The 55,091-nt window shown below is 67.2% G+C and carries 55 protein-coding genes and 3 pseudogenes (2 of these 58 running past the window's edge); 33 read left to right on the top strand and 25 right to left on the bottom strand.

Translation table 11 applies throughout. The features are described 5' to 3' along the window. Window positions 1-68, top strand: the 3' end of a protein-coding gene (locus AC3IYJ_RS01435) for a hypothetical protein (RefSeq protein ID WP_489399500.1). 325 nt of this gene lie to the left of the window's left edge; 68 of the gene's 393 nt are visible here — the last part of the coding sequence; its start codon lies off the left edge, out of view; its stop codon occupies window positions 66-68. 101 nt (window positions 69-169) lie between these two features. Here AC3IYJ_RS01435 and AC3IYJ_RS01430 read toward each other — a convergent pair whose 3' ends face one another. From AC3IYJ_RS01430 to AC3IYJ_RS01420, 3 genes are all read right to left on the bottom strand, one after another. Continuing rightward, complete coding sequence (locus tag AC3IYJ_RS01430; protein WP_489399499.1) at window positions 170-2,569, bottom strand: ADP-ribosyltransferase domain-containing protein; 2,400 nt, start codon at window positions 2,567-2,569, stop codon at window positions 170-172. A 168-nt stretch (window positions 2,570-2,737) separates the two neighbouring features. Continuing rightward, the gene (locus tag AC3IYJ_RS01425; protein ID WP_489399498.1) at window positions 2,738-3,079 is read right to left on the bottom strand and encodes a hypothetical protein; all 342 of its coding nucleotides are present in this window, start codon (window positions 3,077-3,079) and stop codon (window positions 2,738-2,740) included. Beyond that, the gene (locus AC3IYJ_RS01420; protein WP_489399497.1) at window positions 3,076-3,324 is read right to left on the bottom strand and encodes a hypothetical protein; all 249 of its coding nucleotides are present in this window, start codon (window positions 3,322-3,324) and stop codon (window positions 3,076-3,078) included. The genes AC3IYJ_RS01425 and AC3IYJ_RS01420 overlap by 4 nt, the downstream gene beginning before the upstream one ends. Window positions 3,325-3,585: 261 nt before the next feature. Between AC3IYJ_RS01420 and AC3IYJ_RS01415 the strand changes: the two genes are divergently transcribed. Further along, window positions 3,586-4,197 (top strand): DUF6461 domain-containing protein, encoded by a 612-nt coding sequence (locus AC3IYJ_RS01415; protein WP_489399496.1) that lies wholly within the window; start codon window positions 3,586-3,588, stop codon window positions 4,195-4,197. A gap of 168 nt (window positions 4,198-4,365) precedes the next feature. On the opposite strand, the gene AC3IYJ_RS01410 is transcribed toward AC3IYJ_RS01415, so the two are convergent. Further along, on the bottom strand, window positions 4,366-4,965 hold the full coding sequence (locus AC3IYJ_RS01410; RefSeq protein WP_489399495.1) for an O-methyltransferase: 600 nt from the start codon (window positions 4,963-4,965) through the stop codon (window positions 4,366-4,368). Window positions 4,966-5,539: 574 nt separating this feature from the next. On the opposite strand from AC3IYJ_RS01410, the gene AC3IYJ_RS01405 reads away from it, so the two are divergent. From AC3IYJ_RS01405 to AC3IYJ_RS01385, 5 genes are all read left to right on the top strand, one after another. Beyond that, the gene (locus AC3IYJ_RS01405) at window positions 5,540-5,647 is read left to right on the top strand and encodes a putative leader peptide (protein WP_489399494.1); all 108 of its coding nucleotides are present in this window, start codon (window positions 5,540-5,542) and stop codon (window positions 5,645-5,647) included. Window positions 5,648-5,945: 298 nt separating this feature from the next. Next, window positions 5,946-7,055: an ABC transporter substrate-binding protein gene (locus AC3IYJ_RS01400; protein ID WP_489399493.1), complete on the top strand. Its 1,110-nt coding sequence runs from the start codon at window positions 5,946-5,948 to the stop codon at window positions 7,053-7,055. Between the two features lie 71 nt (window positions 7,056-7,126). Further along, on the top strand, window positions 7,127-7,702 hold the full coding sequence (locus tag AC3IYJ_RS01395; protein WP_489399492.1) for a TetR/AcrR family transcriptional regulator: 576 nt from the start codon (window positions 7,127-7,129) through the stop codon (window positions 7,700-7,702). Window positions 7,703-7,789: 87 nt separating this feature from the next. Further along, the gene (locus tag AC3IYJ_RS01390) at window positions 7,790-8,578 is read left to right on the top strand and encodes an SDR family NAD(P)-dependent oxidoreductase (protein ID WP_489399491.1); all 789 of its coding nucleotides are present in this window, start codon (window positions 7,790-7,792) and stop codon (window positions 8,576-8,578) included. A gap of 172 nt (window positions 8,579-8,750) precedes the next feature. Further along, window positions 8,751-9,470, top strand: a complete 720-nt coding sequence (locus AC3IYJ_RS01385) for a VOC family protein (RefSeq protein WP_489399490.1) — start codon at window positions 8,751-8,753, stop codon at window positions 9,468-9,470. 112 nt (window positions 9,471-9,582) lie between these two features. Here the strand turns inward: AC3IYJ_RS01385 and AC3IYJ_RS01380 are convergent, their stop codons facing one another. Further along, window positions 9,583-10,893 carry a pyroglutamyl peptidase gene (locus tag AC3IYJ_RS01380; protein ID WP_489399489.1) on the bottom strand — a complete coding sequence of 437 codons (1,311 nt, stop codon included), beginning with the start codon at window positions 10,891-10,893 and terminating at the stop codon, window positions 9,583-9,585. A gap of 209 nt (window positions 10,894-11,102) precedes the next feature. On the opposite strand from AC3IYJ_RS01380, the gene AC3IYJ_RS01375 reads away from it, so the two are divergent. The 6 genes from AC3IYJ_RS01375 to AC3IYJ_RS01350 all read left to right on the top strand — a co-directional run bounded on the left by AC3IYJ_RS01375 (window position 11,103) and on the right by AC3IYJ_RS01350 (window position 17,729). Then, window positions 11,103-11,255 (top strand): hypothetical protein, encoded by a 153-nt coding sequence (locus tag AC3IYJ_RS01375; protein ID WP_489399488.1) that lies wholly within the window; start codon window positions 11,103-11,105, stop codon window positions 11,253-11,255. Then, a complete protein-coding gene (locus AC3IYJ_RS01370; RefSeq protein WP_489399487.1) occupies window positions 11,252-12,454 on the top strand; it encodes an enoyl-[acyl-carrier-protein] reductase FabV in 1,203 nt (400 codons plus the stop codon). The genes AC3IYJ_RS01375 and AC3IYJ_RS01370 overlap by 4 nt, the downstream gene beginning before the upstream one ends. 741 nt (window positions 12,455-13,195) lie before the next feature. Continuing rightward, a complete protein-coding gene (locus AC3IYJ_RS01365) occupies window positions 13,196-13,480 on the top strand; it encodes a hypothetical protein (protein ID WP_489399486.1) in 285 nt (94 codons plus the stop codon). An 891-nt stretch (window positions 13,481-14,371) separates the two neighbouring features. Continuing rightward, window positions 14,372-15,136: a CPBP family intramembrane glutamic endopeptidase gene (locus tag AC3IYJ_RS01360; protein WP_489402649.1), complete on the top strand. Its 765-nt coding sequence runs from the start codon at window positions 14,372-14,374 to the stop codon at window positions 15,134-15,136. A gap of 457 nt (window positions 15,137-15,593) precedes the next feature. Further along, a complete protein-coding gene (locus tag AC3IYJ_RS01355) occupies window positions 15,594-16,103 on the top strand; it encodes a hypothetical protein (RefSeq protein ID WP_489399485.1) in 510 nt (169 codons plus the stop codon). Between the two features lie 96 nt (window positions 16,104-16,199). Continuing rightward, entirely contained in the window at window positions 16,200-17,729 is a 1,530-nt protein-coding gene (locus tag AC3IYJ_RS01350) for a flotillin family protein (RefSeq protein WP_489399484.1), read from the top strand. Between the two features lie 110 nt (window positions 17,730-17,839). Here AC3IYJ_RS01350 and AC3IYJ_RS01345 read toward each other — a convergent pair whose 3' ends face one another. From AC3IYJ_RS01345 to tnpA, 9 genes are all read right to left on the bottom strand, one after another. Further along, on the bottom strand, window positions 17,840-19,405 hold the full coding sequence (locus AC3IYJ_RS01345) for a S1 family peptidase (RefSeq protein ID WP_489399483.1): 1,566 nt from the start codon (window positions 19,403-19,405) through the stop codon (window positions 17,840-17,842). 491 nt (window positions 19,406-19,896) lie between these two features. Next, window positions 19,897-20,397, bottom strand: a complete 501-nt coding sequence (locus AC3IYJ_RS01340; protein WP_489399482.1) for an NUDIX domain-containing protein — start codon at window positions 20,395-20,397, stop codon at window positions 19,897-19,899. 150 nt (window positions 20,398-20,547) lie between these two features. Continuing rightward, complete coding sequence (locus AC3IYJ_RS01335; protein ID WP_489399481.1) at window positions 20,548-20,934, bottom strand: terpene synthase family protein; 387 nt, start codon at window positions 20,932-20,934, stop codon at window positions 20,548-20,550. 70 nt (window positions 20,935-21,004) lie between these two features. Then, a complete protein-coding gene (locus tag AC3IYJ_RS01330) occupies window positions 21,005-21,319 on the bottom strand; it encodes a hypothetical protein (protein WP_489399480.1) in 315 nt (104 codons plus the stop codon). A gap of 82 nt (window positions 21,320-21,401) precedes the next feature. Continuing rightward, window positions 21,402-21,656, bottom strand: a complete 255-nt coding sequence (locus AC3IYJ_RS01325) for a hypothetical protein (RefSeq protein ID WP_489399479.1) — start codon at window positions 21,654-21,656, stop codon at window positions 21,402-21,404. A 43-nt stretch (window positions 21,657-21,699) separates the two neighbouring features. After that, the gene (locus AC3IYJ_RS01320; protein WP_489399478.1) at window positions 21,700-22,329 is read right to left on the bottom strand and encodes a Fic family protein; all 630 of its coding nucleotides are present in this window, start codon (window positions 22,327-22,329) and stop codon (window positions 21,700-21,702) included. Further along, entirely contained in the window at window positions 22,319-23,080 is a 762-nt protein-coding gene (locus AC3IYJ_RS01315) for a hypothetical protein (protein WP_489399477.1), read from the bottom strand. Before AC3IYJ_RS01315 ends, AC3IYJ_RS01320 begins: the two co-directional genes overlap by 11 nt. A 174-nt stretch (window positions 23,081-23,254) precedes the next feature. Then, on the bottom strand, window positions 23,255-23,752 hold the full coding sequence (locus AC3IYJ_RS01310) for a hypothetical protein (RefSeq protein ID WP_489399476.1): 498 nt from the start codon (window positions 23,750-23,752) through the stop codon (window positions 23,255-23,257). A gap of 1,210 nt (window positions 23,753-24,962) precedes the next feature. Then, a complete protein-coding gene (gene tnpA / locus AC3IYJ_RS01305) occupies window positions 24,963-25,391 on the bottom strand; it encodes an IS200/IS605 family transposase (RefSeq protein WP_489399475.1) in 429 nt (142 codons plus the stop codon). Between the two features lie 23 nt (window positions 25,392-25,414). On the opposite strand from tnpA, the gene AC3IYJ_RS01300 reads away from it, so the two are divergent. The 7 genes and pseudogenes from AC3IYJ_RS01300 (at window position 25,415) to AC3IYJ_RS01270 (ending at window position 31,357) form a co-directional block, all read left to right on the top strand. After that, window positions 25,415-26,572 carry an RNA-guided endonuclease InsQ/TnpB family protein gene (locus tag AC3IYJ_RS01300; protein WP_489399474.1) on the top strand — a complete coding sequence of 386 codons (1,158 nt, stop codon included), beginning with the start codon at window positions 25,415-25,417 and terminating at the stop codon, window positions 26,570-26,572. 490 nt (window positions 26,573-27,062) lie between these two features. Then, entirely contained in the window at window positions 27,063-28,604 is a 1,542-nt protein-coding gene (locus AC3IYJ_RS01295; protein ID WP_489399473.1) for a hypothetical protein, read from the top strand. A gap of 157 nt (window positions 28,605-28,761) precedes the next feature. Continuing rightward, window positions 28,762-28,877, top strand: a pseudogene (locus AC3IYJ_RS01290) (IS630 family transposase); the annotation flags it as partial. 129 nt (window positions 28,878-29,006) lie between these two features. Beyond that, on the top strand, window positions 29,007-29,282 hold the full coding sequence (locus AC3IYJ_RS01285; protein ID WP_489402648.1) for a ribosomal protein L7/L12: 276 nt from the start codon (window positions 29,007-29,009) through the stop codon (window positions 29,280-29,282). A gap of 210 nt (window positions 29,283-29,492) precedes the next feature. Then, window positions 29,493-30,551, top strand: a pseudogene (locus AC3IYJ_RS01280) (IS110 family transposase). Beyond that, the gene (locus tag AC3IYJ_RS01275) at window positions 30,548-30,856 is read left to right on the top strand and encodes a hypothetical protein (protein ID WP_489399472.1); all 309 of its coding nucleotides are present in this window, start codon (window positions 30,548-30,550) and stop codon (window positions 30,854-30,856) included. The pseudogene AC3IYJ_RS01280 and the gene AC3IYJ_RS01275 overlap by 4 nt, the downstream one beginning before the upstream one ends. Before the next feature lie 78 nt (window positions 30,857-30,934). Beyond that, entirely contained in the window at window positions 30,935-31,357 is a 423-nt protein-coding gene (locus tag AC3IYJ_RS01270) for a hypothetical protein (RefSeq protein ID WP_489399471.1), read from the top strand. Window positions 31,358-31,371: 14 nt separating this feature from the next. Here the strand turns inward: AC3IYJ_RS01270 and AC3IYJ_RS01265 are convergent, their stop codons facing one another. Together AC3IYJ_RS01265 and AC3IYJ_RS01260 are read right to left on the bottom strand one after the other, a co-directional pair. Continuing rightward, window positions 31,372-33,063, bottom strand: a complete 1,692-nt coding sequence (locus AC3IYJ_RS01265) for an ISAzo13 family transposase (RefSeq protein ID WP_489399408.1) — start codon at window positions 33,061-33,063, stop codon at window positions 31,372-31,374. A gap of 250 nt (window positions 33,064-33,313) precedes the next feature. Continuing rightward, window positions 33,314-33,532 (bottom strand): annotated as a pseudogene (locus AC3IYJ_RS01260) (transposase); the annotation flags it as partial. Between the two features lie 485 nt (window positions 33,533-34,017). Here AC3IYJ_RS01260 and AC3IYJ_RS01255 point away from each other — a divergent pair. Next, the gene (locus tag AC3IYJ_RS01255; protein WP_489399470.1) at window positions 34,018-34,452 is read left to right on the top strand and encodes a hypothetical protein; all 435 of its coding nucleotides are present in this window, start codon (window positions 34,018-34,020) and stop codon (window positions 34,450-34,452) included. Between the two features lie 350 nt (window positions 34,453-34,802). Here AC3IYJ_RS01255 and AC3IYJ_RS01250 read toward each other — a convergent pair whose 3' ends face one another. The 3 genes from AC3IYJ_RS01250 to AC3IYJ_RS01240 form a co-directional block, all read right to left on the bottom strand. Then, window positions 34,803-35,483, bottom strand: a complete 681-nt coding sequence (locus AC3IYJ_RS01250) for a pyridoxamine 5'-phosphate oxidase family protein (RefSeq protein WP_489399469.1) — start codon at window positions 35,481-35,483, stop codon at window positions 34,803-34,805. A 393-nt stretch (window positions 35,484-35,876) separates the two neighbouring features. Then, complete coding sequence (locus AC3IYJ_RS01245; protein ID WP_489399468.1) at window positions 35,877-36,290, bottom strand: hypothetical protein; 414 nt, start codon at window positions 36,288-36,290, stop codon at window positions 35,877-35,879. Between the two features lie 71 nt (window positions 36,291-36,361). After that, window positions 36,362-37,201 carry an alpha/beta fold hydrolase gene (locus tag AC3IYJ_RS01240; RefSeq protein WP_489399467.1) on the bottom strand — a complete coding sequence of 280 codons (840 nt, stop codon included), beginning with the start codon at window positions 37,199-37,201 and terminating at the stop codon, window positions 36,362-36,364. A 68-nt stretch (window positions 37,202-37,269) separates the two neighbouring features. Here AC3IYJ_RS01240 and AC3IYJ_RS01235 point away from each other — a divergent pair, with 68 nt between their 5' ends. Continuing rightward, window positions 37,270-37,761, top strand: a complete 492-nt coding sequence (locus tag AC3IYJ_RS01235; protein WP_489399466.1) for a MarR family winged helix-turn-helix transcriptional regulator — start codon at window positions 37,270-37,272, stop codon at window positions 37,759-37,761. Between the two features lie 39 nt (window positions 37,762-37,800). Then, window positions 37,801-38,319 carry an FAD-dependent monooxygenase gene (locus AC3IYJ_RS01230; protein ID WP_489399465.1) on the top strand — a complete coding sequence of 173 codons (519 nt, stop codon included), beginning with the start codon at window positions 37,801-37,803 and terminating at the stop codon, window positions 38,317-38,319. A 146-nt stretch (window positions 38,320-38,465) separates the two neighbouring features. Here AC3IYJ_RS01230 and AC3IYJ_RS01225 read toward each other — a convergent pair whose 3' ends face one another. Both AC3IYJ_RS01225 and AC3IYJ_RS01220 read right to left on the bottom strand, forming a co-directional pair. Continuing rightward, entirely contained in the window at window positions 38,466-39,641 is a 1,176-nt protein-coding gene (locus tag AC3IYJ_RS01225) for a hypothetical protein (protein ID WP_489399464.1), read from the bottom strand. 1,491 nt (window positions 39,642-41,132) lie between these two features. Beyond that, window positions 41,133-42,455: an alpha/beta fold hydrolase gene (locus AC3IYJ_RS01220; protein WP_489399463.1), complete on the bottom strand. Its 1,323-nt coding sequence runs from the start codon at window positions 42,453-42,455 to the stop codon at window positions 41,133-41,135. A gap of 523 nt (window positions 42,456-42,978) precedes the next feature. On the opposite strand from AC3IYJ_RS01220, the gene AC3IYJ_RS01215 reads away from it, so the two are divergent. The 4 genes from AC3IYJ_RS01215 to AC3IYJ_RS01200 all read left to right on the top strand — a co-directional run bounded on the left by AC3IYJ_RS01215 (window position 42,979) and on the right by AC3IYJ_RS01200 (window position 45,944). Further along, complete coding sequence (locus AC3IYJ_RS01215; RefSeq protein ID WP_489399462.1) at window positions 42,979-43,272, top strand: hypothetical protein; 294 nt, start codon at window positions 42,979-42,981, stop codon at window positions 43,270-43,272. Window positions 43,273-43,631: 359 nt separating this feature from the next. After that, a complete protein-coding gene (locus tag AC3IYJ_RS01210) occupies window positions 43,632-44,018 on the top strand; it encodes a hypothetical protein (protein WP_489399461.1) in 387 nt (128 codons plus the stop codon). A 189-nt stretch (window positions 44,019-44,207) separates the two neighbouring features. After that, window positions 44,208-44,741: a hypothetical protein gene (locus AC3IYJ_RS01205; protein WP_489399460.1), complete on the top strand. Its 534-nt coding sequence runs from the start codon at window positions 44,208-44,210 to the stop codon at window positions 44,739-44,741. A 690-nt stretch (window positions 44,742-45,431) separates the two neighbouring features. Then, a complete protein-coding gene (locus tag AC3IYJ_RS01200; RefSeq protein ID WP_489399459.1) occupies window positions 45,432-45,944 on the top strand; it encodes a DinB family protein in 513 nt (170 codons plus the stop codon). 440 nt (window positions 45,945-46,384) lie between these two features. On the opposite strand, the gene AC3IYJ_RS01195 is transcribed toward AC3IYJ_RS01200, so the two are convergent. Then, window positions 46,385-47,329 carry a LysR family transcriptional regulator gene (locus AC3IYJ_RS01195; RefSeq protein ID WP_489399458.1) on the bottom strand — a complete coding sequence of 315 codons (945 nt, stop codon included), beginning with the start codon at window positions 47,327-47,329 and terminating at the stop codon, window positions 46,385-46,387. 117 nt (window positions 47,330-47,446) lie between these two features. Here AC3IYJ_RS01195 and AC3IYJ_RS01190 point away from each other — a divergent pair, with 117 nt between their 5' ends. The 4 genes from AC3IYJ_RS01190 (at window position 47,447) to AC3IYJ_RS01175 (ending at window position 50,110) form a co-directional block, all read left to right on the top strand. Next, window positions 47,447-48,247: an inositol monophosphatase family protein gene (locus tag AC3IYJ_RS01190; protein WP_489399457.1), complete on the top strand. Its 801-nt coding sequence runs from the start codon at window positions 47,447-47,449 to the stop codon at window positions 48,245-48,247. A gap of 50 nt (window positions 48,248-48,297) precedes the next feature. Next, window positions 48,298-48,945, top strand: coding sequence for an NADPH-dependent F420 reductase (locus AC3IYJ_RS01185; RefSeq protein WP_489399456.1), 648 nt, complete (start codon window positions 48,298-48,300; stop codon window positions 48,943-48,945). A gap of 251 nt (window positions 48,946-49,196) precedes the next feature. Further along, window positions 49,197-49,637, top strand: a complete 441-nt coding sequence (locus AC3IYJ_RS01180) for a VOC family protein (RefSeq protein ID WP_489399455.1) — start codon at window positions 49,197-49,199, stop codon at window positions 49,635-49,637. Between the two features lie 122 nt (window positions 49,638-49,759). Beyond that, window positions 49,760-50,110 (top strand): hypothetical protein, encoded by a 351-nt coding sequence (locus tag AC3IYJ_RS01175; protein ID WP_489399454.1) that lies wholly within the window; start codon window positions 49,760-49,762, stop codon window positions 50,108-50,110. Window positions 50,111-51,113: 1,003 nt separating this feature from the next. Here the strand turns inward: AC3IYJ_RS01175 and AC3IYJ_RS01170 are convergent. The 3 genes from AC3IYJ_RS01170 to AC3IYJ_RS01160 form a co-directional block, all read right to left on the bottom strand. Further along, the gene (locus AC3IYJ_RS01170) at window positions 51,114-51,452 is read right to left on the bottom strand and encodes a histone-like nucleoid-structuring protein Lsr2 (RefSeq protein WP_489399453.1); all 339 of its coding nucleotides are present in this window, start codon (window positions 51,450-51,452) and stop codon (window positions 51,114-51,116) included. 239 nt (window positions 51,453-51,691) lie between these two features. Continuing rightward, complete coding sequence (locus tag AC3IYJ_RS01165; RefSeq protein WP_489399452.1) at window positions 51,692-51,964, bottom strand: hypothetical protein; 273 nt, start codon at window positions 51,962-51,964, stop codon at window positions 51,692-51,694. A 207-nt stretch (window positions 51,965-52,171) separates the two neighbouring features. Next, a complete protein-coding gene (locus AC3IYJ_RS01160; protein ID WP_489399451.1) occupies window positions 52,172-53,077 on the bottom strand; it encodes a hypothetical protein in 906 nt (301 codons plus the stop codon). 191 nt (window positions 53,078-53,268) lie between these two features. On the opposite strand from AC3IYJ_RS01160, the gene AC3IYJ_RS01155 reads away from it, so the two are divergent. Then, window positions 53,269-54,077, top strand: a protein-coding gene (locus tag AC3IYJ_RS01155) for an IS5 family transposase (protein WP_489399220.1) whose coding sequence is annotated in 2 segments (ribosomal slippage) — window positions 53,269-53,617 and window positions 53,617-54,077 — 810 coding nt in all. Because the reading frame shifts where the segments join, the coding sequence is not laid out codon by codon here. 446 nt (window positions 54,078-54,523) lie between these two features. Beyond that, window positions 54,524-55,091, top strand: the 5' end (the start) of a protein-coding gene (locus AC3IYJ_RS01150) for an APC family permease (protein WP_489399450.1). Its footprint extends 845 nt past the window's final position; only the first 568 of its 1,413 coding nucleotides appear in the window; the start codon lies at window positions 54,524-54,526; its stop codon lies off the right edge, out of view.

Genomic DNA, 55,091 nt, shown 5'->3' with positions numbered 1-55,091 from the left:
CCGCCATCGAGGTCCTCCAAGAACTCGCCCTCGAGGTCGAGGCAGGAGCCTACGACGAGGGACCCTAGGCCCTGTCGTCAAAGTGCCGCGTCGGGATCCGTCAGTGCCTTGCCGGGCTGACCGAGGTGGTGGCGCGGTTGGCCTGCAGGCGCGTTGCCCGAAGAGGCGGTCAGGACACCATCGGAGCTGCGTCCACCTCGGTCAGCTTGACCGTGCACAGTCCGCCGCGTTCGCTCTTCACGTCCGTCACCTTGAGCTGAGTGCCCGGCGTGAGGATGTACTCCTCCTCGCCGGTGAAGGCGGAGAAGCCCCTGATCCCGACGGCGTGGGCGGGCGTCACCTCGAAGAGCGTCCGCTTGCCGCGGCTCCCCAGGAAGGACCGGGCCACCTTCAGCTCGGAGGTGCACGACGAGACGCCCCACCAGGTGACCGTCTGGCCCACCGGGTACTGCGCCCGCAGGTCCAGCGACACACCGCGCCACAGGGGCTGCGTGTGCGCGGGTAGCCCCGACACCGCGGAGAAGAGCAGCCGCAGGTACGGCAGGTAGGGCGTGACCCTGGTGCGGTCCGCGGATCGAAGGACCGCGTTGATCTCGCGGTAGAAGGCGGACTCGCAGGTGTAGAGGTACAGCGCGGCTATCGCGTCGGCGGACAGACCGCCGGACAGACCGCCGGACGTCTCGTCCGCACGCCGTTTGCCGAAATCGCGTGACCGGACGATGTGTCCGGCGAGCCCGGACAGCGTTTCGGCGACCGGTGCGACGGCGTCCTGGAAATCCATCAGCGGCGTATCGAACACGCCGGTGATCGCGGGGAGGACCAGGCCCTCGTCCTTGACGCTGGTGAGCCTCTCCAGGTACAGCTGGTGCAGGTTCATCGTCGACTCGATGAAGGTGCCCATGCGCGCCGCCACACCACCGTCCGCGCCGGCCGCCCCCGCGTTCCACCCCTTGCTCGGCAGCCAGTCGATCACATCGGTACCCAGCGAGGCGAGGGCCTCGTTCACCATGGCGAAGTGATCGCCCTCGCAGAAGATGTCTCCCTGCGCTGCCGGGTTCGTGTGGTCTATGTGCCGGACCTCGACGTCCGGGTACTTCTCCTGCAGCCGTAGGACGACCCCCTTCAAACTACGGGCGTGCGCACCCCACCAGGCGAACACGACTCCGCGGTCCTCATCGTCGGCGTCCTGCTTGGCCTTGAGGATCTCCTCGACGATCCGTTCGGCGACGGGCCGCCAGAACGCCGTGTGCTGGTCGGCGCCCATCGCCCCGTCCCCGCTGGCCGTGAGGGAGGCGTTCAGCAACAGCACGCCCTGCGTGAGCATCGCCTGGAACCACTCCGGCGGCTGGACGGTGTCCCGCTCCTTGAGCAACGCGCGAATGTCGGCGATGGGCGTCTTCTTGGCGATGCCGTACTTCCACATCGCTGCCGCCTTGATGATGCAGCGGATGCTGATGACCCTGCCGAACTGGCTGTCCTTCCAGTCGTTGAAGGTGTTGTCGAACATGGCTATGCCGGTCGCGCTTTCCGGCCGCGGGTAGGGGTTCTGGCCGAAGGCGACGACCTTCCACTTGTGTGGCGGATTGGGCTTGAGCGCCTGGAAGGTCAGCTCGCGGACGGGGACGATCTCAGGGCTGCGGCCCTTCCCGATGAACCGTGCGGCGTCCGGCAGTGCCTCGATCACGGGCTTCAGGAGCGGAAGCCAGGGCTCCCCGCCACCGTCGAATAGTTCGGTGAGGACCAGTGGGTCCTTCGCGTTGGGCTGGGTCGGCTCCGCGCCGTCGTCCGCGCCGGTGCCCGCATCGGTCACGGGGGAGGGGCTCCCGGTCGTCGTGGTCGAGGGATGGACATGGCCGGCGGGGTGGTCGACGGGGTGGCCGGGGAGGTGGTCGGCAACGACAGGCTCAGCGGCCTTCGGCGGCACGATGCGCACACGTTCCTCGACGGGGGCGTTCTCTATGCCGTTGAGCTGAGTGATGATCGTGGTGCGCAACTCGTCGTCATCCTCGAACCAGTGGTCCTGGAAGAGCGTGTAGCCGGTCCACATCAGATTGGTGCACACCCTGGCCGGGACCCGACCCGTCTGCGCGCCCATACCGACCAGCGCCACGGAGCGGATGCTGCCCGGCGCCTGCTGGTTCTGCCGGTGTACGGCTTGGAACGCTGCGGCGCAGGCCAGTGCCACGTTCAACGTGGCACTCACGTTCTGCGAGGACCGCACCATGGTCGGCGTCGATATCAGGTATCGGGGGGCGGTTGCTCCCGACGGGACGCAGACCGCGCTGCCCACCGGGAGGGATCCGGCGAACCGGTCGCGGATCGCGCGCTGTACACGTAGCTGGATGCCGGATCCGAGGTGGCGCTTGATGACGGCGTCGACCCCGCCGTCCATCCGGCCTCGGGAGTTCGTCGGGGTGACCCAGGCATCGACGTCCTCGTCGAGGATCGAGCCCCTGCGGATCTCGATGCCGGGGGTATCCGCGAAGGCCGCCCGCCATGCCTCCACGACACGCTCGTTCACGTCTGTCAGCACCACCCTCAGCGTGGGCTGAAGACTGCTCTCGATCATCGTCCACTCCCGTCGAAGACACCCTTTGCAACACCTCGAACCTAACCGCCACCACTGACAACGGGGCTCCGTGAAGGTGTGGCTGACCAGCCATCACGACTCGGGGAAGAGGCGTGATGGCCTCCCTCTCCCGAAACCGAGCAAGGCGTACGCGTACGGTCGGATCGATCAACTCCCGGTCAGGACAGCCGCCGAGAGTCCGCCGAAAACGGCGAGGACCACGGTCGTGAGCGCCGCGCAGGTGAGGAGCACCAGCCGGCCGCCGATGATGCCGAGCAGCGCCGTGCCCCGCCCGTGTCGTCGCCGACGTGTGCGTCCCACGTGGCCGGTGACCACGGCGAGCAGTCCGCACACCACTGCCCCGGTCAAGGTGAGTTGCGGAAGCATCCATCCGTAGAGGGTCAGGAAACTCATCAGCAGTGCGACGCCGCTCATTGCGGTGTACGCGCTGATCCGGGCCGGTCGGTTGACGGGCAAGGCGGTCTCCGTCTGACCAAGGCTGTCGTTCATGCCGTCACTTCCGAGGGCCTGCTGCGGCGGGCCGCGAGCAGTCCCGTGCACACCAGGAGCGCCAGGGCGAACAGCGTCCCGGCCACGAGGAAGGTCCAGGTGGGCCAGCCGGAGGAGGTGTATCCCGCCTCGTACGGGGACGCGGCGCAGCTCGTGGTCGAATCGCACACGATGTGCTTGCCCGCCCTCGCCATCAGGCCCCAGAGGAGGCCGTAGAGGGACAACAGCAGTGCGCCGATCGTCATGACTGCCGGTACGGCGTACCAGCCGCCGTGCGGGCGACGCCGCGCGGACGCCGCCGGCGAACCGTACGGATGTGCAGGCAGCGCACGAGCCGGGTGCGTCGGACGCATCAAACGCCTCCGATGAGTCGAGGTCAGGGACCCGCCCATCCTTGCCCGTCAACGGCCCGACGGCATGAGTGCGGATACTCAGACGCCCGGACAGGTCCCCAACGGCTGCCACTGCCACTGCCACTGTCAGTGACAGGAGCAAAGATGGGTGGCATGACGAAGACCGGGATGGACTACGTGTGGTTCGAGAACGACTTTCCAGACCTTTCCGAGGCCTACTGCTTCACCCTCGTGCGGGGCCTGTCGCCCGCTGAACTGGTATCCCGCCTGGATGGCCGACCGGAGGCTCCCTTGCAGGGCATAGCTGCGGTCGTCGACGCCGCCTTCGCCCGTTACGACCTGGAGGATGGTGACCGTCAGCTGGTGGCCATGACGACCGTCGGTGATTGGATCCTGCTGATCGAGCCCAACGGCTACCTCGGGGTCACCGAAGAGCGAGCATTGCCGGCCTCCGCCGGCGCGAGCTGGATCTCTCATTTCCTCAACGTCAACGCCGTCGGCACGTTCCTCTGGGCCGAGGACCAGTCCCTGCGACTCTGCTTCGACCCCATGTTCCCCGAAGACCGCTGGGGCACCACCCCCGACGAACTGCTCAACGTCATGACTCGCATCGGCTTCTACGTCGACGGCGAAGCACCGGAATCCGAGATGGACCTTTCCTCACCTGCAGCGTTCGCCCTGGCGGAACACCTCACCGGCATCGCCATCACTCCCGAGCTGCTCCAGGACACGACGTTCACCTGCGCCACCGTCCAGACCCGCTGACATCGTCCGTCGGCTCGCCCACGTCCGGGCCCATGGACAGGGCGTGCACGATGGCGCGGTGACGAACATCAGTGACAAGCACGTAAAAGTCCACTTCCGGATGGACATGGATGAGGAGGGGGGCACGGCTGCCTGGCGCGCTGCAGCAAGGTGACGAAGATCGCCTGCTCAGGCTCTGCGGTTGGCGTCGGAGGCTGACCGTACCGCCATGAGAAGCCCAGTCGCCCAGGCGATACGGACGGAGCGGAAGTCCTCTCGTTGCTCCAAGTCACTCAGCAGACGTTCGACCGATGCACCGCGGCCCTCTGGCCAACCGGGCTGCGCGAGGAGATCGTCGATCAAGTACGTTCCGCCGGGGGCCACGAGTTCCAGGGCCCGCTCCAGGTGCGTGAACTTTCCGGGCCAGGTATCCGCGAACACCAGATCGAATGGTTCTCCGCCGTAGTTCTGCAGCCATTCCCCGCCGTCTGCGGTCACGAAGGTCACCCGTGAATCCGACCGCAACTGCTCGCGGGCGACCCTCTGCACAGGCTCGTCCAGTTCGACTGTGACCAGACGAGAGGCGCTGTCCATCCCGCTCAGGAGCCACGCGGAGCCTTCGCCCACACCCGTGCCGAGTTCGAGGAAGCGGCCGCCGGGTCGCGCCGCCGCAAGGAGGGCCAGCATGCTGCCGGTGCGCTCCTCACAGGACATGGTGAAGCCCTGCTCGCGCGCCGCGGCACGCAGGCCTGGCAAAGAGGCCGGGATCCGGCTCGGAGTGTCGTCCATCGGGCGATGATGCAGCCGTCGAACCTCCCACGCAACGGCTTTCGCCAGCGGGGAACCGGAGCTCGCCACGGCCGTGGCCCTGCATGCTCTGGGTCGCCACGACCAGGCGAAGGCAGAGGCCGCGCGGGCGCTGCCACATGCGAGCGGTACCTCCATCCAGCGCACCTCCGCGTCGGCGAGATCCACGCTTTGCTCGCCCGTATCGCATCCGACTGATACGACCACCGCGCAGATGCCTCGCCCGATCCAGGACCCTTGGATCTGGGACGTGGCACTTGGGGAGCCACCCGCACAGGCTGTGATGAGGGCATCCGGTCAGATGCTGAAGAACCAGCCCGCGCGAACGGCGACTCCCGGCCCGGGCCGGGCCGAACTCGCCCTAGGCCAGTAGGAGATCCGACACCCGCAGGCGTTCGAAACCATCGGCTGGGGCCGGGAATCCGGGCCGCCCGGCCACTCACGCGTGTTCGTGCGGCTGCGTGCGCTCGTCCATCATGTGGGCAAGCTCTTGGGCGGGCGGCTCCCGTCTGCCAGTATTCCTATCAACCAGGTCGGAAAACTAGGGAGTTGTGAGATGGCCGTGCGAACACCGCACCATGCACGCCGTCTGCTCACCCCTCTTACTTCCCGTCGGCACATCGACCTGGTTCGCACGTCCAGCGCCATCTGTCAGTCTGCCTGACGTCATCCGTAGGGCCCGGCTCCACCCGCAGTGGGCCGTCGTGCGCTTCGCCTGCCCGGTTTCCGTCGGCCGGGCACCCCTTCGGCGGACCTCGCCGCCCCGCGCAACCTTCGCGCGCGGCCTGCGATGTGCAGCGGCTCGACGCCCACTCCGCGGGTCTCCGCGAGACCTTTCCACTTCTCGGCCCGCTGCGGCGTTCCATCACCTGCGGCTGGGAGTGGGTGCCGTGCGTGCCGATGACGTCGCATCGGCTGTCTCTCCGCCTTCCCGAACGCCCATCCCGTGAAGGGACACCTTCGTGTCTGCCGCCAGACCGCTCACCACCCTGCGACCCATCGCCGTAGCAACGGCGCTTCCTCTCCTGCTCACGGCCTGCGGCTACCGTATTGAGGCGAAGAAGGAGGACGGCAAAACGCACCTCGCCGCCGAGGTCGGAAAGCCGTTGTCGGCTTCGGAGGTCCGTATCGGTTACTTCCCGAACCTGACTCACGCCACGGCGCTGGTGGGTCTGCAGGAGGGGCTGATCCAGAAGGAGCTGGGCGGCACCACGGTCAAGCCGCAGACCTTCAACGCCGGACCCTCCGAGATCGAAGCCCTCAACGGCGGTTCTCTCGACATCGGGTTCATCGGCCCCTCCCCGTCGATCAACGGCTACGTCAAGTCCAAGGGCTCCAACCTGCGGATCATCTCCGGATCCGCCTCCGGCGGCGTCAAGCTGGTCGTCAACCCGGACAGGATCAAGACCCTGGACGACCTCAAGGGCAAGAAGATCGCCACCCCGCAGAAGGGGAACACCCAGGACGTCGCGTTCCTCAGCTGGATCGCGGAGAAGGGCTGGAAGGTCGATCCCGAGTCCGGCAAGGGCGACGTCTCCGTCGTGCGCACCGACAACAAGGTCACCCCGGACGCGTTCAAGCAGGGCTCCATCGACGGCGCCTGGGTCCCCGAGCCCACCGCCTCCAAGCTCGTCACCGAGGGCGGCAAGGTCCTTCTCGACGAGGGCTTCCTGTGGCCGGAGAACAAGTTCGTGATCACGAACATCGTCGTGTCGCAGAAGTTCCTCAAGGAGCACCCGGACGTGGTCGAGGCCGTTCTGCGCGGCACGGTGAAGACGAACGGGTGGATCCACGCCCATCAGGACCAGGCGAAGGCCTCCGCGAACACCAAGCTCGCGGCGGACACCGGTAAGCCTCTCGACGCGGAGGTCATCGACCCGGCGTGGCCGAGCCTCTCGGTCACCGACGACCCGCTGGCCGCGACGCTGAAGAAGCAGGCCGACCACGCGGTCAAGGCCAAGTTCATCGAGCAGCCCGATCTGAACGGCATCTACGACCTGCGGATCCTGAACAAGGTGCTCAAGGCGACGGGCAAGCCCGAGGTCTCCGACGCCGGCCTCGGCGCCAAGTAGGTCGGTGCGGCGCCGAGCCGATCGGTACTTGAATTCTTGACCTGTGGGTCAAGAATCGATAGCTTGACGTCATGGGCAGGCCGAAAAGCTTCGAACCGGACGCGGTCATCGCACAGGCGATGGAAGTGTTCTGGACCAACGGCTACGCAGGAACCTCCCCCGCCGACCTCGCCGAGGCCACCGGGGTGGCCAAGGGCAGCCTGTACCACGCCTTCGGATCCAAGCGCGAGCTGTTTGGCAAGGCCCTCGAGCTCTACGATCGCGTCGGCTCCGAGATGACCGAGGAGCTCCTCGCGCGGCCCGGCGCCACCAAGGAGTGCATCCGTGACTACCTGGCCCTCCTGGTGGACACGGACCTGAACGGGCCCGTCCGGCGTGGCTGCCTCGGCGCCAACACCGCGCTGGAGCTCGGCGGTCGGGACGAGGAGGCCACCCGGGCGGTGCAGCGCATGGCGGAGCACACCATCCAGCTCCTCACGGCCCGCATCGAGCAGGGCCGGCGCGACGGCGATGTCGCCCCCGAGGTCGACGCCAAGGCGCAGGCGCAGTTCCTCCTGAACACGATCGTGGGACTGCGCGTCATGGCGAAGACGTTCGACAGGTCGACTTTGCGCGGAATCATCGACAGCGCTCTGGCGGGTCTCTGACCTGTTATGCCCTTGGCGGGGCATTTTTTACGCCCTAGTTTTTGACCTGCAGTTCAAGAAAGCCTGCAATCGCAAGAAAGTGGAGTCATGGACCTCGGAATCACAGGGAAGACCGCCATCGTCACCGGCGCGGGCCGAGGCATCGGCCTGGCCATCACCCAGGCGCTGGCCGCGGAAGGCGTCAGGGTGGTGGGCGCCGCACGCACCATCACTCCGGAGCTGGAGAAGGTCGCCGCCGCCACCGTGGCGGTCGACCTGAGCACGCGCGACGGGGCGACCAGGGTGGTCGAGGAGGCGATCGAGGCGGTCGGCGGGATCGACTTCCTGGTCAACAACGTCGGTGCGGGCGATCCGGACAAGCTGACCCTGGGCAGCTTCCTCGACGTGGACGACGAGCAGTGGCAAGCCGTCTTCGACCTCAACCTGTTCAGCGCGGTCTGGACGACCCGGGCAGCGTTGCCGAGCATCCTGGAGCGCAAGGGGGCGATCGTCAACATCTCGTCGATCAACGCCCGCGTGCCCGCCGGTTCACCGGTCGGCTACGCCGAGGCCAAGGCGGCCCTGAACCAGCTCAGCAAGCGGCTCAGCGAGGAACTCGCACCGCGCGGCGTGCGCGTCAACACCGTTTCCCCCGGCGTCGTCGCGAGCCCGCTGTGGACCGACCCGAACGGCTTCGGCGGCAAGGTGGCCGACGCCCACGGCGTCAGCCACAGCGAACTGCTCGCGAACATTCCCAGCCAGTTCGGCCTCGCCTCGGGACGCATCACCACACCCGAGGAGGTGGCCGACCTGGTCGCCTTCCTCCTGTCCGAGCGCGCCGCCAACATCCACGGCGCCGACCACGTGATCGACGGCGGCACCCTCAAGGCCGGCTAGAGCGCTTCTACGAGCGGTGCCTGGCATGGGCCCAGGCACCGCTCCAGGACCTCTGCGCATGCACCGCGGATGCGGATCTGGAGGATGAACGGGGCCTTATCCACTTGACCGGGCGGCAACGGCTGGGCAGTCTCCAGCACGACCCCACCTGCCCGTACCGGGAGACCTACGGATGACTTCTCGCCTGCACGCGCTCTGCTTCGACGCGCACGACCCGCTCCGTCTCGCGCGCTTCTGGGCGGACTTTCTCGGCTGGGAGACGTCCGACGACACCTCCGACGGCATCACGCTCCTTCCCAGTGATGACACCGGGTTCCGGCTCCGCTTCCTCCCGACCCAGAAGCGGAAGACCGGCCAGAATCAGATGCACTTCGATCTGACGAGCACGTCCCTCGACGACCAGAAGCAGGTGGTGGAGAGGGCCATCCAACTCGGCGCCAGGCACATCGACATCGGCCAACGCCCGGAGGAAGGGCATGTGGTGCTCGCCGACCCCGAGGGCAACGAGTTCTGTGTCATCGAGCCCGGCAACAGCTTCCTCGCCGACTGCGGATTCATCGGAGCGCTGGCGGGCGACGGCTCGCAGGAGACCGGGTACTTCTGGAGCCGGGCACTGGGTTGGCCACTGGTCTGGGACCAGGACCAGGAGACCGCGATCCGTTCACTGCACGGTGGTCCGAAGGTCACATGGGGTGGTCCGCCCCTGATGCCGAAGAGGGGGAAGGAACGGCTGCACTTCGACCTCGCTCCGCCGGCCGGCGGTGACCAGCAGGCGGAGGTCGACCGGCTCGTCTCCCTCGGGGCAACGCGCATCGACGTAGGCCAAGGGGACGTCGACCGGGTGGTGATGGCCGACCCCGACGGTCACGAGTTCTGTGTGCTGCCCTCCTGACAGGTCCCGGAACGGGGCCCACGACTCCGAGAGCAGGAGAGACCCGGCCTGCCGAGGTTGATCCGGCGCGATTGCGCCTGCGCTCGCACGAGCGCGACGCGGCTATGCAGCTCTACCGGGCGGACATCCCGCGGGGGGCGGAGTTCCGCAGCACCTCCAGCACCTCCGAGGAGATCGCGCTCTCGTTCTGCTCGAACGCCGCGCCGGTCAGCTCGTTCGGGTCGGCCGGCAGCCCCGTGAGCACGGGCGTGTGCAGGTGGCCTCCGGGCAGCCGGGGGTTCAGTTCCGTCCGGAGTCGGTTGGAGCGGTAGGCGACCTCGTTGGAGAGGTAGCCGCCGCCTCCGCCCGCAACGGCGCGGGAGCCGGGGGTCGGCCCGTCCTCGCGGTCCACCGGACTGTCCTGACCTGCGGGGATCTCGCTGACCGCGGTGTTCAGCAGCACCGGGTACGGGCTTTGGACAGCGGTCATGGCGTCGGTGGGGAGGGTGGTCCGAAGGAACTCCGCTCCCGGGCCGAGGCCCGGCGCCGTGACGGGGTGTGCGTACGTGCCCCCCGAGAGCGCATCGGCATTGTCCGGGTACGGGTCGGCCGACCGGGCGCGCCCTGCCCACGCCTCCAGCGTGAAGATCCCGGGATAGCCCTGGCTGATGCTCGTGATCATGTCGGCGGCGCGCGGACCCGCCGCGAGTCGGGGACCGTACGCGCGCTCCACGATCCCGGCGTCGAAGTCGGCGTAGCGCACGGGCAGGACCACGGCCCGGATCTCCACGGGGGTGCCGTCGGCGAGCGTGAGGCGGCGTCCGTTGAGCTGGAGGACCGAGGAGCCGGAGGGGTTGGCCCGGCGCAGTTCGGTGTCCAGGCCGAAGGGGTCGAATCCGCTGACGAACAGGCGCCGCACGCCGGGAGTGCCGCGGAAGTCGTTGCTGGTCAGACCCCGCGAGGCGTCCTCGAAACGGGTGCGCAGGGCCGACCGGTCCACCGCGAACCCAGGCTTCCAGTCGGCCAGTTGGACAGTCATCCGCAGCCGGGTCCAGTACAGCGGGCGGTCGTCTCCACTCGCCAGGTCCCCGCCGGGGCGGAGTCCTTGCGCCCGGTTCACGGCGGCCTGCCACAGCGACTCACCCCAGGCGTCGAGGAGCCGGCCCGCCTCGGCGGCGTCGCGCGCGGAGCAGAGCGCGGCCGGGAAGCGGCGTACGAACTCGCCGAACGCGGCCCGCTCTGTGAAAGCGGCGGTCCGTGGATCGGTGAGGCGCGCCTGCTCGGGGTCACGGGCGGCGGAGGGGTCGGCCGAAGACTCGGCCCCGCGCGAGGCGGCCTCGGCTCCGCAGGGGGGTGATGCGGCGGCGTGGGCGCCGGTGGGAGGCAGGATCGCGGTGACGCCGAGCAGGGCGGCGATGAGGGCCGCGCGACGGAAGATCATCATGCTATGTGACATTACATAGAGGGGAGTTGATGGGGCAGACGATTTCGGGGCAAGTGCGGAGCCGGGCGATTCACAGCCTGACCAACCAGGCAGTGTCAATGACGAACAGCACAACGACCGACCGCATTGTGCGTGAAGCCTTGTCATGAGTCGCCGACGCGACCATCGATACGATCTTCGAAGACGGGCACCTTGAGCAGGATTTCGGCGTGGACAGCCCGGCCCTGGCCGAGCTGCCGACCGAGCTCGAAGAGCGGCTGCCCGTCGTCATCCCGGACGAGGAGACCGGCCGCCTCTGCGTGGTCGCGGACCTGCGCGCTCTCCCCGTCCGCCTCGCACCCAGCGGAATGGACACATCGTGAGCCCTCGCCAGATCGAGCCGAAGCAGCGCGGATTCCTCATCGTCAACTCCCACCCCGAAGGGGCCGCACAGACCGTACGCCGGACCTGGGACGGCATTGAAGCCCGCACCGACGGCCGCAAGCCCGTCGCGCTCATCCTGGGACACTCCGCCGGCTACGGGCTCGCCACCCTCCTGGCCGGACTGCGCCAGCACTCCATCCGGGGCATCGGTGTCGCCTACGAGGCCCCGGACAACGGCCGCCGCACCGCGACAGCAGGCTGGTACCGCACCGCTGCCGCCGCAGAACTCGCCGCCGAAACCGGCCACGACATGCGCTTCGTGAACACGGACGCCTTCTCCACGGATGCCAAGACGCAGGTCATGGACCCCCTGGAACAGCACTACGGACCCGTCGACTACCTCATCTACAGCCTCGCGGCTCCCCGTCGGACCGACCCCGCCACCGGCACCGTCCACCACTCGGCGATCAAACCTCTCGGCGCTGCCTACGAGGCACCCGCGCTCGACTTCTCCGGGAAGGACCCGAAGGTCACCCGGGCCCGGATCGAACCCGGAACCGATGACGAGACGCGCGCGACGGTCGCGGTGATGGGCGGCGAGGACTGGGAGCTTTGGGTTCAAGCCCTGTCCGCCCGCGGCCTCCTCGCGGAAGAGTTCACCACCGCGGCCCTCACCTACGTCGGCTCCGAGGTGACCGCACCCGTCTACCGGCAGGGAACCATCGGCGCGGCCAAGGAACACCTGGAGGAGACCGCCCGCGGCCTGAACACCTCGGCCGCGCTCAAGGAGAAGGACGGCCGCGCGTTCACCGTCGTGGCCGGCGCCGCCGTCACCCAGGCCTCCAGCGCGATCCCCTCCATCGCCCTCTACACCGCCTTCCTCCACACCGTTCTCGGCGAGCAGGGCTTCCGGTCCACCGCCGAGCAGGCCGTGGACCTGTGGGACCAGCTGGAGGGACGCGCACCACTGCTCCTGGACGAGGTCGGACGGATCCGGCTGGACCGCTGGGAACTCGATGACCAGGTACAAGACCGCATCCGGGAACTGTGGGCGGATCCCGAGCGCGGCCTTGAAACCGCCCGGACCGGCGCCGACTGGTTCATGAGCCAGGTCCAGGAACTGTACGGATGGGGCCTTGACGGCGTGACCTACGGCCAGCCCATCGAGACCGACATCGCCTGGCCCGCACCGCGGTAGGCCACCGGGGCGTACGCGAGCCCGCCTGCGAGCGGTTCGCAGTCGCGGCCGACCTCGCCGACCGTTACGGATCACCAGCCGCTGGTCTCCAACGCGACCACCCGGCTCGAACGGGACCTGGACCGACAGAGGCTCGCTGACCACCGGGATGACCGCCTCCACTACCGCCAGCTCGACGACCTTCGTCTGGCGCTGTCGCCACTGCTCAACGTGCCGGACGCCAGGGCAGAGGATCTTTGAACCCGGGGCATGCAGGCGGTTCCAATACGCGACTCCACCCCTGCGGATGACTGAGGCCGGGAGGCGTGAGTCCGTCCAGGTGCCCTACGTGCTCTGCACTGAGGGGTCGTGCTTGGGCGGCATCACTCCGGGCCCGTCGCGTCCTCAGGCTCTCCACCCCCCTCGACAGCGTGCCGGCACCCTGAAGGCCTTCGCTGGTGATTGCTCCCGCCCGAGAGCGAAAGGTGCAACTCAAGACGAGCTGGATTGATTACCGTAAAGGCCGATTTCAGGACATCTCGACTGGAGGTCGGGAGGGGTGGCGCAGGCAACTCACCGTTGTGGAAAGCCACTCGAACTCACCTATTGTGGCTCACTATGCACATAAAAGGGATGAATGGGGCGTCATCCCAATCCGGGCGCCCACTCTCACCAGTGGCTCGATCTCCCACCGTCGGCCGACTTTGCATGTCACGCTACCGATCTTCCAAAGCCCCCAGCTAGCAGCACGAAGGAATCGACATGCGTACGTCCCTCAAGTTCATGGCAGCGCCCCTTGTCGCGCTTTCCCTGGCCTGCATTTCCTCGACCGCGATGGCGGCAGATCAGCCCAGCAGCAAGCAGGAGTTCTCAGGTACCTCGTTGGCGCCGACGGATTCCATCGCCCAAGCCCGCAAGGGAATGCGAGCGTTCGAGCTGGCCAACTCGATGAAGTGCACGGAGACCTTCCGTAACGCCTACGCCCTCCCCATGACCGGCCTGTGGGTGGGGCAGGTCTCGGCCACGTGCACGCCAGTAGAGGCGTAATACTCCAGCCGTAGATCGTGATCTCGGTGGTGAGGGGCGCCGAGGCGGCAGGTGGCCGGCGTCGATCACCTCGCCCGAGATCGCCCACGCCGTCGCGGACGTCGGCTCCTTGTCCGTCTGCCCGAGATTTACTGCTGGAGTACTAAGCAGGGGCGCGAACCGGCTGGCTGCCTGTGCCACCTTGGTGACGCAAGGGGCCGTTCCGCGGGTTCGGCAAGCGCCGTTGAATTCGGCGAGGTGTCACGGCTCGGCTTGAGGGGGTCCAAGCTGCTTTGCCGTCGGGGACCCGGTGGCCCTACAAATTCATTCAATGATGCCTTCGCACGCCTGCTTCCCGATCCTTTCCTGGAATCCTGATCCAGGGGGTCTCCTGACCCGGTACGCCAAGGCACTCGAGGCTCACGGAATCCGTTGCCCGTATTGACCCCTCCGCATCGCACCTGTGGCAGTAGGGCTTCGGAAACGCGGGTGATCGAGTCTCTCCCCGTCGGGAGGCGGACGGGGAGGGGCTCGATGCGGCTGCCGGAGGCGATCGACGAAGCGGCCGACGACGGCCTGCTGGAACGATCTTAGGACGGTCGGCTCTGTCGATGGGCCTATGGCCTTGTGGGAGACAGGGCCTTCGGCCCTCGTGGGGTGGTGTGGGTATTGCGAAGTATGTTCATCATGAACATGATCGCGGGCAGCCCTTCCCCCAAAGGGCGCCGCCGGTCCGGGCGCAGTGCCCGCCGGCGCCCCGACACCTCAGGGTGTTCCCTCCCCCCGGCTACCGGCTCGGCCGGGATTCCACTGCCTCGCGACAGCGAACGGCGGGTGAAGCGAGTCGACTTGATTCCGGTCGCGCGGTGGAGAGGCTTCTTCGAACGGCCGACCGTATGGAAGGCCGTGGTGATGACCGTGGCCTATCTGGCCTACTACTTGCTGGTCGGCCGTATCATCGGCGCCGTCTTCGGTTGTGAGGTGGACCAGGGCGACCTGCTGTCGACCGGCGCAGGCATCTTCTTCGGTCTAGTGCTGCCGATCGCGGTCGGCGCCGTGACCCTGGTCGGTTTCGCCGCCACCATCGGCTGGTTGCGTCGCATCTTCCGTCTGCAGGACGTGGTGGGGCGTCGGCCATGGATGTGGGTGGGTCCCGCGCTCGTGATCGCCGCGATCGTCAGTCATGCGGCTGGCACCCGCTGGAGCGGCTGGCAGCCGGAGCAGATCGCTCTCATCGCTCTGCTCGGCCTCTGTGTGGGCCTGGCCGAGGAGCTCGTGACGCGCGGCCTGGCCGTTCAGATGCTGCGCGGTGCCGGCCGTTCCGAGCGGTTCGTGATGGGGGTGTCCTCGCTCCTGTTCGCCCTCATGCACATGACCAACATGCTGTCCGGGATGAAGGTGAGCACGGTGCTCGTCACCGTCGTCTACGCCTTCGGCTTCGGGGTGTGCATGTACCTCACCATGCGGGTCACCGGCACCATCTGGGCCGCGATTGCCTTGCACGCCTTCACCGACCCGACGACGCTCCTGGCCGGCGGCGGGGTGGACGAGGCCGTCACCGGGCAGACCGGAGCGTGGTCGCTCCTCGCCGCGGCGGTCACGATCCTGATGATCGTCTTCTCGCTCGTTGCCGTCTTCCTGGTCCGCGGCAACCGCCCTGTCCCCGCGGTCGGCTGATCGTCAGGGCCCGGGAAGTGGATGCCGCCAGAGGCGGCGGGACGGCCCGGTCCACGACGCCGTCGTGAGCACTTCTTGGGGCCGCGGGCTGAGCACATCTCGTACGGGAAGCACTCGCGCCTGATTTCGAACACCGAGATATGCGGCGCGGACGGCGAGTGCAGTTGCTGCCGTATCCGAGGCTCGGCGAGCTGAGGTGTTGCAGGGCCGTGTGAGAACGACTCCGGGGCTGGTGTGCGGTCACGGACTCCGCGTCACGAGGGGAAACCTCAACGCGCCCTCGGCCGCCCCGTTCTCCTCCCTTCGGCCGACGATCCGGGACCTGTTGTCACAAGGCCCGCCTTATTGGCGGATTCACCTAATAGGGTGATTTTGATGTAGAAATTACATGCCTTGAGGCCGCGCTGGCCCCGGTGGTCCGGGGAAGGAGCGGCATCAGGCCGGTCAGGAGGCTGTCGTGGGTTGGTCTGTGGGTCTCGGCGTGGCTGGGATCGCCGTGTTGGCGGTGTCCCTGGTCTTCGACGGCTTCCTGGAGGGCGTGTTCGGTGACGCCCTCGCCGGGCTGTTCGACGGGTGGCTCTCGCTTCCCGTGGTAGCCGGCTTCGTCTCGATGCTCGGCTTCACCGGGGCCATCGTGCTCGGGTCCACGGGCTGGGGGCCCGCAGCGGCCACTGCCGTCGGCGCCCTCGCGGGCTGCGCGGCCGGCTGGCTGACGTGGCGGCTGAGCCGTGCGCTGCTCCGCGACCAGGTCGGCGCGGCCCCGCACCACAGTGAACTCCTGGGCTCACCGGGCACCGTGGTGACAGCCATTCCAGCGGTCGGCTACGGAGAGGTGCTCCTCAACCTGGCCGGGCAGCCGGTGAAGTACTCCGCCAGTGCCGAGGGCCCCCTGGCCCGGGGCACGCGGGTGTGGGTGGCGGCGACCCCGTCGTCCACCTCTGTGAGCGTGTGCCCCGTCGAGCACTGAGCCCAGTCGAGCACGAGCCCTCGTCGCCGCAGCGCCCGGCCGGCGCCATCCATTCGTCATCGCTCTGCCCCCAACGGGAGGCAGGAAGGATCCAACGTGAGTCCAGTGGTCGTCTCCGTCGTGGGAATCGTCGTACTCCTCGTCCTGCTCGCCCTCGTCGTCGTCACGCGCTACAAGGTCGCCGGACCCAGTGAGGCGTTCCTGATCACCGGCCGACGTGGCAAGAAGTCCACCGATCCGGAGACCGGGCGGATATCGACCGACAACAGCGGCCAGAAGGTCGTGGTCGGCGGCGGAGTGTTCGTCGTCCCCTTCGTGCAGCAGCGCTACACGCTCGACCTGTCCAGCCGCCACATTCCCATCGCGGTGCGCGGCGCGGTCACCCTGCGCGGCATCAAGGCCAACCTCGAAGGCGTCGCGATCGTCAAGGTCGGCGGCAACGAGGACGCCATCCGTGCCGCCGCCCAGCGATTCCTGCAGCAGCAGGACGGAATCGTCGGTTTCACGCAGGAAGTGCTGTCCGGAGCCCTGCGCGCCATCGTCGGCCGCATGTCGGTCGAGGACATCATCCGTGACCGCGCCGCCTTCGCGGGGCAGGTCGCCGAGGAGGCGGAGGCCAGCCTGTCCGGGCAGGGCCTGGTCCTGGACGCCTTCCAGATTCAGGACATCACCACGGAGGGCTCCTACCTGGAGGACCTCGGCCGCCCGGAGGCCGCCCGCGCGAAGCAGGAGGCCGACATCGCCGAGGCCAACTCCCGGCAGGCGGCCGAGCAGGCCCGTCTGAAGGCGGAGGAGGAGATCGCGGTCGCGGAGCGCACTCTGTACCTGCGACAGGCCGAGATCAAGGCCGAGACCGACGCGGCAGCCGCACAGGCCAACGCCGCAGGTCCGCTGGCCGACGCCGACCGTCAGCAGCAGATCCTCGCCGAGCAGGAGAAGGTGGCTGAGCGGCAGGCGGCTCTGACCGACCGTCAGCTCGACACCGAGGTGCGCAAGCCTGCCGACGCCCGCCGGTACCAGGCCGAACAGGAGGCGGAAGCGAAGCGGGTGGCCCGGGTCAAGCAGGCCGAGGCCGAGCGCCTCGCCGCGATCGCCGCCGCCCAGGGCGAGGCCGAGCGCGCCCGTCTCACCGGTGAGGGCGAGAAGCAGCGCCGCTCAGCCCTCGCCGAGGCGGAGGCCATCGAGGGTGCGAAGCGCGGTGAGGCCGAGCGCGCCCGCCGTGCCGCCATCGCCGAGGCCGTGCGCCTCGAAGGAGACGCGGAGGCCGCGGCCATCGCGGCCAAGGGTTCCGCCGAGGCCGAGGCCATGCAGAAGAAGGCCGACGCCTTCGAGACGTACGGCGACGCGGCGATGGTCCAGATGATGGTCGAGGCACTTCCCGGGATCGTGGCCAAGGCCGCCGAACCGCTGGGCGCCATCGACAAGCTGACCGTCATCTCGACGGACGGCGCGGGCAAACTCTCCCGTGCCGTCACCGACAACGTCGCCCAGGGCATGGAACTGCTCGGCGCGACCACAGGCGTCGACTTTGCACAGCTCCTGAAGGGCCTCACCGCCCCGAAGCAGGACCCGATCCCGGCGCAGTCCTCGTCCGGCGGCCGGATCGCCATCACCGAGGAGCAGTAGCCGCACTCGACGCTCCCGCCTTTGACGCCTTGTTCCGGCCACGGGGAGTCCGGCGGGTGGACGGCCGTAACTGCGGGGAGAGGAACGTCGCCCACCGGGCTACGCGGTTGTCAGCCGCGGGGGCGGGGGCCGACGAGGGTGCAGTCGGGTCGGCCGAGGTCGAGCTTGGAGCCGGCGGTGAGGCAGGCGTTGATCGTGCTGGTCTGCTGTCCGTAGCCTCGGCCCTTGACCGAGGTGACGGTGCCGTCGGCGGCTACCTCACAGGGGTTGTTGTCGGTGCACTGCTCGCCGTCGTCGTTGTGGGTGTTGTGAATACCCACGATGGTGGTGTTGTCGGGGGCCACGAGTGCGGAGCCGGACCAGCCGTGCAGGGGAGCGCAGTTGCCACCGGCGGCGTAGCGGATGGAGTTGTCCTGCTGGTAGCCGCCTTCTTTGAGGTGGGGTACGACAGCTTCGGCGGTGCAGATCTGGGGCTGGAAGCCGTTGGCCAGGCGCAGGGGGGCGCCCGCCTTCACCGGGGTGGAGGAGAGCTGGAAGACCTTCGTGCCCTTGGCCTGGAGCTGGGCGTAGGTCTGGTCCAGGCGGTAGACGGCGACGTCCGTTCCGGTCATCGTCGCGTACACCAGCCGGCTCGCGTGGGCGGTGGCCGTGGGATAGCCCTGCTGGTCGGCTATGGGCACGTTGCGGTCGGCGGGCTGATCGGTCAGCGCCGCCCCGGGAGCGGGCCGCTCGCCGTCCACGCAGTGGCCGTTGGTGAGCAGCAGGGCCGGGTCGTCCGGCTTGGAGGCCGGGGTGCGGAACACCGACCCGATGCAACTGCCCAGGTCCGCCGCGCCTTCGACATCGGGGACGACGTCGTCCGGGGGCACGTGGGTACCGGAGATGATGCCCTTGATCCAGTCGGCGTGCATGGTGACGTCGGTGTAGTGCGTCGGCGGGTGCTCGCCTTCGCCCGGGCCGCTGACGACTCCGGCCAGCGCCCACTGGCCGTTCTCGTGGACGAGCGCGGGCCCGCCGGAGTCCATGTTGGACGCGGCCACGCTGCCGTCCCGGCTGCCGACGCACAGCTCCGGGTACTGGTCCGGCGTGCTGCCGCATGCGTCCTTCGGCTGGACTTCGGTGTCGGCTTCCACCAGCCGGGTGGGGAAGCAGGACGGGTTGTCGATGTCGTCGCAGGTCATGCCCCAGCCCATGATGCGCACGGGGGCGCCGATCGCGGGCCGGGCCGAGGCGATCGGTACGGGCTCGGCCTTCACCGGGGTCTTCAGGTGCATCAGCGCCAGGTCCCGGCCCCAGAAACCGTCCTCGTCGAAATTGGTTGCCAGGCGGTAGTAGTGGTCCACCTCGGACACCTCGCCCCCGGTGGTCGTGTCGAGTGATCCGACGCGGACCTTCCAGCCCTTGGGGACACCCGCTTTGGCGCCGGTCGGGTTCTTGCCGGCGCAGTGGCTGGCGGTCAGCACCCACTGAGGTGCGAGCACTTCCACCCCGCACCCATGGTGGTCCGGACGGGGAGGAGCGGGATAGGAAGGCTGGAAGGAGCCCATGAACGAGTAGGCCTGCGCCGACTCGGTACCGCCGACAATGGCCTGGGCGGGCACAGCGGCCAGCAAAGGCGCGGCCAGCCCGACCGCGGTCGCGGCAGCTAAGAATGAGATACGGATCTTTATGTGCATTCGCGGCACTCTATGCATCGTCTGTGAGTGCGATATAACCATCTTGTTTGGTTTTACGGCCGATTTCGTATCGACTGGGTATCAAGCATCCTCAAGCTCTTTGACGGAGGGGACTGTAAATCGGTGGGCTCTGTTCCGTAGCCGGTGGTGGCGCCGTGCAGCGATCACTGGAGGAGGAAGCGGTGGCGAAAGAGGTAGTCGCCGGCGCTTGAGGGCGAAGCCATCGACCGTGTAGCGCGGCGCTGGTGACGATCCAGCAGTCCCGGGACCGTTCCGGTCGGCACCGATGGCGCGCGGCGGCGGCCGTTGCGGCGGCCGTGGGAGACGCGCGTTTTCGCGGGTGGCTTTGTAGGTGGGTTTCAGGAACATCTGATGCTCAACGGCGGGAACGCCCGGTTCCACGGGAGAGCGATGTTGCCGAGTTCTGGGAACACCTCGGTGCTTGCTCAACAGTCCTTGGGCTGAGGGGACCGATCGAAGAGGCGAGAAGGTCAGGACTGCGCGGTCCGAAACACGCGATACCGGCTGAAGGCCTCGTGGCTGTCGGGAGTGAAGCGCCACTCCGACAGGGCTGAGTGAAGCTCGGGCTCGGTCAGCCAGCCATGCCAGGCGACCTCATCGGGATCGCAGGTCACAGCGTCCGGAACCACGGCTTCATGCACGCCGAGCCAGTGAGGGCTCAGGCCGCTGCGGTTGATGAACGTGAACAGCAAGCGCGGCAGGCCACGAATGCCCAGCTCTTCGGCCAGCTCCCGCCCGGCAGCCTGCTCATAGGATTCACCGACACCCACTGCGCCACCGACCATGACCTCATAGAGCCCAGGGAAGCGCGACAGCTGCTCCGACCTCCGGTGGACGAGGAACCGGCCACGCTCATCACGACACAACGTCGAGGCGATTCGATGCAGCCAGCCCTCCCGGATCGCCTGTCGACGGGTGACCACCCCCAGGACACGATCTTGACGGTCGACACGCTCCACAAGTTCATCCACGAAACACACCCTGGCAGAACCCACTGACAACGCCGCTTCCCGGCGAACCGTTCTCAGAACTCGACAACATTCTGGACCCGCTTGATCAACATCTGTTGCCCGAACTCGGCATCAAACGTTCCTGCGTTACACCTACGAAGCCATCGCGGGTTACTGCCGCCCGTGGTCGTTGTAGCGGAGGGTGAGGGCGCGGGCTTCGAGGGCGAGGTAGCGCTCGATGAGCCGGTCGTGGTCCCGTTGGAGGCGCTGGATGGCTTCGAGGGCGGTCATGCCCTGTTCGCGCATCAGCAGGACGGCCTGGTTGCTGCTCTCGCCCTGGGCGAGATCCTTGTCCAGGGAATGGGCGTCGTTCTGAACGACGACAGTGTCCGCACAGACCATGCGCAGCTGGTGAACGGTTTCACTCAAGGCCAGCGGGAAGGCGAGCCCCTGGCCTTCCGCGGTCTCACCGAAGGCCAGGGAGGGCCGGATCCCGATCGCGTTGCGGCGCACCTCCACCACGTGCTCGATAACGGCCGCTTCGGGTGTGCGCCGCATGTGTGCCTCCAGACGTAGGAGTACAGGTACGTCGCCGTGTCCTGCGCGAAGCCGGTCTGCCAGCCCGATGTCATCCCATCCGGCTGCGCCCGCACAGGTCCGCGAAAGCCCGGACCAGGTCCCGAGCGTCGGGATGCGCGTATCCGGCGAGCCGGTCGAACCGCGGCCTGTCCAGTCGCCGCACCGCTTCCTCACCCACCACGATCTCGGCGTCCTGCGGCATGGCCCTCGGAGGCCGTCCGTTGGGCGTTCCCACGGCCGGCGGAGGTCCCGCGCGAAGGCAGGCGAGACGGAGTTGGGCGTGTGCGGCCAGGACGATCCAAGTCCAGGGGTCGGCCTCGGCGGAATCCCGGAGCTTGGGACGGGTCCAGCCGAGCGTCTGCACGAGCAGCCGGAACCTGTGCTCAACGTCGCACCTGCGCAGGAACGCCTGTCAAGCACCGACCGCGATGATCGGCAAGGCGCCTTCAGGGGCGCCCCAGGCCGCCCGGCTGGGTCAGCCGTGGGTGCGCAGCCGGTCCCAGGCCCTGCGCGGTCGCGGCTGCGGTCCCGTACCTGTCGGTGCCGGTCACGGTCACAACCGTCGCCCTACCCCAGGTCTCGGGGCGGCCGAAGACGAACTCGCCGCCGTGTTCGGGCGGGCGCCCTCCCTGCGGCGGGCAGATCCATGGCACCGGGACCGGTTTGCGCATCACCCGGTCCCAGCGGAGCCGGCCCAGCACCTCGACGGGCAGGTCGGCCAGGAGGTGGGTGATGCGAGGCCACTCATCGTGCGGTTGCCCGACGGTGAGTGGCGCGGATCAGCGCGGTGACCAGAGCCGCCAGGTCGAGAGCGCCGTCAGGGTCGTCCGCGTAGCGGGTGGTCTGCAGCGGCCCCACTTCGTCCAGGCGGACTCCTTCCCTCTCCAGGACGTGGGCGAGGACCAGCAGTGCCAGGCGGGCATTGCCGTCCGGGTAGGGGTGGAAGAAGGCGACATCGAGGTAGGCCCTGGCCGCGCGGGCTGTCAGAGGAACCGTCGGGGCGGCGCTTTGGTGCAGGCAGGCGGCGAAGTCCTGCCATGTGCGGGGCGTGAGCCCGTACCGTTCCCGGCCGCCCTTGGCGAAGGCGTCGCTCTCGCGCAGGCCCACCTCGTTCACACCGAGGACCAGACCCTGCCAGTCTGCGAGAAGAGCCGGGGTGAGCGGTTCTCCCCGCGAGGCTGCGATGCGGGACAGGGCCATCACAGCGAGCAGCCGGTCGGCACGATCCGGGTCGCGAAGGCGGACCGGACCGTCGAACCAGGCAGCGAGTCCGTCGACAGCCGGGCGCACCGATGCCGGGCCTACGCTCGCGGCCGAGGACCAGTCGACCTGCTCCCTGACCTCGCACCACACGGCCAGCGCGTCATCGCTCACGATAGAACCCTCGGCCGGTCAGGCGAACCGCCAGGTCTTCTCCAACGGTGTCGACCAGGGTCGTGGCAGGCGCAACATGGCTCTTGAACCGGCCGCCGATAGCGGATTCCACCGCCTCCCGCGCTTCTTCCGATTCCATGCCGGTGGAGGCGAGGTACCAGGTCAGCGTCCTCTCGCAGATCCCGTACCAGGACGACTCGGCGTGGGTGCTGTTGACGACCGCGGTGACCAGGCGGGTCACCGCGCGTTCCACATGCCAGCTGCGCTCCTCGGTGTCCGCGTCGGGATGTGGTGCGAGCTGCTCGAACCGCTCGGCCATGTCCTCCAGCCAGTCGCGCCACTCCAGCAAGCAGGTCACGACGCGTTCGGCGGTCTCCTGCGCTTCTGTCACCGAGTGCGACTCGCAGCACCAGGATTCGACGGGGCCGCCGTTGTGGACCGAGCGCTCCCAGCCGCAGGCCCACCGGCCGTAACGGGACACCAGGAGTACGGTGACCTTGTCCATGAACCGATAGCCCGCCACCTGGTCGGGATCGGCCGCCCGGTCGGCCTCGGAAGGAACCATCGGGACGACGAGCGCCGTCAGTCGTAGCGCCTCATCGTCGTCCCAGTCGAAAGGGTTCCGGTTGGGGTCAGCAGCAGCCCAGGGCAGCGACCAGACTCGTTCGATGTGGATGGACGTGGCGGACCCCCGTAGCCGGACATGACGGAATAGCTGACCGATCATGCCCGGCAGGTCGAGACCTGTCACTCCAATTTGCTGGCCCTGCCGGTCGGCTGCCTCCACCCGCCCGGCGGCACGCTCACGTGTACCCGCCTGAGCACTTACCTGGCTCCGGCGAGATGTCCTTAGCCGGTTCTGCTTCGGCGGGCCTCAGCTCAGGTCGGGAATCCCACTCCGTTCGACGGCGGTGCAGCTGGGCGATCAGTGCGGCTCGGTGGCACTGGGGTGGGATTTCGGCAGGCGGGACTTGGCGATGTTGCGGATGCGCCGGGTCCGGCCGTCCTCGGCCAGTGTCGCCAGGGCGGTCACGGCGGAGGACTCTTCTGCGGAACGGAGCTGAAGCCAGTTGGAGGCCGCGAATAGGGTTTCGGCGTCCCACGGCTCGTCCAAGGTCATGGCCCGCAGCAAATTCCACTCGCGCAGGCGCCGGGCGGAGAAGTCGTCCACCGCCACGGGGGCGGTCATCTCCAGGCACCAGGAGGGACAGCCGGGCTCCGTGAGCAGTTCAGCGGCCCGTCGGTCGAGGTACTCGCATACGGCGCTGTTCGCCATCCCCGTATCGGGGTCGGTGAGCACGTGGGTGACGAGGGCAGCCGCATGTTCTGCGGGTACTTCGTCGAACGCCCTGCGGTAACGGGCGCACCGCACATGCTCGTTCGGTTCCCAGCACGGATCGTCAGCTGACACCGCGTCGCCCAAGATCACCATTCTCCTTTCGGCTGGAACCCTGGAAACCCTTGGGAGCCCTCCCGCAGCCGTAGCGGCTGAGCATCCATCGAACCAGGACGATCTCCGGCTACGAAAATCTTGACGGAGCCACTTACCTGTCTACGCCGACAGGCTCAGCTCCACGGAGACAGTTCCCTCCGCATCAACGTCGGGCGGCGCCCGCTGAGAGGCCGTGCACGTCCTGAAGTGATGCGTCAGCCCGAGGTGGCCGGCCGGTCGTCGAAGGCGAGGGCGCCTTCGGATGCAGGTGAGCACCCGGGTCCCAGCCCGGGGTGCTCACCTGCATGCCGTCCGCATCGCCGTACTCGGCTACCTCAGCCCGCCGCATACGGGACCACCCTCGCGGCCTTACCGCCACACCAAAGGCGTCCGTCAAAGCGGAGCAAGCTCAACACTCGCGTCCTCGCAGGCCATGGAGACCTGCTGCTGATACGGGATCAGATCATCTCAGTCGCTGAATAGCCGAGGTGACTTCCGCTGCTGAGCCGGGGGCGTTGGCGGCACATGCATGGTCCCTGCTGTCGTAGGCCCCTGGGTCGCATGTGCAGAAGGCTTCGAGTTCCAAGGACAGGGGGATACCTGCAGATCGATGTCGTGGCAGGGGTCGAGGGCGTCACTGGCGAGGCTGGCCAGAGCGCCGAAGAGGGCGGCTGAGACGATGGCCACGACCACGGCTCCGATTCCGGCGGTCACGACCCCGGTCGCGGCAGCGATGGCTGCCACGGCAGCACCGGTGCCGCCCCAGATGACCGCTCGCGCTGCGGACTTGCTCAGCGTGACGGTGACGTGCCAGGAGTCGTCCGTATCGCCTTCCCCTCGCGAGGGTTCTCCGGCAGTCTCCGGGGAGCTCTGCCTCATGCGTCTCGGGGCAGGCGGACGAACTTGCTGGCCGCGGCCTTGTCGGACCGGTTCTGTACGGGGACGTCAAGGATGTCGCCGCCCTGGTCGACGGCCCGGCACCGGCACTTCCGCGCACTGTTGATCTTGGTGAACCCCTCGCCGAAATGCCACTTGCCGCTGGAGGCAGGGGCGCTGCCGGCGCAAGCCGATGGCGTAGGTCCGCCCGAACTTCAGCATGATCTTGCGAGGAACCCCGGGCCCTTTAGGCCCGGGCGGAGGAATCGCATCCTGGGGCCGGAGGCGCGGAGCGCCGGAGTGCTTTGCGTCTCCGTCTTGACGGTCAGTCGGGTCGCTTCTGGTTCTCGGTGTACTCCTTGATGATGCTCAGCGGTGTGCCGCCGCAGGACGAGGCGAAGTAGGACGGCGACCAGAAGTGGGCGCCCCACAGGTACTTGCGGATGTGTCCGGGGAACTCCTGGCGGAGCCGGCGTGCGGAGACTCCCTTGAGGGAGCCGGCCAGTCGGGACAGGGCGACTTTCGGCGGGTAGTGGACGAGCAGGTGCACGTGATCGCGTTCGCCGTTGAACTCGACCAGTTCGGTCTCGAAGTCCGCGCATACCGAGCGCATGACCTCTTCGCAGCGCTCAAGGATCTCGTCGGTGAAGGGCCCGCGCCGATACCTGGGCGTGAAGACCAAGTGGGCGTGAAGGGTATGGACGACGCTACGACCCCTGCGGATATTGGGGTTTGGCTCCCATCGTGGTGACATAGATCAATGCTACGATCGACGGTATGAAGATCGTGACGCAGGTGAAGCTGATGCCGGAGGCCGACCAGGCCGCCGCGCTGCGCTCCACCCTGCGGACAGTCAACGAGGCTGCCGACTGGGTGTCGGCGGTCGCGTTCGAGCACGGTGTTCCGCGTGAGTACGAGCTGCGCAGGCACACCTACGCCGAGCTGAAGGCGCGGGGGCTGGGGGCGCAGGCCGCCCAGCACGTCATCAAGAAGACCCGCGACGCCTACACCGCGCTCAAGGCCAACATCAAGGCCGGGAACCTGGGCAAGCCCGGGTCGAAGCGCCGGGTCAAGGCGGAGTCGAAGCCGGTCACGTTCCGGCCCGAGGCGGCACAGCCGTGCGACGACCGGTGCCTGTCCTGGCAGTACGACGCCGGGACGGCGTCGATCTGGACGGTGGCCGGGCGGCTGAAGAACGTCCGCTTCGTCTGCTCGGCGGACGCGCTGAAGATGCTGCGTGAGCACCGCAAGGGCGAGTCCGACCTGATCGAACGCGACGGCGTGTTCTACCTGATCGCGGTCTGCGACATCCCCGAGCCGGAACTGTACGAGCCGGACGGCTTCGTCGGCGTGGACCTCGGGATCGTCAACATCGCCACCACCTCCACCGGCTACCGTGCCGCCGGCCGGGGGCTGAACCGGCACCGCGCCCGGCAGCTCGAACTGCGCCGCAAGCTCCAGGCCAAGGGCACCAAGTCCGCGAAGCGTCTCCTTAAGAGGCGCTCGCGCAAGGAAGCCCGGCACACCGCCAACATCAGCCACGTCATCTCGAAGACCATCGTCACCACCGCTGAACGCACCGGCTCCGGTATCGCCCTGGAAGACCTCACGGGCATCCGCAGCCGGGTACGGCTCCGCAAGGCCCAGCGGACCCCCTTGCACTCGTGGAGCTTCCACCAACTCGGCACGTTCCTTGAGTACAAGGCGCGCCGGGCCGGGGTGCCGCTGGTGTACGTCGATCCGGCGTACACCAGCCAGCAGTGCTCCGAGTGCGGCCACATCGACCGGAAGAACCGTGTCGATCAAGCAACGTTCGCGTGCGGGTCCTGCGGGACCTACATGCACGCGGACGACAACGCGTCCCACAACATCGCCCGCAAGGGCGCAACCGTGTGGACCGCGGGGCGTGAGTCACGCGTCCCTGCCACCCCATAAGGGGTGTCTGGACGGAGGAGCCCACCCAGCAGCCAGCTGGGCGCTACCTCCAAGCCCGGTCCTTTAGGGCCGAGTCAAGTTGACGCATCGGCGTCGGTCCGTCTCATAGGGCACGATCAGGCCCCGCCCGAGCGTCAGTTCCTCGTCCTCGCGGAGGCTGAGGGGGATGCGGAAGTGCAGCCACACGCAGTGCGAGATGAGCTCGGCCGGATAGCGGTGGCCTTGTGCGACGCCGCCACGTCCGACACGGGAAACTCCCCTCCCCGGACGCCGGGAGGCCGAAGATCATCTCGGGCGGCCGACCGGGCCGAGAGCGCCCTGATTGCGGCTCGGTGCGGCTCTGCGGGGCGACGTGGCGCCCGATGATCGTGTTAGATTGACACGCCGCCAGATATTGTACTGGTAAAGCAGTTGCCATGAATTGGAATAGTAAGTGCCTGAATTAGTAGTGCAGAACACTCGCCGGGTTCGCCTGGCATCGTTTTCCCTGGTGGCGATTTCCGCCGCCTTGGCCTTGGGTTTGATGGTGGAAACATTCCCCACCCCTGCCGTGGCTGCCCCGTCCGTGGAGGGCGGGGAGGTAGTGTTGACGCAGCAGGTTGCGCTCACTGGGTATCACGGCGTGAAGCCCGGCGACATGAGTAAGGTTACGGGCGGCATCAAGCGGCCTGCGGGCTCCGCCGGGAACGACAGCGCGGAGTGGAAGGCGTTTTACCTCGGCGAGTCGGTGCAGCACGCCGCGGAATACACCATAGGAACGGACGGCATGTCTGCCGGTGGAGTCGTGAAGGTGACTCTTCCCTTGGATGTGACCGTGGCGTCCGTTTCTATTCAGCAAAACGCTGATGAATCCAGGGAAGCCTTTGAAATGCGCCGCCTTGGGAAGATCAAGAATGAGCTCGGAGTTCCAGAGGGGCAGCCGCTCATGGATGCCCTTGGGGAAAAGAGAACCGTCCTCAGGATGGATGACGGAACGGGCCGGAACGAGATCATCGTCCCTTGGAGCATGGCGGAACGGGGGACCGCCCAGAAGGTGATGGAATTTTCGCCTGGGACGAAGGGGGTGGATCAGGCCTTCCAGGTCATGAATTCACTCCAGTGTGAGCCGGTGATGCGCAGGAAGCGGTCCGCTGGGGCGGCAAGGGCTTGCGCCGGGATTGACTGGGATAATGTAAAGAAAAATTCCAAGGAATCCATTGGCAAAGTACTCCAGGATCAGGAGCACGTGGCCAAAATGCCCTCCCGATCTGCTGATGGACTGACTCGGGCGGAGGCCCATGAAGTGGCGAAGCTGGCTCATGCCAAGGTTCGTGAGCTGAGTGGTGGACATGTTGCAGCTGGCGCGTTTGGTGTCGCCACATGGGCTGTGGGTCTCTCGGAAACGCTGAAGAGTGAAAATGCCACCACTTTGGACAAGGTGACCGCGGCCGCGGCCATTGTTCCGGGGATCGGTCCGGCGCTCGGCCTGGCCGACGGCATTGAGAACGATGATACGGAAGCGGTTGTCACCAATGCGGTGATACTCTCTGCGCTGGTGATTGCACAAGTGGTGCCTGTGGTGGGCGAGTTGGTGGATACTGCTCTCATTGCTACACAGGTGACTGAAATACTGATCGGGATCTTTGAGCGGGCCAGCGCAGAACCGCCTATGCCGTCGCAGCTTCAGGGCGCTCTCCCGCTGCTGGCGACGCCGCAGGTTTCTGCGTTCTGCACACCTGACCAGGGCACCATCATGTGGGACACGTGGGATTATCTGCCGAAGGGCACGCAGATGGTCGTACAGGAGCGGGGCGGTGACACGGTCTCCGTCTCGCCGGATTCCGGAGCGTTCGAGGCCAAGCCGGGGCCGCTATTCAATATCATCGCCTATGATGTTTTCTATCGAGTGCGCACCAGCCAGGGTGAGATCCTTGAGTCCGCGAAGCGCACGGCCGTATATTTCCAATCCCACGGGCTTCTCTCGCATCCGCATTACACCATAGATTGCCGGGCGAATGTCGTTGAAGAGGAGTGGGCGTCGGGAACCCGATAGTCGCTTCCAGGCGACACGTAGAGCGGCCGCTGAGCCGGAAGTCGGCTTAGACCGGCGTCGCCCGTGGGCCGGGGGCTGACCAACCGTCAACTCCAGCTCTGCTGCAGCGTTTCGGCGCGACCAGGCTGATCCACCGGCTCGGGTCAGCCCGTAGGTGGCGGAGGTAGAGGGGCCGGGGCGGTCGGCGGGGGCTATGCCTGTTTCGAGGACGAAGCGGGCTTCACCCGCCGGCCGCCCAAAGGACGGACCGGGGACTTGGGTAGTACCTGTTTGTGAAGCGCCCATGCCAAGCAGTCGTCGCGGTGAGTGGTTCACTTGCCGGGATAGCTTGGGGGTGGTCGGGGAGGGTGCGTGGAAGAGCCGGGTTTCCGTGTGCTGTTGACCGAGGCAGGTGACAGGAGGATGGAGGCGGTCCGTGCGATCCGGACGATCACTGGCCTCAGTCTCTGGAACAGCAAACTTCTACTCGACAGTGCGCCGGTAGCAGTCACGGAACCCAACTGGCTCGAAGTCACAGATGAGGCGGCCAAGGTTCTTGAGGACGCCGGCGCCCGCGCGACCGTGCTGTGCGACTGGTGCCACCGCGTCATCTCTCGGGGGGCCAACCCTGTTGACCCAGCCCCGTGCAAGGGGCCCTGGCCTGCCAAGCGAGTTGCCCGCCGACCGCACTTTGAGTAACGGCCAGTTCAGCCGGCCTGAGCAAGGGCTGGTGCGAGCCCGCCCCGCGGTGACCTCTTGATACGCCCGAGCCGGTTCGAGCTCCCGCATGGACCGAGGCCCGTGGGGTGTGCTGGTGTCACGAACGGCTAGTGAGGTGGCGGCCCGGCCCTGGCGGTTGAGGCATGGAATCAGGTAGCTGCGTGGCCCGCATGCGCTCGTGACCAGCGCATGTACCCGCACCTCTGGGGAGGGAACACCTTGATCTACTGCGGAATCGACTGGGCGGAGAAGACCCACGACGTCGCCCTCGTCGACGACAACGGCCAGCTCCTGGCCAAACGGTACATCACCGACGACGTGGCCGGCTACAAGACCCTGCTGGAGCTGCTCGCCGAATACGGCGACACCGAAGAGACCCCGATCCCTGTCGCGATCGAGACCAGCCGCGGCCTGCTTGTCGCCGTGCTGCGGACCGGGAGGCGGCAGGTGTTCGCCATTGGCCCGTGCCGTCGCAGTCCTGGCCCGGGCCCAGCAGGATGCGACTTGGAACCGGCAGCAGATTTCCAACCAGCTCCGTTCCCTGCTCGGGGAGTGCTACCCCGCGGCCCTGGCCGCTGCCGCGACCTGGCAGAGCGGTCTGTGCCGGCCCGAGATCCGCGAACTCCTCAAGGCCGCCCCGACCCCGGCCGTCGCAGCCCGACTGACCAGGACGCAGATCACGGCCGCCCTGAAGACCTCCAACTGGACGCCACCTGCACGGCCGCCGACAACCTCTCACGGGCCGTCGAGGAGTCCTTCGCTGAGCACGAGGACGCCGAGGTCATTCTCAGCTTCCCCGGACTCGGCAGCCGGCTCGGTGCCCGGGTCCTGGCCGAGATCGGCGACCACCGCGAACGCTTCGCCGACGCACGCGGGCTGAAGGCGTATGCCGACTCTTCGCCCATTGTCCGGGCCTCCGGGAAGAGGCCTGCGATCACCCGCCGGTGGGTCAAGAACGACCGCCTCAACCACGCCGGATACCTCTGGGCGTTCGCCGCGCTGACCTCCTCGCCCGGCGCCGAGGCGCACTACCGAAGGCGCCGCGATGACCACGGCGACTGGCATGCCTCCGCTCTGCGGAACCTGTTCAACCGCATGATCGGCCGGCTCCACCACTGCCTCCAGCACCACAAGCTGTTCGGCGAGCGAGAGGCCTTCTCCACCGCGCCGAGTCTCGTGGAGAAGGTGGCCTGGCCTGCCAGGCAGCCTTGTCCGGGTCGCACAGGAGCACCGATGATCTGGGCATGAGACCAGAAGTCCAGACCTTCGTCGCCGACGGCTCGCTGCCTGACTGGGACGCCGAGGAGGAAGAGATCGAGCGGCGCGTCGCACAGCTCGAAGCGATCATCAAGCCTGTGACTGAAGAGGAAGCAGCCGCCCTCGTCAGCTGCTTCGGTCCCGACGACTGCTACGGGGTCGCCTGGACGCTCATGCACCTCATCGAGACCGGCCCAAATCCGGTCCTCAACGCCAAGCCGGCCCCGGACGCCAATGAGTGGTACCACCGGCTCTACGACCGCGCCGTGTTCGAAGAGCCCAGACCGACGACTTGACGCGTTGGACGCGTGAGGTGTCTATCTCTTTGGTCATAGTGGTCGGGTGCTGGTTGGGGCGTCTGGAACGATGTGCCTGTGCATGCTGATGATCGGGTTGGCGAGGGTGTCTCGGCGGACCTCGCGGTGTTTCTCCGAAACGCTGATGACGGCCGTCCGGTGAAGATCGTTCCCTCCATCTGTGGCGGGTGCGGCGGGCGCGTGTTCTTCGTGCTCATTGACGATGTCGAGGGCGGAGCCGAGCGGGTGTGCGCTGGTTGCGGCGTCCGCGCGTTCATCGCGGATAGCGAGGAGTTCTGGGAGGAAGCGGATCCTGGCGAGGCCGGCTGCCCGTGCGGGAGCGAGGAGTTCGAGATCGCGGTCGCGTTCTCGCTGGCAGGCGACGAGTCGGTCCGCTGGGTGACGGTCGGGCTGCGGTGCCAGAAGGACGGCGCTGTTGGGGTCTATGCCGACTGGAAGATCGACTACGGCCCCACGGATCACCTCCTGACCATGGTCTAAGGGCGTGCAGATCTTTAACTCGTCGTTTTGACCTTGGTCTGGGTGGAGTCGGGAGCGAGGAACGTTGCGACGTCGGCTGGTGTGCGAAGGCGGGCGGTAGAGGGGGTGATGTGGTGACCGTGTGCTTCCAGGAGTGGTCGGACCTCCTGTTTCGCGCGGCTGATGGTCATGGCGGTGACGTCGAAGAGTTGGCCGAGTAGGTCCATGGTCGCGAGTTTCCGCAGGTGGAGCACGGTGGCCAGGACCCGGTCGGCTGGGGTGAGCTTGGCTTTGGCACCTGCGCCAGGGGCCATCAGACGCTCGTGACCGCGACGTGTTCGGAGCACTTGCTCGCGTTGAAGTTCCAGCGCTGGAGTCAGCGTGGCGATGAGCTCGCTGAGTTGTTGGCGGGTCATCCCGGTCAGTTCTGGGTCCTGCAGTGAACACCGTGTGAGGCGAGGCGGTCTGTTCGCCGGGGCCTGGACTGACGTGTTCTCGGTCGTCGCCGCGTCCATCGGATGCTGGGGGTGGAGGGTGTAGTTCCAGTCGCCGTGGAAGCGGTGCCGGGTGATCGGCAGGGCGGCGATCTCGTCGTCGCTGACCTGGATGCCGGTGGGGTAGGGGTTGGTGTCGAGTTCGGCGTGCACGGTCAGGCCGGTTTTGGTCGTGGTCGCCGCGATGCTCTCGACGATGACTTCGTGGCTGGTCAGCGGCCTTCCACGCCAGTTCATGGTGATGTGGGAGAACAGCCGGTGCTCGATCCGGTTCCACTTGGAAGTGCCGGGAGGCAGGTGGCAGACGGTGACCGTCATGCCGGCCTCGGCAGCAAACCTGGCAAGTTCGGTCTTCCAGGTGCGGGTGCGATAGCCGTTGGAGCCGCCCGCGTCGGCGGTGATCAGCAGTCGGCCGGCCGTCGGGTAGGTGGCCCGTCCGGTGGCGTTCCACCAACGGCGGATCGATTCGACGGCGAACGCGGCGGTGTCGTGGTCGGTGCCCACGTTGACCCAGCCGGTGTTCGCGGCGACGTCGTAGATGCCGTAGGGCACTGCTCTGCCCAGCTCGCGGTCGGGGAAGTCGTGGGTGTCGACTCGCACCGGCTCGCCTCTCGGCTCCCACTCACGGCCGTTGTTCTTGAATGGGCCGACCAGTTCCTTCTTCTTCGTGTCCACGCTGATCACAGGAGCCCCGCAGTCCTGATGGCCGCGGGCCTGCTCGTTGAGGTACTGGAACTGTGCGTCCCGGTCGGGGTGCTGCTTGCCTTCCAGCGTCTTGGCGTTGCTCTGCAGGCTGAAGCCCTCCTCGCGCAGGAGGTCGCCCACCGTGTCCGCGGAGATCCTGTGGCCCTGTCGGGTCAGCTGCTCAGCGAGCTTGCGCGTGGATTTGGTAGTCCAGCGCAGCGGCGACATGGGATCTCCGCGGACGTCGGGCTCGACCAGCGCAAGAAGTGCCTCCCGAACAGCCGGGTTCCGCTCGGCGACGCGTTTGCGTCCGGCACCGGGCCGGCGGACGCGTCCCAAGGGGGCCTCTCCGGAGCCGAGTTCCCGTACTCCGGCAGACACCGTGGCCTCACGGACACTGGCGGCACGAGCGACCGCTCGGATCCCGCCATGGCCGAGAGACTGGGCCTCCGCCCCTATCAGCAGGCGACGCTGCCGCTCATCCAGATGCGGCAAAATCACCGCGAACTTGGCTGCCAGCACGGCCCGTTGCCCTTTCAACCCGCTCATGCCAGACCAACGAACCACCGAGTGGAAAGCTACGAGTTAAAGATCTGCACGCCCTAAGAACCCCTAACAGAATGGAGCTGGGCCAACCTGGTGGTGCCCGAGGGTCTGGTTGGCCACCATGAGCCTTGACAGATGCCGGTGGGCGGAGCAGAGGGTACGCAGTGGATTTGATCAGTCTCTCGGATGGCGACAACAGCTTCCGGGTCCGCGTGCTGGGGCGTAACTCGCCGGGTCTGCTGCATCTTCATGGATCGTGGTCGTAGCCGCGGTCACCGAGCACAATGTCTGGGCGTCGCAGGGGCCGGCCCTGCTTGCCCCGCACGGGCGGCACGGCTTCGAGCAGCAGAACGAGCTGGGCGACGTCGTTGCGGTTGCCGCCGGTCAGAACGACGGCCACGGGATGCCAGTCGCATCGGTGAACAGGTGATGCTTGCTGCCCTTCCTGCCCCCGGTCGACAGGGTTTCGTCCCGGTACGCAGCTGGTCGACGATGCGCCGCATCGTCGACCCCGGAGGGTAGGCGACGGGGGCCGCGGCAGTGGGCTGCCCGATGGCGATGCGGTGGGTTCTGCGGGTTGCGTGATATCCGGTCGAAGCTTCGGGTGGTGCGGGTCTCGTGGCGGGTGCCGAATGCCAGGTGGGAGCTGGCGGATGGCTCGGTCACGGGGTCGGTCCCACGATGACCAGGAGTGGTATGTGAGCGTTGGTTGACCTGATTTGGCATGCGATACGCGGACAGTCGGCACCTAGCGTCGAGACCGACCGACCGCATGGCCGGTCACCGACAGATCGGGGGAATCATGCGCAACATCGTTGCAGCTGCTGTCGTCGCTACGGCTGCGGTTCTCACCCTAGCGGCACGGCATCTGCCCAGCCGGACGACTCCGCTCTCCACCGGCCGGCGGCGGCCGAGCAGACAACACCGGGCAAGTCCGGAGACGTGGTGCGGTACACGGTGACGAACGGTCACCGTGAATACGCCGACGCGGTCATGGCGTCGAGCGGCTCGCTCAGCTGCGGCGTGATCAACATCGGACTGCCCGGCAACGTCACGTACGCCGGGTGGTACGCCGGCCAGGTCGAGCAGCAGTACAACACCTGTACCGGCCGGGCGTCGGCGCACTGGCAGTGGTCAGGCGACTTCCAGAACAGGTTCCCGGGCGCGTGGGTGGACGTCAACGTCATCTCCTCCTACGGCGGCCAGGTCGGGTACGGCGGTGCGACCACCTCCACCAAGGACGTATTCACCGGCACGGTCGACATCCATTCGGCGAACCCGGACACCTGGCACGCGCAGGCGATCGTGAACAGCTGCGGTTCCTGGGGCAAGGGCACCGAGCACTGGTACGGCGGTCAGGATTGGGACGGCCCGCACCCGGGCGGCTGCTGACCCCGCCCGCCAGGAAGTGATCCGAGCCTCTGCTCCTGGAGGTTGGCTACCGGGGCTCTGAGTAAGCAATGGGAGGCCGTCACCCTGCCGGGGTGGCGGCTCGTCCCACCTCGCGCTCCGGTTCGTGCGGCCGGTACGCCTCCGGCTCCGGCTGTGGAGTTGGAGGCGGTGGTGGTTTCCCAGCACGCGCACTGTTGCTGGGGCCGCTGAGTGAAGGCAGTAGCGGCTCGGTCTCCGGAGGAATACCGACGATCCTTGCGGGGTTGCCCGTCGCCCACCAGTGCGCGCTCGAGGCGAGATGTTGCTCAGTGAACCTGTCAGCGACCGATGATCGATGCTTTGTCCCTGCTTCAGCCGGCGGGGCTGTTCTGGCGTCGGGTGAGGTGTGCGGGGGCCGCGATGTGCGGTGGCAGTGCGGGGTCCGGTTCCAGTGTGCCCCAGGTGGTGTGGAGAGGGAGGACGCCGGCCCAGACACCGAGTCCGGCGTCAGGTCCTTCGCCGTCCTGCGGCGGGCCGGCGGCGACCTTGACCGAGGCTTCGTCGAGGGAGAGAGCGAGCAGGGAAGTCGCTGCCAGTTCCTTGCGGTTGGGACCGCGAGCGTAGTCCCACTGGCCCGGGGTGATGTGCTCGGTGAGGCAGCGCAGTCCGGCGAGTTTCTCTTCGGGGTCGGTGACGATGCGCGGTACGCCGTAGATCATGGCGCTGCGGTAGTTCACGCCGTGCTCGAACACCGATCGGGCCAGGACGAGGCCATCGACGTGGGTGACGGTCAGGCACACCGTGTTCTGCGGGGCCTCCACCAGGCTGCGGCTGGCCGCCGAGCCGTGGAAGTACAGCGTCTGGCCGTCCGTGCCGTACACCGTGGGCACGACCATGGTGCGGCCCTCCACCTGTACCCCGAGGTGGCACAGAAAACCGGCGGCGAGTACCGAGTCCAGCTCGGCCCGCTCGGACCTTCCCTGCTCGCGCAGGCGGCGGTGACGGGTCCGTTCGGTGGCGGAAAGGGGCGTGGGGGTCAGGGGCTCGGACATGGCGTGAGGCTATCGAATGCGTTGTCGAGCGTACATAGATCAGATGACACCATCTTCTGGATATCCGTGATGCTACGGATTTCGTTGTCAGTCGCGGTTGTGTTCGTACGGGTAGGTCCCGGTCGGACGGATAGGTACCCGCCCCCTGGTCGTCTTCGGCAGGCGGTGTGGGGCGAGGCCTGTGACCCTGGGGGGCGGGTGTGGCGCATGCCCGGCCTTCGGTCGGGTCGCGGGCAGCGCAGGTCGGCGGCCTTCGCCGCAGCTGAGGGGATCGATTTCGATCAGGAGCTGCTGTATGTGGCGTACCAGCTGCACGACATCGGGCTCGTGAGCGAGTTCGAAAACCACAGCATCTCGTTCGAGGCCGCCGGCGGGCACGTCGCCTGGGTGTGTTCACCGCCGGTGCCGGTTTGGTCGCCGGCCCGGCGGGCCCGCGTGGGCGAGGTCATCCGTCGGCACATGTGGGCCGAAGTCGATCCGGCGATGGACGTGGAAGGCCACCTGCTGGCGCGCGCCACCGCGCTGGACATTCTCGGTGAAGGCTACGACGACGTTCCGGCAGACGTCCGTGCCGAGGTTCTGCAGCGTTTTCCGCGTCTGGGCCTGTCCGACGAGTTCCTCGCCTGCTTCCAGGACCAGGGGGAGCGGAAGCCGGACAGCGCCGCTGCGGCCGACATGGCTGACGGCTTCGCAGAGCTCATCGCCGCCAAAATCCCACGAGCTGGCCGGACGTCGGACGCCGGACGCCCGACGCCGGGCCTGATCCGGGCCGGTCGGGCCTGGCGTCTCTCGGCCGCGGAGGGTCATCCCTCCCTGCGGGTGCTCTTCCCCCCAGTGCGGTGCCGTTTCAAGCAGTGGCTGGGAACGGATGGGTGCGATCAGGTCAGGAACTCTGACAGCAGGCGGTTGAGTTCGGCCGGCTGCTCGGTCGGCACGGAGTGGTGGGTGGCACCCGGCAGCGTAGCGAGAGCCGCGTGCGGGAGGAGCCGACGGGTTCTGGCGGTGACGTGCCGTGCGTCGTGTGCGCGGCTGCGCTCGGCCAGGACCACCAGAGTTGGAACGGTGCAGGCCTGCAGGTCCTGCATCTTGGGTCGTCGCATTGCAACGACTCTCGATCGCCGGGCGGATGCGGTGGTGTCCAGGAAGTCTCGCCATGCGGGGTCCCCGGGGACGTCCCCGGTCTCCCAGAGGAGAAAACGTCGTTGACGCTCGGCGGTATGCCTCAACAGCATGGGTACGGCACGCAAGAGGTAGCGGGAACTCATGCCGGCGAAACAGTTGACGGGGTCGAGCAGTGCGAGCCTGGTGACCCGGTGGGGTGCGTGCAACGCGTAGTTCAGCGCGATCCAGGCTCCGTATGAGTGACCGCACAACTGGGCTGTGTCGAGCATCAGGGTCTCGTAGAGCGAGTCCATCCAGGACATCAGGTCTGCGGTGCGGCGTAGTGGAGCCCCGTCGTGGATGGTGCGCCCGACGTCCCCCATCAGGTCGATCGCGTATACGCGATGGGAGCGGCTGAGGGTCTCGACGTTGGCGAACCATACCGTCGAGGTGGTTCCGCCACCGGGCAGGAGGAGGAGCGGGGTCGCGTCCTCGGGGCCGCAGGTGTGGATTCGTGTGGTGCCGTAGGCGGAAGGCACATCGATGCTTCGGACGTCCACGGGCCACTTGCGCAGGACGGCGTCGTACGCCGCGTGGAAGGCCGTTTCGTCATCCATGGCTGCTCCGTGACATTATTCGACCATCGACTCTCTCGACCATCGAGATAATAGCGTGGAGGGAACCCATGGATGACCAGGACCCGGCCCTTCATCTGGTTCATCTGTTGAGGGCCATCACGGTCGAACTCGACCTTTTCGGCGCCGAGTTCGCCGACGGCAACGGGCTGCATCCCACGGACCTGCGGGCACTGATCCACCTGCTCGACGACGACCGGGCGGGCCTCACCACCACGCCGGGTCGGATCGGCGGGCAGCTGGGGTTGAACTCGGCCTCCACCACCGCGCTGATCGACCGCTTGGAGCGGCTGGGTCTCGTCAGCCGTGAACGGGACACCCACGACCGCCGCCGGGTCCTCTTGACGGTGGAGGACAAAGCTGTGGCCTTGGGCTGGTCATTCTTCGGGCCGCTGATCAACAACATGGTCACGGCCATGCGTTCCTTCGAGGATGCGGAGCTGACCACGGTGCGACGCTTCTTGATGGAGATGCGCGACGTCGTTGCCTCAGGACGGCAGGTCCAGCGGGAGGCGCCACCGACGGGTGGGGAGATCGGCTGAGTAGTTCCGACTCTGCCTTGACGCCAGGATATTCAAACCGTGAGGAGGTCGTGCGGGTGCTCCGTGGCCGGGAGCAGCTCCTCAACGTCAACCCTGAGCTGCTCGTGGACCGTGGGCGGTCCGGGGCGGGAACGGACCGCAGCATCATGGCGATGGACTCTGCGGAAGGCGCCGGCAGCGCTACCTACTGGCTGGCCCGGTCCGGGAAACCCCGGCAGGGTCAGTTTTCCCCGCGCGTACGCGAGCGCGGATCTGGCGGTTCACCGCAACTCGCCGCCGCAGGCCCGGCTGGAAGCTTTCCTCGAGCGGAGCCTCGTCGACCAGGGCGTGCCCGTGCTCCGTGCGTACGAAGTGACGGCGGTCGAGCCGGACGCTGACGGGGTCACCGTCGGAGACATCCGGGCCGGCTACCTCGTCGCGTGCGACGGCGGGCACAGCACAGTCCGCAGACCGCTGGACGTCTCCTTCCCCCGGCAGGGTATGTCAGCAAGCACACCCGGGCCGCCGGCGGCTACTTCACCGTCCTGGCCCCGCTCGACAGAGACCTCTACCGGCTGATCTTCGGCAAGCTCTCCAGCGAAGGACCGGGCCACGAGGTGCCCGTCGCCGCCCAGGGCGGACTGGCTTTGTGCACGTCGTTCAGGTGGACCGCCTCCCGAACCGATGCACATTTGCTGTCACTAGACCTGCTCAAAGCCAGCGACCTACTGAATACAGCCAACGGCAGCGGGGTTTGAGGGATCGCAGTTGCCGGGGTTGTTGTTTGTGATGGTGGTGTGGTTGAGGGTGACGGTTCCGCCGTTGTTGTGGAGACCGGCGGGGGCGTGGGCCGCGGTATTGCGTGTGACACGGGAGTCGTTGAGCGTTGCGTCGCCCTGGTTGTGAATGCCGGCGCCGGTTCCTTGAGTGACTGCGTTCCCGTCGATGACGGTGTTGCGGGTGTTGAGCGTTCCAAAGTTGTAGATGCCGCCACCGGAGAAGTTCGCAGTGTTGCTACGGATGGTGGTTTGGACGTTGGTGGTGAGCGTGCCGAAGTTGGCGATGCCCCCGCCGGTTCTGGCGTTGTTGCTGTGGATCTGGCTGCTGGTGATGGTCGCGGAGGAACTGTTGTTGTGGATGGCGCCGCCCAGGCCTTGTGCTTCGTTGCCGGTGAGGATGCTCGCGGTCAGGCTGAAGGGTGAAGAGATGCTGCTGTGAGCGATGGCTCCGCCGTTACCACCGGTGACGGGGCCGGTGGAGTTGTTGGTGAAGACGCTGAGGTCCACGCGTGTGGCGCCGCTGCTCAGGATGGCACCGCCGTGGCCGGCTTCGGTGTTGTTGCTGTTGAAGTAGGAACTTACGACGTGCAGCGTTCCGTTGTTGTTGTTGATGGCGCCGCCTCCATTGCCGGAGGTGTTGCCTGTGAGGCGGACGTTGCTAAGGGAAGCAACGGTGTCGAATCCCAGCTGGATGGCCCCGCCCTGAGCGCCTCCTCCGGCTTTGCCGTTGGTGAGGGCCAGGTCTCGGAGAGTCAGGTTCGCGCTGGTGGCAGGGGGGAGGTTGAAGAAGCGGAATTCGGTGTCGGTGTGGTCGCCGCGGGTGATGGTGGCGTTGCGTCCGTTGATGGTGATGGGGCTGGTGATCTGGGGAAGCGCGGCCTGGCCGGGGCCGGAGATCTGCTCGGTGTAGGTGTAGGTGCAGTCGCGCGCGAGGTTGAGGGTGTCGGAGGTGGTGGGGGTGCCGTTGGCGGTGGTGATGGCCTGGACAAGGGCGGCGGGGGAGCAGGTGACGTTGATGGTGGCGGCGTGAGCGGGGGTGGCGGCCAGCCCGGCGAATGTGAGTGCGAACGTGGGCGCGGCGAGCAGGGTAGCGGCCTGGCGGGGGTGGCGCAGTGGCCTCATTGTCTGACTCCTTTTGGGGGGAGACGCCGGGGGGCGATCCGATCATTGTTTACATCAGATCAACATCTATTCTTTTCGGGACACACCGGGCGCATGTTGCGGGGTGCTTCGTCAGGTCCTCCACCCTCACCCCTTGCTCGGACCTCCTGCCGCCAGAGGTACGCGAGCAACTGATCCGTTCGCTGACCGCCGCGGTGGACCCGGCGTCCTGGCTCCGCAGTCCACGCACGCCCTTCAGCACGCCCTCAACCACCCCAAGGTGACATCGCTCAAGGGACTGATTCGTCCTGGTGCGCCCGGAAGAGGGACGGTGGCCGCGGCGAAACTGGAGCTGTGGGGCGAAGCGGCGACGAACGGCCTGAGACGCAGCCGCTGCACAGAGGGTGCGCCCCCGGGCAGAGCCGCCATGGCCACCTTGTATCAGGGCGCCGTGTACCGAGCGCAGCCAGCCAGCCAGCCAGCCAGCCAGCCCCGCCTCCGTCCGGGCCGCTGTGGGCGCCCTCGTAGGCTCTCCGGGGCGTTCTTGGCCGTGGACTTCCTGGAAGCAGGCCCTGTCCGCTCGCAGGCGTGTGATCTGCGGTTTCATCGGGGTGATGCGGTCGGCCAGTGACGGACTCAAGCCTGGGGCGGTGTCGTCTAAGTTCTCCAGGTCGAATGTGGTGATCCGGATCTGTGTCACAGGTGCCTCCAGGGCTCGGCGTGGCCGGTAAACCCTGCCCGAGCAGAGCCTGCTGATGCCTGGTGTGAGACACACGCGGCGTTCGCCCGACTGCCACACACTCCGGCCACGGCTCCGTGGGCAGGGCCCGCAACACGAGCAGGACCGGGTGACCTGACCTTGGGCCGGCGCCTTCCAGGCCACTCGGATGGCGCCCGCCGGGGTGCCCTTTGGCCCGGTGTGCGAGAAGCGCGACGTGCCATGGCTGTGATGGATGTGCTCCTTGTCGCCACCTGTGCGGAGCACCCGGGGCGGGACGTGATGTCGCTCAGAACCTTGCAGCGTGCCTGGGTCGTCGCCTCGGCGTTCGACCACCGCTCGGCGAGGCCGCGGCTGCGGTCCTTGCACGACCGCCAAGACCGAGGGCTCCTACTCCCTGAGTCCGGACCTGACCGATGGCAGGCCGGCTCCTGCTTCCTCAACCCCGCCGTCACTGCCGCCCAAGCGGACCGCCTTCGCGAACTCGACTCACCACTGCCTCGTCCGGCGTCGAGGTGGCTTTGGTGATGAGACCAACTCCACTGGGTCCGCGACGTCACCTTCGACGAAGGCCGCTCACAGGTCCGCACGGGCAGTAGCCCCCACGCGGTGGCTGTGCCCTGCGCACTCGCCATCAGCGCCCTCCGTGTCACGCAGTGACCAACGTCGCTGCAGCCCTAGGCCACAGCCCCGCGGCCACACCTGCCCCTTGATGACCCTCAGACTCACCTGAACTATTTCGACGAAGCCCTGGCAACACACCCGGCCGGGCCAAGGCATCCGCACCTGCCTCGTCATTCTCCAGTCGGTAGATCGTCAATCGGGTTCCCGTCATAGGTACGTTCGAATGAGGCACCGCCCAGGAGGAACGCCACGGCATCCTTGGCCGGCTTCTCCACCTGCCGGAGCGAGGAATGGACGTCGTCGTTGATGACGCTCAGGGAACCGCCGACGGCACGCTTCATCTCCTGGGCCCAGGGCATGGGTGTATTCGTCTCGTATGCGTGACCGAACATCTGCACCTGACTCTTGCCATTGCGTAGCTCCGGGCTTTTGCCGGGGAAAGGCCATCCGGATTCTGATATCATCCCCACCTTGCCGCCGTAGCCGCCCACCGGGAATTTATCCTTGTCCGCCTGCGCCTTCTCCAGCTCTTCCTCGAATGTCCCCCGGGAGCCCGTGGACTCGTTTCCGCCGACTGCTCGGAGTATGAACTCGATGTCACCGTACTTTTCTGGTTTACCGAACCCGTTCCCCGACGTGCGTATGCTGCTCTCCTGTATCGATGTCGTTGACGTCTGGCCTGCTGCAATATCACTCAGCTTCTTCCCGGCCTTTGCCCATCGGGCGCGAGGAGACAGCAGATAGCTATTGAATTCTTCCGCTGTGACCTCACCGCGCGGCTTGGTCTCGAGGTCTTCGCGGAGGGCCAGTAACTTGCGGGACACATCCGCCCCACTGCGCCCCAGATGAAGACTGGTGTCACGGTCGGCAATCCAGGCAGTGAAATCGCGGTAGAGGGTCTCCGTCGCGGCCTTCTGTTCCTCTTGACCGCGATCGTCGGTCGACCGTCCCGGCGCCATGACGGAATCCCAGACCATGCGCTCCACGTGCTGGTCGAACAGCCCCCGGTACACAGCACCCAGCGATGTGCCCCATGAGTTGCCGAGATAGCTGATCTTATTCTCGCCGAGGGCGACGCGAATCTGATCCATGTCTCTTGCCACGCTCGTCGTAGTCATCGACTGAGAGAACTCGACGTCCTTGAGGGCGCACGTCTTCAAAATCTCCGCGTATGCGCCGCGGTTGAACTTTTCCCTCTCCTCCTCCGTCAGGTTTGGCGGAGGGGCTGGGAATTCGTCCGTCGAAAACTCTGAACATCCGGGCTTTTCGCTATACCCAGAACCTCGTATGTCGAATCCGACAAGGTCGGAGTATTTGCCCAGCTCCCTCATATTGCCGGCGGTGAGATCTCTAGGGTCCGAGAGTCCAGGCATGCCAGGGCCGCCGAGATTGGTGAGCAGGATTCCGCGGCGCTTTTCGGGTTGGGTGGCCTTGATCCTGCTAACCGCAATCTTGATACTACGCCCCTGTGGCTTGGCGTAGTCAAGCGGCACGGTAAGCATGGAACACTCGGAAATGCTATCGTCTGCATCCCATTCCGCTGCCACGTCAATGCAGGGTTTCCAGTTGAGCTGTGCCCCTTCGGATGGCGCAAGCCCGCCGGAGGCGGAAGCGTCGGAGGGTGCTATAAATCCGAGGCAGGCGATACTCATCGCCACAATCGCTGCTCTCCGCTTGCCGCGTGAATCGGAGGCCTTCTCGTCGTTGATTGCAGCCCGAGGCTGCGGGAACGTCGTCGACAGTGTAGCCGTAGAGGCAGGTGAGGGGTGCAAGCTGCCGAATTTTAAATATGCCATGAATGTAAGCTATCTATGGCATATGTTAGCCAAGTCGCGATATGGCTGTCATTGCATGTTGATTTGGTTTCAATCCTGTATCAGGGAGCCTTTGTCGACCTCGCCGCCTTGCTCGCTTGCGCCGCCCACCACCGGCGAAGAACTCGGGATGAGCCACGGCCAGGGGGTGGCGGCGAGATGCGTCAGCACCTCGGTGGGGTCAGGGCCCACGCGGGCAAGAATGCAGTCCCAGTCGGGCAGTCAAGTCACGGGCACCCGCACCCACTCCGACTTGGGTGACACGTGCGCCGCGAAACAGCGCCGCACTGCGGCGTCCCAGGACGCCATCGGTGAGCAGCGGTTCAGCGGCAGCGGGTCGACGCCCGTCGAGTCGGTGATGGAAGCCCGTCAGTGGATGGGGGAGTTTGAGGAGGCGAACTCGGTGGAGTGCGTGAGAACGTTCGACTGGATCACTCAGTGGCTCACGTCGTACCTGTGGATCGCATACGTCAATGCCAATTGCACGCCCGTGTAAGCGGCGTTCTGGCGGGTAGGCGTGGGGCGCGGGCGGACCGGATCGCCGCGATGAGTATTGCGGTGGCGGTCGCCACCCACATCGCCCGGGCGTGTGGGCGCCGTTCCGTCGGTGTCGGAGGAGTTCGGCGAAGGCTCGGGCGAGGTCACGGGCTCGGGTGACGTCCGGGCAGGCGATCCGCACATCGAGCTGGCGGCGCGTTCGACTGCGCCACTGCGATGTGATCTCCACCAACGGGCGCGAGCTACCGGCTCAAGAACCGGCTCAAGGTCATCGCGAGGGATGCAGACGTGGCGTGATCAGGCGTTTGTGAACTCCGGGTCGGCCGTGGTCTGCAGTGCGGCAGTAAGAATGAGGGTGTGTTCAGACGTGAGTGGCAGGAGCCACCGACCGATGCCCGGCTCGACCCGTACCGCCGCGCTGCTGCTCGTCTCATGAACGGGGACGAACAGATCGGCGTGCTCGTGATCCGAGTCACCACCTGGTGGTGGAGGGAGGGGCCTTTCTGGCGAAGGCGGTGGGGGAATCCGCAAGAGCTTCCGGAGTGGGCGCTGTCTCGTCTCGGCCCAGCAGAGCAGTTGCCCGACTTCGACGACGGGATCGTCTCGGCTGAGGAGCTCGATGAGGAGCTTACTGATTGGGCTGCGGGGATCTTCCGACTACGGGGCCAGCGGTTCAGCCTCGACTGGCTTGGCGAAGAAGAAGCAGATGCCGCGCATAGGGAGCACGGCTGGATGATCGGCTGACCATCCCTGCCGCGCTGCTTACCGCGACACTGCTGGGCCCGTTCGTCGACTCCGCCGTTGTTCTTGTGATGCCGCAGGACCTGGAGCATGGGATCACCCACCGCTGAACCGGCCAGGCCGGTCCTTCTGTACGGTGGCGACCTCTTACCTCGGTGCCACGGCGGGACCAACAAGATGGGACGGGTTGAGTTGAAGCACGAGGACGCCCACGCCGGTGAGCGCGGTACCCGAGCGCGGTGCCTGCCGGAGCCGTGGATGTGCGATGTCTTCCATCTCGATGGCAGCCTGAGGGACATTCGAGTCCTCAACACGACCCGCGCCGAGTGGATCGCGGTCCTCGAACGCCTGCGTGTCGTAGCCGACGAGACCGAGGTGGAGCACCCCTACCCCCGGCTCGATCCCGTGCATCCTGCACTCGCCGACCTCTTCCGCGCCTGGGCAGACGAGCCGGAGGGTGAGGGGACGAGCTTTGCCTTCCGGGCCCGCTTCGGCGCCGTGTGGTTCTTCGCCCTGCCCTACGACGAGGAGGAGATCGAGTTCTCCGTCTGGCCCGAGGATGTGCTTGATGGTGCGGGGGTGGCCGCCGTGCTGCGGTTCCTGGTCGAGGTTGCGACGGCCAGTCGACGACGGGCAGTGCTGACCGCCGAGGTCGTCCGGTATTCCCCAGGGCTACCGGCGCTGATCTCCCACGACCCTGACACGGGCCTCACTTCCCACATCTGAAGGGTGTGGTGGACGTCTCGCGTCATGTGGCTCTGCCGGGAATCTTGCGATGCCGCACGGTCATGGGGCGAGGAGTACGCGTTGGCGTAGGAGGTCGAGGTTGGCTCGTCCGTAGGCTATGTGTTTGAGGGGTTTGACCCGGGTAAGCATGTCCCTCGACCTGGCCCGAACTCCATGGTGTGGAGAGTCCGGCGCTGACAGCGTCGAAGCCTCGTCGCAGGCCGCCGACCAGGGAGTGGAGGGCTGGAAGGTTGTCGGCAAGCACGCGTTCCATCCAGTCCGGGAGTTCGTCGCCCCCGAGGTTGTGGAGCATCTCGGCGAAGCCGTGGACGTGCCGTGCAGCGGCGTCGAAGTTAGGGCAGACCATGTGGGTCCGCTTCCGTACGGCGGCGCCAGTGGGGGCGAGATGCGGGGGGTTTCGTCATGGAGTCCTCGGGTCTCAAGGGGGTCCGTGTCGGCTGCCCTGGACTTCGGCGACAGAGTCCGTTCATCCGTACGCGGTTGGGGAGCCTCGGTCGTACGCCGACACGCCTGAGGAGCTCGCCCTCGACGAGGTCTTTCGCGATGAGGCGTTCGCAGACCTGTTTCCCTTGCGGGGGAAGCCAGCCCCCCAACGACACGTCGCAGCGGAGCGGAGTCCGGCTCGTTCCACGAAGCAGAATCGCTCTTGACTCCAGAAAGAGGTCCGGAATGGCGATCGAGCGCGTGGAACCTCCCGGCGACGCGGACGAGCGGGGCATGGTGGAAGGCTGGCTTGACTTTCACCGTGCGACGCTTGACCTGAAGTGTGCCGGCCTGACGGACGAACAACTGCGTCGAGCCGCAGTGAAGCCGTCGGCTCTCACGTTGCTTGGTCTGGTGCGGCACATGACCGAGGTCGAACGGCACTGGTTCGCCCGGGTCTTCGCCGGACGGAGTGGCGACGGCCCTCTCTATTTCTCGGATGAAATCCCGGACGGGGACTTCCGGGTGGGGCCTGCGGACACCTACCAGGAGGCAGCCGAGGCCTGGAGGGCTCAGATCAAAGAGTCGCGAATCCATACGGAGCTCTCGTCCCTGGATGAGCTGAGTGCGGGTGCCGACCGGTCGGGTGAGCGCTACACACTGCGTTGGATCTGCTCCCACATGGTCGAGGAGTACGCTCGCCACAACGGCCACGCAGATCTCATTCGTGAGGCAATCGACGGCCGCACCGGCGAGTAATTCGACACTTGTGGAACAACAGCCCGGCCGAGAGTCGCCTCAGGGCGATCGAGTGCGATATCTGACGCGACCAGGCTCTCGGCGTCTTCGGCTGCTACGGTCCAGCCTCGTTCGCGGACCTGGCGGAGGATTTCCGCGGCGCGGTCGGTGAACACGTTGTGGCCGTCGAACAGGGCCCCGGTGGTCGTGGTCTTTCCCTCGCCGGGCCACCACAGTTCGGCCGCGTTGAGGTGGCTGTCCTCGTCGAGGAAGGCGGGGTAGCCCACGCCGTCGAGGGATCCCAGAGCACGCCCTTTGGGACGGCCCGGGCACTTCACGGCCATGGCCCCGCGTCCGCCCGTGGAGGGACCTTGCCGTGTGCAGCGTGGGGGTGGCCTAGCCATGGATGCCGGCGATGACGTTCCCCATGGCCAAGCCCGATCATTGAGCCCAACAGTCCGTCACGGCCCCGTCCGGTCGGAGAGGGGCTGGTGAGTGTCGGTCTCTGGTGCGAATAGCGCCTGGACGGTTTCGGCGGCAGTTTCGCGCAGCCAGGTGTGGGCGCGGTCGTCGTCGTAGCGCTGGTGCCACAGCAGGTACAGGGGGACGTCGGGCAGCTGGAGCGGCAACGGCAGCGTGACCAGGCCGAGTTGGTACCGGGCTGCGCGGGTGACCGCGTCCGGAAGGGTGACGACCAGGTCGGTGCCCAGCGCGAGCTGCAGAGCGAAGGCGGCGGTGGGCCCGGCGGCCACGACGCGTCGTTCGGTGCCGCACGTGGTCAGGACGTCATCGATCTGGTCGCGCAGGCGTCCGCGCCGCGAGACGGTGAGGTGTTCGGCGGCCGCGTAGCGTTCGAGGCTCAAAGGGCCTTCGGTGAGCGGGTGGCCCGGGCGTACGGCGATGACCAGCCGGTCCTTGCCGACGAGGCGGTGGCGGATGTCGGGGAGCGTCGGCCGGCTGGAGCTTGATTCGAGGTCGACCTCGCCTCGGCGCAGCTCGGGAGTGTCCGTGCCGGGTTCGGCGGGCAGGCGCAGCTGGACGCCGGGGGCCTGGCGGTGGACAGCGGTGATCAGAGCGGTGCCGCAGGCGGCGGTCAGGGCGTCGTGCCAGCGCACGGTGAAGACCCGCTCGAGAGCCGCCAGGTCGAGTTCCTGCTGCGCGGAGAGAAGTTGGTGGGCCTGCTGCACGAGGGCGTGGACCTGGGCGCGTATGGCCAGGGCGCGGGTGGTGGGGACCATGCTGCGGCCGGTGCGGACCAGGATCTGGTCGCCGGTGGCCTTGCGGATGCGGCCCAGGGATCGGCTCATCGCCGGTGAGGTGACGTGAAGACGGGCTGCGGCGCCGGCGACACTGCCTTCTTCCAGCAGGGCGTCCAGCGCAGTGAGCAGGTTCAGGTCCAGTTGCATGAGAGTAACTCTACGAGTGAAAAGCATGCACTTGTTGTTAATCCTCAGGGGCCCTAGCTTCGAAGTGCGGGTGCGGCACAAGCCGTCCCGCGTGGACCGGACCCAGAGGAGCCCGCCATGCCTTTCGACGCCCACACGCTGCTTCTGTCCGACGTGACCGCCGCGGTGAAGTCCGCCGGCCTCACGCTGCGCGACCGCTACACCTCGCAGGCCCGAGGAGTGAGTCTCGACGAGGTCGTCGAGGAGATCCACGCCAACGACGACGCGGTGCTGGACGTGTTGCGGGAGCCGCTGCTGCGGGCCCGGCCTGGGTCGCGGTGGGCCGAGGACGAGCTGGCCGGCGGCGCGCTTCCGGCGGGGGAGTGGTGGGTCGTCGACCCCGCCGAGGGCAACATCAACCACGTCCACGGCATGGAGGACTGGGCCGTCACCGCCACTCTGGTCCGCGACAACCGGCCGGTACTCACCGTCGTCCACCTGCCGCTGACCGGCGACACCTACACCGCCGTCGCCGGCGGCGGTGCCCACCTCAACGGCCGTCCGCTGAATGTGTCCGCCAAGACCGACCTGGGCGCCGCGCTCGTCGGCACCGGCCAGGCCAAGCCCGGAGAGGACGAGCGAACCTTGCGGCGGATCGGTGACTCCGTCACCGCCATGCTCATCAACGGCCTGGTCGTGCGCGTGTCCGTTCCCGCCACGCTGCAGCTCATCCACGTCGCCGCCGGACACATGGACGCGTTCTGGCAGTTCTCCGACGTCCGCTCCGGCCTGGTCGCCGGCGCCCTGCTGGTCTCCGAAGCCGGAGGCACCGTCACCGACCTGGCGGGCGAACCCTGGAACACCGCCAGCCGCGACTTCCTGGCCGCCGCCCCCGGCATCCACACCACCGCCCTCAAGGTCCTCTTGCCGATCGTCTGAACGGACATCGCCACTCCTCTCCACCCCCTTGACGCAAGGAGCATCACCTCATGACCAACATCGGCATCCTGGGCGCCGGGCGCGTCGGCACCAACCTCGCCAGGAAGCTCTCCGAGGCCGGACACCACGTCACCCTCGGCCGCCGGAGCCCGACGGAAGAGACCACGGCGGCCGCCGAAGGCACAGGCCCCCGGGTCTCCTTCGCCGACCAGCGCACCGCCGCCCGCACCTCGGACATCGTGATCAACGCGACGCCCGGCGACAGCGCCCTCGACCGCCTGGCCGGCCTGCGCACCGAACTCGCCGGCAAGATCCTCATCGACGTCTCCAACGCCACCCGCGACGCCGACGACGGCCTGCCCGGCGACCTGCGCTACCCGGGCAGCAGCCTCGCCGAGCAGCTCCAGGTGGCCCTCCCCGACACCCGTGTGGTGAAGACCCTCAACACCATGCTGTTCATGGTCATGACCGCTCCCGAAACCCTGTCCACCCCACCGACCGTCTACGTCTCGGGCAATGACGAGAACGCGAAGAAGATCGTGTCCGGCCTGCTCGGTGACCTTGGCTGGCAGCCCGCATGGATCGAGGACCTCGGCGACATCACCACAGCCCGTGCCACCGAGGCCATGATCCTGGTCGTGCCCCACATCCTGCGCCGACACGGCTTCGAGCCCTTCGCCGTCTCCCTCGCCCGGTGATCCCACCGAGACCGCTTCAGATCCTGCGCGGCTCATCGGTCCTTCTCCGTGATCCTGTTGATCAGGCCCTGAGTCGTTTTGTCCTCGGCGTCGATCCCCGAAACCCCGCCTCCTTCAAAAGTCGCGACATCGCGTAGGTGTGCAGGGTCTTCGGAACTCAGGCGTTCACGGGTGTCGAGAACCGGCCGCCGGCTCCGTCCCAGGTATACCGGTGGCCTCAAAGGGCCGCGCAACGCAGAGGGAGAACCGCCATGACGCTTCAGCGGATGGACAACGTCGGCATTGTCGTCGAAGACCTGGACGCCGCCGTCGCCTTCTTCACCGAACTGGGCATGGAGGTCGAAGGCAAGGCGCAGATCGAGGGCCTCTTCGCGGACCAGGCAGTCGGACTCGACGGGGTCCGCAGCGACATCGCGATGCTGCGGACCCCGGACGGCAGCGGCAAGTTGGAGCTCGCGCAGTACCGTACCCCGGCGGCGACCCGCGACGGATCCCACAACCCGCCGCCGAACACGCTGGGCCTGCACCGTGTCATGTTCGCTGTCGACGACATCGACGACACCATCGCCCGCCTGAGGCGTCATGGCGCCGAACTGATCGGCGAGGTGGCGCAGTACGACGACATCTACCGCCTGTGCTACCTCCGCGGCCCCTCGGGCATCATCCTCGCCCTGGCCGAACAGATCGGCTGACGGCCCCTTCGCGGCCGCCCCGACGTCGGTCAACACCAGGCACCACGAATCGTGACCGGCCGGGGCCCCACGAGGTTCCCTCCCTGAGTCGGCGCCTGTCGGCTCCCGCGACCGGGAGAACCATGGACCTGCACAATCGGCTCCTGCTGGACGACAACATCCTGATCATCAACGTCCACGAGCCCGTCGCCACCGAAGAGCGAGCCGCCCTCGCCCAGGCCATCGACCTCCTCATCGAGGAACATCATCCGGCGGCCCTGGTCATCGCCCTCGACCCGGACGCCGGCACCCCAGCCGCTGTTTCCGTCGTCCTGCGCACGCACCGCCACTGCGCCGAGACCAACATCCCCATGGCGGCCGTCGCCCCCCACCCGCCAACCCGCTACCTGATCAGATCCAACGAGCCCGCCCTGCCCGTCCACACCCACACGGACCACGCCCTCCTCACCGCCAAGACCCTCCTGCGTCGGTAACCCGCGGGTACCGGTCCTCACCGGACCGAAGTTCGATGCTTCCCTCCGAGGCCGGCACGCCCTTCACGATGTCCCCATGGCGGGGAACGGGACGCGGAATGGTCTCGCAGGGGCCGACCGCGACCCCTGTGCGAGTGTGTTGACGGCCCGTGGGCATCCGAACTCGATCCCCAGGTAGTACAAGCGGAGGAACTGTACCGAGTGCGTGAGATCCCTCTTGAGGCGATCATCTGTTTGGGTGAAATATCTGCTTTGCCCGCTGATGTGTCCAGGTCGCGAGATCGATATGTGTGTAGCGTAAATCTTCCGGTTGGCAGGTGGATGGACCGCTGGCTATCCGCATTCTCCTGGGCCTGTTGCGGGCACCGGGACAGCCGGGGGTCGAATCCCCGAGCCCTGGCCTGACTCACGTTTTCTGGGAGAGCGAGCATATGTTATTAGGTAGAACGCTGGTCAAGGGTGCTGCCGTCGCAGCCGTCGGTGCAATGGCATGTGTCGGACGCCGACGTCCCCTTACTCGATCCGCAGACCCTCAAGCCGGCGGGGGCGGGTTCTGGCGTTGCACTGGCGCCCACCACCGAGGCGTGGAGCCCCCGTTCCGGGGCCGTGTCATCGCCCGGGGCGGGTTGCTCGTCCGTAACGGCCCCTCGCAGAGCAACGACAAGATCGGCCGGCTGCCCAAGGGTGCCCATCACTGAAATCCGGAGTTCTGGCCTCGCGTGTGCTGACGCGGGGCCAGACTGCTGTGTCTGCAGGGAGAATGGAATGTGGTGAGAGCTTCGGCGATGACATGTGTGAGTCCTGCTTGCCGCATTCGACACACGCATCGTCATCCTGTTGACCGAGCGGGAGCGGCCCTGGACCTGCTCGACACCGTCCGCGGGGACGGCCGCCCCGCTGCCGAGGTGATCCTCGCGGAGACCGGCGGGGCGACCGTCAAAGTTGAAATTCCCGAAGCCAGTTGATCTCGAACTTCCACGGAACCCTCTGGGGCTCCCGTGTCTCAGTGGGCGTTGGCGTATGCCTCGCGGATTTCCGCGCTGATTCGGCCACGCTCGTTCACGCTGAGGCCGTTCTCCTTGGCCCAGGCGCGGATCAGCGCCGTGTTCTGCGCGGCGCCCACAGGGCGGGAAGCGGAAGCAGAAGCCTTTGCCCGGCTTCCCCGGATCCGGCGCCCTGCTGACGTGAAGGGAGCCACGGCTTCCAGGAGCTTGTCGTAGCTCTCGGGCGCGAGGTCGATTTCGTACGCGACACCGTCGAGAACGAGGGTGTGGGTCGACGCTTCCTGGGTCTCTTCACCAGTCAGGTCATCGGTATAGACGGTCACGATTTTCTGGGCCATGGGAGGATTCTATGTTGCCTTTCGGACGTTCGACTGCGGGTCTGTACGGTCAGTGGGGGATCCCTGCCGGTGAAGGCTCCGCTTGACCATGGACGCTGGGGGTGAGAGCCCAGTCGATGATCGGTGAACGCCACTGTCCCTTCACCGTGTGGCGCTTGTTCTTCCGAATCGGCCGACCCACCCGCAGACGCTTGCAGAGCCCGTGCGTGCGGCCCGCAGTCGTGGGCTGCCTGCGGCTCTCACTGCTCCAGGCGGGCGTTGATCAGGTACTCGGCTTCCTCGGAGAGCCTTCGGCGTCGCTCGCTTTCGTTCACCTGGCGCAGTTCGCCGCGCAGCGCGAGTTCGGTGCGCAGGATCGTCGTTCGGGGCACCGGGACCCGCTGGCCCGGCTTCTCGGTGAACGGCTGGAGCTCGGCCGCCAGGGTGTGCGCGTCGTCCGAGCTGCCGCGTCGCAGTGAGAGGAACACGCGGGCGAGCCAGTCGGCCGGGATCTGCACCATGAAGTCAGTCATGCCGGTGGCAACGATCCAGGCCCTCGCTCGTGACGGTCGACGACCCGCACGGCCCACGAAGCCCGCCGTCCCGGTCGCATCGGCAGCGGGGGGCCGGGCATCTCACATGCCGACGGGTGGATAGACGTGGGCAGGGCCATGAACAGACCGCGACCGGCCGTCGCACGGGGATTCCGCGTCGACGGCCGGCCGGGGGAGGTGGTGTGCTCAGCCGGAGCAGCCGGGGACCGGGCTCGGGCTGGTCAGGCAGTTGTTCGGGACGTTGGGCCCGACCTGGGTGGCGCGCAGGGTCACGGTGCCGCCGTTGTTGTAGATACCGCCGGGGTTGGGGGCGGTGGCCGTGTTGCCGGTGAGGGTGACGGCGTTCAGGGTGGCCGTGCCGCCCGGGACGCTGGGTACGCCGTTTGCGAGGCCCGCACCGGTCGTCGCGTTGTTGCCGGTGATGCGGGTGGCGGTGACCGTCAGGGTTCCGATGTGGGCGATGCCGCCACCGGCGCCGCCGGCCGAGTTCCCGTTGATCTGGGAGGCGTTGACGGCCACCGTGCCATCACTGACGATGCCGCCGCCGTTCTGGTTCGCGACGTTGGCCTGGAACGTGGTCGTGCCCACGTTGGCCTGGGAGCCGCTGAACACGCTGAGGCCGCCGCCGAAGTTGGCCTGGTTGTTCCGGATCGTGCTGCTGTTGACGGTCAGGACGCCGTTGCCGGTGACGACGATGCCGCCGCCGGCACCGGGCGCGATCGCGCTGCCATTGGCGTTGCCGTTGGTGAGGTTGGCCGTGCGCAGGGTGAGGTTGCCGCCGTTGACCGTGAGGATGCGGAAGGTTCCCGACTGGCGGTTGATGGTGGCGCCGTTGCCGTTGACGAGGACCGCCGAGGTGATGGCGGGCAGTTCGGTGGTCAGCTGGTACGTGCAGCCGGGTGTCAGGTTGAGGGTGTCGGAGGCGATGGTGCCGTTGGCCGTGTTGATGGCGGCCTGCAGGGCGGCCTGGGTGCACGCCACGTTCAGGGTCGCGGCCGAGGAGGGAGTGGCCAGCGCGGTCGAGGCCAGGGTGACGGCGGCTCCCATGCAGAGCACCTGGGCGGTGCGGACCAGGGACTTACGGGTGAGCATGGCGCTCCTTGAGCAGTCGGGCCCGCCACGGGCGCCCGGCCTCCGGGGAAGGGTGCGGGGCACCGCGGACAGGAGGGTCATGGCAACGGGTATCCACCGGAGTCCCCGGGTCCCGCTCGTTGGTCGGATTTACGTCCGATGGATCCCTTAAGAAGTCATCTCATTTGGGCTTCGCGGGTAGACTGTCGGCCATGGTGGGGATCGTTGAACGGCTGGTGCCGGACGAGCTGTGGGAGCTGTTCCAGCGGGTGGTGCCGGACGCGCCGTCGCGGCCTCAGGGCGGTGGGCGGCGCCGGCATGGTGACCGTGAAGTACTGGCCGCGATCGTGTTCGTCGCGACGTCGGGTTGTACCTGGCAGCAGCTTCCCAAGGCATCGTTCGGCCCCTCGGGGGCGACAGCCCACCGACGATTCTCCGAGTGGAGCGAGGCCCGGGTGTGGGCCAAGCTCCACCGGCTGGTCCTCGACGAACTCGGCGTCCGCGGTGAACTCGACTGGTCCCGCTGCGCGATCGACTCGGTGAACATGAGGGCCCTGAAAAGGGGGATCTGACAGGTCCGAATCCTGTGGATCGGGGCAAGTTCGGCTCGAAGATCCACTTGATCACCGAGCGGACCGGTCTGCTCCTGTCCGTCGCGATCTCGGGCGCGAACCTGCACGACAGCCAGGCTCTCGAGCCCCTTGTCCGCGGCATACCGCCCATCCGATCCCGCCGCGGACGCCGACGACGCAAGCCCGGCAAGCTCCACGCGGACAAGGGCTACGACTACGCCCACCTGCGACGATGGTTACGCGGACGCGGCATCAGACACCGCATCGCCCGCAGAGGCATCGAGTCCTCACAACGGCTCGGCCGCCACAGATGGGTGGTCGAAAGGACCATGTCCTGGCTCGCCGGCTGCCGACGCCTGCACCGCCGCTACGAACGCAAGGCCGAACACTTCCTCGCCTTCACCAGCATCGCCTGCACCCTCATCTGCTACCGCAGACTGACCAAATGAGATGACTTCTAAAGCCGCTCGATGGCGTAACTGGGTGCGGGCCGTCGGGGCGGAGCGGAGCGGGGCGGGGTGCGGGTCGGGAGGTGGGCGGGGCCGGGCAGGTCGCCCAAGACGTCGTTTTCCGCGTGCGCGGGCGCCGGTAGGAGCCGTCGCAGCGTCTGGCTGCAGTGCGGCAGGAGCGGTGATTTGCCGCCACGTACGGACCTCGGCCGCCGGCTGCGTGCGCGGGTGCGCGGGTGGGTGGTCCGCAGCAAGCCTTCAGGTGCGGCACTCGACCACCCAGATTCACCCCGTGCAACGAAATCCGAATCAGTAGGTCCATGGGGCAGGCGAAGTGCGCATGGAATGGGGCGTTCATCAAAAGAAACCGAAGAGTAACCCTTGTGGCTCCGTTCTGCCGTGTGCATGATCAGGCACCTGGAAGCGGTGGTGCGAAGGGGGAGTCAGTGGGCAAGAGGGCCGGTAACGACGGGGGTGGCCTGCGGGCCGGCTCCCTGGGCACGCTCGACTCCGTGGTCATGGCTGTCGCGGGCTGCGGGCCGGCGTACACCGTTGCCGCCACCATCCCCGTACTCGTCGCCACCGTAGGCGTCGCCAGCCCCGCGGTGCTCCTGTACTGCGCGATACCGATGATCGGCATCGCGCTCGCCTTCCGTCATCTGGGACGCCTCGACGTCAACGCCGGGGCGAGTTACGCCTGGGTCGCGCGCGCCATGCACCCCTTCCTCGGCTTCCTCAGCGGCTGGGCCCTGGTCGTGGCGGCTACGGCCTTCCTCGTCTCCGTCACCCTCCCGGCCGGCAGTGCCACGCTCGCGCTCATCAGCCCGGACCTGGCCGCGAACACCGGCCTGGCCACAGCCGTCGGCGCCGGCTGGTTCCTGCTCATGGCGGGCGTGGTGGCGCAGGGCGCCCGGATCAGCCCGTACACCCGCCGGATCCTCACCGGCGTCCAGCTCGTGCTGCTCCTGGCCTTCGCCGTCGCCGCCCTGGCCAAGGACGGGAACACGGCGGACT

This window comes from Streptomyces sp. GL_140, assembly GCF_057834465.1.
Note: the sequence above shows the minus strand (reverse complement) of the source record. Positions and strands in the feature narration are given on the sequence as shown.

Excerpts from the sequence above, each read along its gene's own strand:
- AC3IYJ_RS01410 (WP_489399495.1), bottom strand. The coding sequence starts at position 4,965 with ATGGACGACACTCCGAGCCGGATCCCGGCCTCTTTGCCAGGCCTGCGT.
- AC3IYJ_RS01365 (WP_489399486.1), top strand. The coding sequence starts at position 13,196 with ATGCGTACGTCCCTCAAGTTCATGGCAGCGCCCCTTGTCGCGCTTTCC.
- AC3IYJ_RS01180 (WP_489399455.1), top strand. The coding sequence starts at position 49,197 with ATGACGCTTCAGCGGATGGACAACGTCGGCATTGTCGTCGAAGACCTG.
- AC3IYJ_RS01175 (WP_489399454.1), top strand. The coding sequence starts at position 49,760 with ATGGACCTGCACAATCGGCTCCTGCTGGACGACAACATCCTGATCATC.
- AC3IYJ_RS01265 (WP_489399408.1), bottom strand. The coding sequence starts at position 33,063 with ATGAGCGGGTTGAAAGGGCAACGGGCCGTGCTGGCAGCCAAGTTCGCG.
- AC3IYJ_RS01160 (WP_489399451.1), bottom strand. The coding sequence starts at position 53,077 with ATGCTCACCCGTAAGTCCCTGGTCCGCACCGCCCAGGTGCTCTGCATG.
- AC3IYJ_RS01300 (WP_489399474.1), top strand. The coding sequence starts at position 25,415 with ATGAAGATCGTGACGCAGGTGAAGCTGATGCCGGAGGCCGACCAGGCC.
- AC3IYJ_RS01275 (WP_489399472.1), top strand. The coding sequence starts at position 30,548 with ATGAGACCAGAAGTCCAGACCTTCGTCGCCGACGGCTCGCTGCCTGAC.
- AC3IYJ_RS01380 (WP_489399489.1), bottom strand. The coding sequence starts at position 10,893 with ATGATGATCTTCCGTCGCGCGGCCCTCATCGCCGCCCTGCTCGGCGTC.
- AC3IYJ_RS01285 (WP_489402648.1), top strand. The coding sequence starts at position 29,007 with ATGGAGGCGGTCCGTGCGATCCGGACGATCACTGGCCTCAGTCTCTGG.
- AC3IYJ_RS01215 (WP_489399462.1), top strand. The coding sequence starts at position 42,979 with ATGCAGTCCCAGTCGGGCAGTCAAGTCACGGGCACCCGCACCCACTCC.
- AC3IYJ_RS01245 (WP_489399468.1), bottom strand. The coding sequence starts at position 36,290 with ATGACCCTCCGCGGCCGAGAGACGCCAGGCCCGACCGGCCCGGATCAG.
- AC3IYJ_RS01185 (WP_489399456.1), top strand. The coding sequence starts at position 48,298 with ATGACCAACATCGGCATCCTGGGCGCCGGGCGCGTCGGCACCAACCTC.
- AC3IYJ_RS01250 (WP_489399469.1), bottom strand. The coding sequence starts at position 35,483 with ATGTCCGAGCCCCTGACCCCCACGCCCCTTTCCGCCACCGAACGGACC.
- tnpA (WP_489399475.1), bottom strand. The coding sequence starts at position 25,391 with ATGTCACCACGATGGGAGCCAAACCCCAATATCCGCAGGGGTCGTAGC.
- AC3IYJ_RS01190 (WP_489399457.1), top strand. The coding sequence starts at position 47,447 with ATGCCTTTCGACGCCCACACGCTGCTTCTGTCCGACGTGACCGCCGCG.
- AC3IYJ_RS01200 (WP_489399459.1), top strand. The coding sequence starts at position 45,432 with ATGGCGATCGAGCGCGTGGAACCTCCCGGCGACGCGGACGAGCGGGGC.
- AC3IYJ_RS01420 (WP_489399497.1), bottom strand. The coding sequence starts at position 3,324 with ATGACGATCGGCGCACTGCTGTTGTCCCTCTACGGCCTCCTCTGGGGC.
- AC3IYJ_RS01240 (WP_489399467.1), bottom strand. The coding sequence starts at position 37,201 with ATGGATGACGAAACGGCCTTCCACGCGGCGTACGACGCCGTCCTGCGC.
- AC3IYJ_RS01335 (WP_489399481.1), bottom strand. The coding sequence starts at position 20,934 with ATGCGGCGCACACCCGAAGCGGCCGTTATCGAGCACGTGGTGGAGGTG.
- AC3IYJ_RS01415 (WP_489399496.1), top strand. The coding sequence starts at position 3,586 with ATGACGAAGACCGGGATGGACTACGTGTGGTTCGAGAACGACTTTCCA.
- AC3IYJ_RS01195 (WP_489399458.1), bottom strand. The coding sequence starts at position 47,329 with ATGCAACTGGACCTGAACCTGCTCACTGCGCTGGACGCCCTGCTGGAA.
- AC3IYJ_RS01165 (WP_489399452.1), bottom strand. The coding sequence starts at position 51,964 with ATGACTGACTTCATGGTGCAGATCCCGGCCGACTGGCTCGCCCGCGTG.
- AC3IYJ_RS01225 (WP_489399464.1), bottom strand. The coding sequence starts at position 39,641 with ATGAGGCCACTGCGCCACCCCCGCCAGGCCGCTACCCTGCTCGCCGCG.
- AC3IYJ_RS01170 (WP_489399453.1), bottom strand. The coding sequence starts at position 51,452 with ATGGCCCAGAAAATCGTGACCGTCTATACCGATGACCTGACTGGTGAA.
- AC3IYJ_RS01405 (WP_489399494.1), top strand. The coding sequence starts at position 5,540 with ATGGCCGTGCGAACACCGCACCATGCACGCCGTCTGCTCACCCCTCTT.
- AC3IYJ_RS01385 (WP_489399490.1), top strand. The coding sequence starts at position 8,751 with ATGACTTCTCGCCTGCACGCGCTCTGCTTCGACGCGCACGACCCGCTC.
- AC3IYJ_RS01395 (WP_489399492.1), top strand. The coding sequence starts at position 7,127 with ATGGGCAGGCCGAAAAGCTTCGAACCGGACGCGGTCATCGCACAGGCG.
- AC3IYJ_RS01345 (WP_489399483.1), bottom strand. The coding sequence starts at position 19,405 with ATGCACATAAAGATCCGTATCTCATTCTTAGCTGCCGCGACCGCGGTC.
- AC3IYJ_RS01360 (WP_489402649.1), top strand. The coding sequence starts at position 14,372 with ATGACCGTGGCCTATCTGGCCTACTACTTGCTGGTCGGCCGTATCATC.
- AC3IYJ_RS01235 (WP_489399466.1), top strand. The coding sequence starts at position 37,270 with ATGGATGACCAGGACCCGGCCCTTCATCTGGTTCATCTGTTGAGGGCC.
- AC3IYJ_RS01425 (WP_489399498.1), bottom strand. The coding sequence starts at position 3,079 with ATGAACGACAGCCTTGGTCAGACGGAGACCGCCTTGCCCGTCAACCGA.
- AC3IYJ_RS01390 (WP_489399491.1), top strand. The coding sequence starts at position 7,790 with ATGGACCTCGGAATCACAGGGAAGACCGCCATCGTCACCGGCGCGGGC.
- AC3IYJ_RS01430 (WP_489399499.1), bottom strand. The coding sequence starts at position 2,569 with ATGATCGAGAGCAGTCTTCAGCCCACGCTGAGGGTGGTGCTGACAGAC.